We start from the raw sequence: 57,671 nt of genomic DNA, 5'->3' as shown, positions 1-57,671 counted from the left end.
CAGACCTTCCAGCAGGTGGTCCACGGGTCGCGCGCCGGCCGTATGCGCCAACTCGCGCAGACCGGCGCCCGCGACTTCGGGTAGGACGCCGTCGCCCAGCCGGCCGGCGTACATCGCCGCGCTGAACGCTTGGAGGAGCGCGACCCGTGCGCGATCGCCATTCACGCGTGTGGCGGCGCTCAACAGCATGGACGCGGCGCGGGAGTTACGCGCCGATTGAAAGGCGATCTGGGCACGCTGGAGTGACACCGCGCCCGATTGTTCTGAGCCCAACTGGTCGTTCTGCACCTCGTCCAGGAGTCTCAACGCCCAGTTCACGGCACCTGCGGACTGGGCGAACTGGGCTGCGACGAGCATTCTGCTCGCGCGCCTTCCCGGGTCGGCCGTGAGTTCGGCCGCGCGTTCGGTGAATGCGGCAGCGGCGGACATCCCACCGCGGGTGAGGGCCCGGCCGGCCGAGGCCTCGAGTTCCAGGGCGATGTCTTCGTCCGGGCCGGAGGCTGCCTGTGCCCGGTGCCAGGCTCGGCGGTCAGGCTCACGTTCGGCGTCGGTCACCGCCGCGAGCGCGTCATGCGCCCGCCGTCTGTCGGCAGGTGCTGCCGCCTGGTACACCGCCGAACGCACGAGCGGATGACGGAAACGGACGCGGCCGCCGATCTCGAGCAGATCGGCCGTCTCGGCCGGTTCGGCGGCTGCCCGGTCGATGCCCAACCGGTCGATCGCATCCCAGAGCAGAACGGTGTCGCCGAGTGGTTCGGCCGCCGCCACGAGCAGGAAGCCCCGGGTCTGCGCAGGCAGCGCCGAGATGCGCTCAAGGAAGCTCTCCTCGATGCGACTGGCAACGGGCCGCGTAGGGAACGCGTAGCCGCCGGCCAGTCTCCGCGAGCCGGCACTGCGTGGAAGCTCCAGGAGCGCGAGCGGATTCCCCCGCGCCTCGCCGATGATCGTGTCCCGCACACGCGCATCGATCGGTGCGTGAATGGCGGACGCGAGCAGCAGCCGGGCGTCCTCGTTGCCGAGGGCACCTACCGGGATCGTACGAAGCCCCGCCAGCTGCTGAGCCGACGCCGGATCACGGACCGAGAACACGATCGCGATGCGATCGGCCTCGACGCGGCGGGCGACGAATGCGAGGGCGTGCGCAGACTCGTCGTCGAGCCAGTCCGCGTCGTCGATGACGCAAGCAACCGGAAGCCGCCGGCTGCGGTCTGCCAGCAGCCCGAGCACGGCGAGCCCGACGAGAAGACGCTCGGGTACGACGTCACTCCGCATCCCGAAGGCCGCCTCGAGCGCGGCGCGCTGCGGCCCGGGAAGGGTCTCCGATCGACCGAGCAACGGCCCACAGAGCTGATGCAGTGCGGCAAACGGAAGGACCGACTCGAACTCGGCACCGGCAGCACGCAGGACCTGGACTCCTGGAACCGCGCGAATCGCCTGCTCGATCAGCGCTGTCTTGCCGATGCCCGCCTCGCCGGCCAGCACCACCGCAGTACCTCGTCCCAGGCCCGCCTCGCGAAAGGCAAGCTCCACCTGGGCCAACTCGGCGTCCCGACCGAACAACGGACGGCTCGTCCTGGGCCACTCAGTCGCACCTCGCTGGGGCTGACTTGCTGGTGCGTCTGACACGTTTCAGTGTAGGCCGGGGTGTCCAATTCCTGGGTGAAGCGCACCCACCTTATCCACCCCAACCAGGCTCTGTGGCGCCATAGCCTCGGGGGTATGGACACCGACAAGGGACCCGCGGCCGAGAACGCGTTGGGAGGCTTCCTGCGGGCGCGGCGTTCCCAATTGCGCCCGGCGGACGCCGGCCTCCCCACGACCGGCCGCCGCAGGGTCCCAGGTCTGCGGCGTGAAGAGGTTGCCACCCTGGCGGGGATCAGTACGGACTACTACATGCGCCTGGAACAGGGCCGCGAACGGCGCCCGTCGCGGCAGACCCTGGAAGCCGTCGCACGCGCGCTGCGGTTGGACGACGAGGCGGTGCTGCACCTGTTCCGCGTGGCTACCCCGGCTAACCGCCGTACGCGCCGGGCGCCTCGCGTCGAACGCGTCGCTCCGCACCTGCTGATGCTCCTCGACAGTTGGAGCGAGACGCCCGCTCTCGTCGTCGGCCATGCCCTGGACGTGCTGGCTCGCAACCGGCTCGCGGCTGCCCTGCACAGCGGCTTCACCCACTCGGACAACCTGCTGCGGACGACCTTCCTGGATCCGGCCGCGCGCGACTTCTACCGTGACTGGGACCGCGCCGCGGAATCGAACGTGGCCGCACTGCGCCGGGCGGCCGGCAGCGACCCCGACGACCCGCGGCTGCGGGAACTCGTCGGTGAGCTGTCGTTGAAGAGCGCCGACTTCCGGGAACGGTGGGCGCGGTGCGACGTACGGCGCAAGACCCGCGAGGCCAGGCTCTTCCACCACGCCCAGGTCGGCGACCTGCAGTTGCACTCCGAGTCGTTCACCGTCAACAGCGCCCCGGCCCAGCAACTCATCGTCTACCAAGCCGAACCGGGCAGCACCTCCGCCGATGCCCTTGGCCTGCTCGGCTCCCTCAACGCCGACGGGGAACCATCACAGTGATGGTTCCCCGGTCGTGCGGCGACGTGCTCGGCTTCGGTACGTACGGCGGCCCTCAGACGGCCTGGGCGGTGGGGAGGATGGTGATCTCGGTGAGGTTGACGTGGCGCGGTACGGCGGCCATGAAGGCGACCGTCTCGGCGATGTCCTCGCCCTGGAGGACGTCGATGTCGTGGATCAGGTCGGCCATCAGCTTCGAGGCGTCGGGGTCGGTGACGTGGTCGGGGAGTTCGGTGTCGACCATTCCGGGCTCGATGGTGGCGACCCGGACCATCTTCGGACCGAGTTCGACGCGGAGCAGGCGCGTGAGGTGGCTGATGTAGGCCTTGGTCCCGGAGTAGACGGAGAACTTGGTCAGGATCCGGGTGGCCGCGATCGACGAGGTGTTGATCAGGTCGGCGGGCTTGCCCTCGGCGGCGGACTCCGTCAGGTGCGGCAGGAACGCGGCGATCACGTTCATCAGACCACTGATGTTGAGGTCGATCTGGCGCTGCCAGTCGTCGACCTTGAGCTCCTCGATGCCGGAGATGAGCTGTACGCCGGCGTTGTTGAACACCAGGTCGGCCTTGCCGAAGCGATCGGCGACCTGGGCCGCGGCAGCCTCGACCGCCGTACGGTCGGTGACGTCGACGCCGAGGGCGAGCGCGGTGCCACCCGCGGACTCGATCTCCTTGACGACGCCGTCGAGCCGGTCCTTGCGGCGGGCGAGGACGACCACGGTGGCGCCGAGCTCGGCGAGGCGCTTGGCGGTCACGGCACCCATGCCGCTGGAGGCGCCCGAGACGACGGCGACGCGGCCGGCCAGCGGGGTACCGGTGAGCAGTGCGGACATGATGAAACCTCTTTCGGTCGGATGGTGCACAGGCTGTGGGTCTGCGGCCGCCGTACGTCAGGCAGCGTCGTCGTGGCCGGTGGCGGCGGACTTCTCGCTCCAGGGGGCGAGATCGTCGCGGATCTGCTGGATCTTCACCTCGAGACGCTCGATCGTGTCGCGTCCCAGGTACAGGTGGGTGGGCAGCTTCGCGCCGGACGTGACCTCGACGATGAGGGCCGCGCCCTTGACCGGGTCCCCGAGCTGCGCGTGGTTGGCCTGATCGATCCAGTCCAGCGTCACGTGCGCGGGAGTGTTGTCGTAGTCGGAGATGCGATTGGCGCTCACCGACAGCGAACTGCTGTCGAGGAAGTCGGTACGAAACACGCCGGGCTCGACCACCATCGACTGGATGCCGAACGGCGCCAGCTCGGCCGAGAGCGCCTCGCTGATGCCGGCGACCGCGAACTTCGAGGCGGAGTACATGCTGACACCGGGCTCGCCCTCGAAGCCGGAGCGTGAGCCGATGTGCACCAGCTTGCCCGAACCCTGCTTGCGCATGACGGGCAGTACGGCGCGGGTGACGTTGATCAGGCCGAAGACGTTGAGGTCGAACAGCGAGCGGGCTTCCGCGTCCGTGATCTCCTCGAGCGCGCCGAGCAGACCACGTCCGGCGTTGTTGACCAGTACGTCGATCCCGCCGAACCGGTCCACGGCCGAATCGACCGCGCCGGGGATGCTGCTGTCGTCGGTGACGTCGAGAGCGACCGCGAACGCGTTCCCGGAGCTCTTCAGATCATCCGGGACGCGCTCCGGATGCCGGACGGCGACGACGACGTTGTTGCCTGCTGCCAGTGCGGAGCGGGCGATCTCGGCGCCGATGCCTCGGGAAGCCCCGGTGACGAACCACGTAGCCATGAGGAATACCTCTCTCGTTGCTTGCCCTTGCAGGGCTTGTCGGCTTGCGTGTTCGAGTCTGTGGCGGTCGGGCAGGCGGATGAAGGCTGCGGTCTTCCTGGGTGTCCCACACCTAGGCTGACGAGCCGCGACCGCGCCGGGCGAACCACCACGATGCGTCGCTCCGGCTAGCCTTGGGTGATGAGCAACGGGTCTCCTCTGGGCGATTTCCTGAGAGCTCGACGCGAAGGGCTGAAGCCTCACGACGTCGGCCTTCCCGAGTACGGACGACGCCGTGTCCCGGGGCTGCGCCGGGAAGAGGTCGCGATGCTGGCCGGTGTCAGCTCCGACTACTACATCAGGCTCGAGCAGGGCCGGGAGAACAGTCCGTCTCCGCAGGTTCTCGAGGCGGTCGCCGGTGCGCTGAAGCTGGACGACGAAGCGTCCGACCACCTGTATCGGTTGTGCAGAGCCGCCGAACGGCGTCCCCGTGGCCAGAGTGAAGTGAGCGCTCAGCTGCGCCAGTTGATGGACGGTTGGGAACACACCCCGGCGTTCATCGTCGGCCCGGCCCTGGACATCCTCGCGGGCAACGCCATGGCCGCGGCCCTGCACCTGGGGTTCGACAGCTCGGACAACCTTGCCCGGATGGTGTTTCTCGACCCCGCCGGTCGCGAGTTCTACCAGGACTGGGAGCGGGCGGCGCACTCCTGCGTCGCGGAGTTGAGGTCGGCGTACGGCTACGACCCCGCCTCGGCCAGGATCGCCGAGGTGGTGGACGAGCTCTCGGGTCAGAGCACGGAGTTCGTCGATCTCTGGGCGCGGCACGACGTGAAGAGCAAGTCCCAGGAAGGCAAGAACCTCAGGCATCCAGAAGTCGGTGACCTGCGGATCCGGTTCTCGGCGTTCACGGTGAACGGCGCGCCGCACCAGCAGCTCGTGGTCTACCAAGCCGAGCCGGCCAGCCCTACGGCGGAAGCTTTCGAGAAGCTGCGAGCGATGACGCCCAAGTACCTGCATCCCCTGCCCGACACCGTCTGACCAGCCGCCGAGGGCGGTGACGACCGCGCCGGCGGCGACATCGGTGACTCCGTCGGGGCAGTTTCGCCGCTCCCGTCGTACCTCGCATCGGCGAACATCGCCTAGTGCGCGGGGCTTTGCGGCGGTTTGAAACGTCTTAGTGGCTGGACTCGGTAATAACGCAGCGAAGTCTTGACGCTCCGCAGAGTGGATCGTATGTTCCACTCCACTGCTTGAAACCTTTCAGGCGCGCCGAGTCGGAGGTGACCGATGGCCGCAGTGTTGCGCGTGCGTGGTGTGTCGAAGTCCTTCGGCGCGGTAGCCGCCGTCCGGGATGTCTCCTTCGACCTGTACGGCGGTGAGGCACACGCCCTGGTGGGTGAGAACGGTGCCGGCAAGTCGACGATCGTGAAGATGCTCGCCGGCGTGCACAGCCCCGACGCGGGCAGCATCGAGCTGGACGGTACGCCGCTCGCGCTGAGCGGACCTGCCGACGCCAAGGCCGCCGGGATCGCGGTCATCTACCAGGAACCGACGCTGTTCCCGGACCTGTCGGTCGCCGAGAACATCGCGATGGGCCGGCAGCCGCTGGGCCGGTTCCGGACGATCGACCGGGCCGCGATGGTCGGCCAGGCGGCGCGGCTGTTCGGGCGTCTCGGCGTGTCGATCGACCCGAACCGGCCGGCCCGCGGTCTGTCGATCGCCGATCAGCAGCTGGTCGAGATCGCGAAGGCGCTGGCGGTGGAGGCCCGGGTCGTGGTGATGGACGAGCCGACCGCGGCGCTCACCGGTGTCGAGGTCGAACGGCTGTTCGCGGTCGCGCGGTCGCTCCGCGACGACGGGGCCGCGGTGCTGTTCATCTCGCACCGGTTCGAAGAGATCACGGCACTCTGCCAGCGGGTCACGATCATGCGCGACGGCCGGCTCGTGTCGACCGATCCGCTCGCCGACACCAGCGTCGACGAGATGGTCCGCCGGATGGTCGGCCGCGATCTCGACGCGCTCTTTCCCAAGCAGGACGTCAGTCCCGGCGCGACGGCGCTCAAGGTCGAGGGCCTCTCGCGCGACCCGGTCTTCAAGGACGTGTCGTTCGAGGTTCGCGCCGGCGAGATCGTCGCGCTGGCCGGCCTGGTCGGTTCCGGCCGGTCGGAGGTGGTGCAGTCGATCTTCGGGGTCGACCCACGCGACTCCGGCACGGTCGAGGTCGCCGGCCGCCTGCTCAAGGCAGGACGGCCGCGACAGGCGATGGCCGCGGGAGTCGCGCTGGTTCCCGAGGATCGCCGTCAGCAGGGCCTGCTGATGGAGCTGTCGGTCGAGCGCAACGTCACGCTGCCGCGGTCACGCTCGCTGTCCCGGTTCGGCTTCCTGATCGGCGGCCGGGAACGCCGGTCCGCGAAGGAATGGACCGAGCGGCTGAAGACGAAGTACGGGCGGTTGTCGGACGCGGCCGGCACGCTCTCGGGCGGCAACCAGCAGAAGGTCGTCCTCGCGAAGTGGCTGGCCACCAGGCCGAAGGTCCTGATCGTGGACGAACCGACCCGCGGTATCGATGTCGGCACCAAGGCCGAGGTGCACCGGCTGATGTCCGGCCTGGCCGCGGAAGGCGTCGCCGTACTGTTGGTGTCGTCGGAGCTGCCCGAGGTGCTCGGGATGGCCGATCGCGTCCTGGTGATGCGCGAGGGCCGCCTGGTCGCCGAGCTGAGCCGTGCCGGGGCGACCGAGGAGGCCGTGATGTTCGCCGCCACGGGTCAGGAGGTGACCGCATGACCGCCGTCGGGATCCGCGCTCCGAAGCGGTCGTCGCTGGACGTCGTACTCCGGGCCCGCGAGCTCGGCATCGTGCTCGCACTCGTCCTGCTGGTCGCGGTGACCGCGATCTCCAATCCCCGCTTCCTGTCCGGGCAGAGCATCCGCGACATCCTCCTCAACACCGCGATCCTGGCCGTCCTGGCCGTCGGTCAGGCGGTGGTGGTGATCACGCGCAACATCGACCTGTCCGTCGGATCGGTCCTCGGCCTGAGCGCGTTCGCCGTAGGCACGCTGTTGCGGGACAACCCGGGCGTCCCGGTGGTACTCGCGCTCCTCGCCGGTGCCGCGGTCGGAGCCGTCTGCGGTCTGCTGAACGGCGTCCTGGTCCGCTACGGCAACATCCCGGCCCTGGTCGTCACCCTCGGCACCTTGTACGTCGTTCGCGGCGTCACGTACTTCTGGGCAGGCGGCAGCCAGATCAACGCCGACAAGTTGCCGCCGGGGTTCCTACGGTTCGGCAACGCGAGCCTGCTCGGTGTTCCGTACCTCGTCCTCATCGCTGTGCTGGTCCTGGTCGTCACGGCGGTTGTCCTGCGCAACTATCGGACCGGTCGCGAGCTGTACGCGATGGGGTCCAGCCCGCAGGCCGCGACACTGGCCGGCATTCCGGTGGGGCGCCGTACCGTCGGGGCCTTCCTGGTCAGCGGTGGCCTGGCCGGCCTGGCCGGAGTGTTGTTCGCGGCGCGGTTCGGCACGATCGACGCCGCCGCCGGCACCGGGTACGAGCTGAATGTCGTGGCAGCCGTGGTGGTCGGTGGAGTCGCGGTCTTCGGCGGCAGCGGCACCGTCTGGGGAGCCGCCCTCGGCGCGCTGCTGCTGACCACGATCGGCAGCGCGCTCGCCGTCCTGGAGATCAATCAGTTCTGGCAGCAGGCGATAGTCGGCGCCTTGATCCTGCTGGCGATCGGCGCCGATCGGCTGGTCGCGGTCCGGGTCGCGGCGGGCCTGAAGAAGCGGGGCTCTCATGTCGGCTGAGCTCACCGGCACCCGCGGCGGCCGCCTGGCCAACTGGAACGTCGCGATCGTCGCGATCACCGTGGTCGCGCTGATCGTGGCCGCCGTGACCGTCGACAACTTCGGCACCGCGCAGAATTTCGGCTTCCTGGTGCTCGACCTGTTGCCGATCATGCTGGTCGCGCTGCCGATGACGCTGGTGATCGTGACCGGCGAGATCGATCTGTCGGTCGCGAGTACCCTCGGCCTGTCCAGCGCGGTGATGGGCTACCTGTGGAACGCGAACCAGCCGATCGAGACGATCATCCCGCTCTGCCTGCTGCTCGGCGCGGTCCTGGGCGCGGTCAACGGAGTCTTCGTCACGGTCCTCGGACTGCCGTCGCTCGCGGTCACGATCGGCACGCTCGCGCTGTACCGCGGTCTCGCGTTCGTCGTCCTCGGCGACAGCGCCGTCGCCGACTTCCCGGCCGCCTACACCGATTGGGTCACCGGCACGATCGGCGGTACGTCGATCCCGAACGTGCTGGTCGTGATCGTCGTCCTGGCGGCCGTCTTCGGCGTGATCCTGCACGCCACCCCGGTCGGGCGAGCCGTCTTCGCCGTCGGCGCGAGCGAGCAGGCTGCCCGCTTCGCCGGCATCCGCCCCGGCCGGCTGAAGTTCTGGCTGTATGTCGCCAGCGGGGCCGTGTCGGGTCTGGCCGGTGTGCTCTGGACGCTGCGTTACTCCAGCGCCCGCGCCGACAACGGCGCCGGTCTCGAGCTGGCGGTCGTCGCCGCCGTACTGCTCGGTGGTGTCTCCATCTTCGGCGGCAAGGGCGCGCTGCCCGGCGTGATCGCCGGCGTCGTACTGCTCGGAGCACTGCAGAACGCGCTCCGCCTGTCCGACGTGTCCAACGAGGCTCTGAACGTCGTCACCGGCGTACTGCTGATCGCCTCCGTCCTCGTCCCCAACCTGGCCAACCGGCTGCGTCGCACCTGAAAGGTCGAACCATGTCCCATCGCAAGCACCTTGCGCTCGCCGTCGCCGTTCTCGCGCTGACGGCCTGCGGCGGTACGACGAAGTCCAGCACCGCGGGCCAGAACACCGGCGCCCCGCAGAGCACCGCCGCGAAGGCCGACCCGAACGCGCCCCTCAAGCAGGGGCTGAAGATCGCGTATCTGCCCAAGCAGCTGAACAACCCGTACTCCGACGTCGAGGTCGGCGGCGGGAAGACGGCGGTCGGCGAGCTCAAGGGCGAGTACAAGCTGGTCGGCCCGAACGACGCCAGCGCGTCCTCACAGGTGAGCTACATCAACACGCTGATCCAGCAGCAGCAGAACGTGATCGTGGTCGCGGCCAACGATCCGAACGCGGTCTGCCCGTCGCTGAACCAGGCGCGCAAGGCCGGGATCAAGGTGATCACCTTCGACTCCGACGCGTCGAAGACCTGCCGGGACGCGTTCATCAACCAGGCGACCACGCAGGGCATCGGCGAGAGCCTGGTGAAGATGGCGAGCGAACTGGCCGGCGGCTCCGGTGAGATCGCCGTGCTGTCCGCGACACCCAATGCCACGAACCAGAACTCCTGGATCGAGGTGATGAAGACCGAGCTGGCCAAGCCGGAGAACGCGAAGCTCAAGCTGGTCAAGATTGCCTACGGCAACGACGACGACCAGAAGTCGTTCACCGAGGCGCAGGGCCTGCTGCAGTCGTACCCGAATCTCAAGGTGATCGTCTCCCCGACCACGGTCGGCATCGCGGCCGCCTCCCGGTACGTGAGCGCCTCGAGCTACAAGGGCAAGGTCGCGATCACCGGTCTCGGCCTGCCGAACCAGATGCGCCAGTACGTCAAGGACGGCACGGTGAAGAAGTTCGCGCTCTGGAACCCGGCCGACATCGGCTACCTCGCCGCGTACGCCGGGGCCGCGATGAGCTCCGGCCAGATCACCGGAGCCCAGGGCGAGAAGTTCAAGGCCGGGAAGCTCGGTGAGTACACGATCGGCGCGGACGGCGAGATCGTGCTCGGCCCGCCGACCGAGTTCACCGCCGCCAACATCGACAAGTTCAACTTCTGACCGAACCGACCCGCAGCCCCCGCCCGCTCAGCTGAGGAGTTCGTGATGTCCCGACGCCTTCGATGGATCTGCCTTGCCCTGGCGGCCCTCCTGACCACGCCGATCAACAGCGCGTCCGCCGCCCCGACGCCGCAGGTGCACAACCTCAGGACCAACGCGCTCACCGATCCGCTGGGCATCGCCCCGGGCGTACCGCGGCTCAGTTGGCAGCTCGACAGCGACCGGCGTGGTACTGCGCAGACACGCTATGAGGTACACGTAGCCACCACACGGTCTCGCCTGGCCCGCCCCGATGCGTGGGACAGCGGCATGGTCCGCTCCGACCGCTCCCTCGAGATCCAGTACGCCGGCGCCGCGCTGAAGCCCTATACGCAGTACTTCTGGTCGGTCCGGGTCTGGGACGACCAAGGCCGGGCCACCGACTGGTCTCCGGCCGCGACGTTCGAGACCGCGCAGCTGCAACCCGGGGACTGGCGGGGCGACTGGATCGGCGCCGACAGCCAGCCGGGCGCGGAGTGGACCGACTACACGGTCGACGCGGACGTCACCGTGAAGAAGGATGCCCTGGGCATCTTCTTCCGGGGCCGCGACGGCCTGGGGTACATGTGGCAACTCAACCAGGTCGGCCCGGCCCTGCTGCGACCGCATGTCCGTCAGCAGGGCGGTGGATACGTCGTCCTCGACGAGATCCCGTTGAACGTCGACCTGACCCAGCAGCACCACCTCCGGATCACCGTCGCCGGGCAATCCATCACCACCTGGATCGACGGCACGCAGGTCGACCAGCGGCAGCGGGCGGACCACAACGAGCCCGGCATCGTCGGATTCCGGACCAACGGCGCGGAGACCGGGATCGTGCACAACCTGACGGTGACCAACTCGGCCGGTCGGAAGCTCGTCGACACGACCTTCCCCGCCGGCGACCAGACCTTCCCCGACGGGACGGTACTGCCGACCGGTGGCCTGGAGGTGAAGGGCAACACCGACCTCTGGCTGCCGGGACCGCCGCTGCCGGTGTTCCGCCGTACGGTGACGATTCCGGCGGACAAGAAGATCGCCCGGGCCCGGATGTACGCCGCCGCGGAAGGCGTCTACGAGCTCAGCCTGAACGGCCGCAAGGTCGGCGACCAGGAGCTCGCGCCGGGCTGGACCGACTACCGGCAGCGCATCCAGTCGCAGACGTACGACGTCACGCGGCAGCTGCGGCCGGGGCAGAACGTGCTCGGTGCCGAGCTGTCGAACGGCTGGTACGCGGGCAATCTCGCGATGTTCGGCCCACAGAAGTACGGGAGCGAGACCGCACTCACCGCGCAGTTGCGGGTCACCTACACCGATGGCACGACCGACGTGATCGGGACCGACCAGAGCTGGCAGACCGCGCCGGGCGCCGTACGCACGGCGGATCTCCTCAACGGCGAGAGCTACGACGCACGGCATACGCCGACCGAATGGACACCGGTGATGCTCCGGCCGAGTGTCACCTCGCGATTGGTCCCGCAGGCGGACCAGCCGGTGCGGGTGACGCAGGAGCTCGCTGCGAAGGCCATTGCTTCGCCGACGCCTGGGAAGTACCTCTACGACCTCGGGCAGAACATGGTCGGCGTCGCACGATTGCGCCTGACCGGTCAGCCCGGTCAAACCGTGACGGTCCGGTACGGCGAGGTGCTCAACCCGGACGGCACCCTCTACACCGACAACCTGCGCAGTGCGAAGGCGACCGACCACTACACGTTCGCCACCGACCGGCCGGAGACCTACCGGCCACGCTTCACCTTCCACGGCTTCCGGTACGTCGAGCTGAGCGGACTGCCGAGCGCGCCGCCGGCCAGTGCGATCACCGGCGTGGTGATGGGTACCGATGCCGCACACACGACCAGCTTCCGGACCAACTCCGCACTGGTGAACCAGCTGCACAGCAACGTCGTCTGGGGTCAGCGCGGCAACTTCCTGTCGATCCCGACCGACACCCCGGCGCGCGACGAGCGGATGGGGTGGACGGGTGACATCAACGTGTTCGCACGGACTGCGGTCTACAACCTGGACTCGCAGGCGTTCCTGAGCAAGTGGTTGCAGGACCTCCGGGACGGCCAGGCCGCAGACGGTTCGTACCCGAGTGTCGCGCCGACCGTACCCAACTCGTTCGACGGCGGACTCGGCAACGCCGGCTGGGCGGACGCGGGTGTGAACGTGCCGTGGACCCTGTGGCAGGCGTACGGCGATACGACCGTGATCCAGGCGCACTACACGTCCATGGCGCGGTACGTCGACTACCTGGCCTCGCACTCACCCGGTCTGATCCGCGGTGGCGGCGCGTACGGCGACTGGCTCAACCTGGACGACCCGACGCCGGGGGACCTGATCGGGACGGCATTCCTCGCGAAGGGCGCCCGGCAGCTCAGCCAGATGGCGGCGGCGATCGGGCAGACCGCGGACGCGGCGAAGTACCGGAAGCTCTACGACGACGTACGGGCGGCCTGGATCGCGCGGTTCGTGGCGGCCGACGGGAAGGTCGGATCGGACAGCCAGACCGGCTACATCCTTGGGTTCACCAACGACCTGATCCCGGCGGACCTGGTTCAGGCGGCGGGGGACCACTTCGCCGACACGATTCTCCGGCGGGGCACGCATCTGTCCACCGGTTTCCTCGGGGTCGACGGGCTGCTGCCGGTGCTGACGAAGGTCGGGCGCTCCGACCTCGCGTACAAGCTGCTGCAGAACACGTCGTACCCGTCGTGGGGTTACGAGATCGGCCTGGGCGCGACGACGGTGTGGGAGCGGTGGAACTCGATCAACCCGGACGGCACGTTCAACGACATCGGGATGAACTCGTTCAACCACTACGCGTACGGCGCGGTCGGGGAGTGGATGTACCGGACGCTCGCCGGTGTGTCCGCGGCCGAGCCCGGGTACCACCGGGTGCTGATCGCGCCCACGCCTGGCGACGGGGTGACGTCGTCGGACTTCGGCCTGGACACGCCGTACGGCAAGGTGACCAGCAAGTGGTCGACCACGCCCGGCGGCGGTCTGCGGCTCGACGTGACCGTCCCGGCGAACGCGACCGCCACGGTCCGGCTGCCGGCCACGTCGCCGTCGCTCGTCACGGAGTCCGGCCGGCCACTACCCCAGGCGCCGTACGTCTCCGCCGTCTCCGGCGACGGGTCCACCGTGTCAATGACCATCGCCTCAGGCACCTACCACTTCCTGGCTGCATAGAGCTCGTACTCCGGGTATCCGCCTCGTGATCACCTGCTGCGGCGCGGTCGTGTAATTCTGCAGTACCGGGGTGTTCAATTTTTCACTGTCTCGTAGGTAGCGGTACCACCTTGCTCCGGAATTGCTTGGCCGGGCGCGATCCGCTTCCACATACTCATTTCGTAATCCCTCACTAATGGGGGCGAGATGCGAGTGGGAGATATCTCTATGAAGAGCAGGGGACACAAGCGTGCCGGGCTGGAACGCCTGACGCGCGCTGCGGCCGTCGCCACGCTCGGTGTCGCGGTGGCCGGCGGGATCGCCTTGCCCGCGGCAGCAGCGGAGCCTGGACAGACGACGGGTGACGACGTCTCGGTGCCGCTGGATCCGAGGCCGGGTACGCCGGACCGCATGCAATTCCTGACGAACGTCGAACATGGTGTCGCCAATCCGGGCCAGCCGGTCAAGGTGGCGGTCAAGTGGCGGAACTGGGATGTCTGGGACGCGTTCAATTCGCAAACCCAGTTGGACGCCGTCAGCCTCAAGCAGGACGTGGTGAAGTTGCTTTCCTGGCAGAAGGCGTACATTCTGCTGAACGGCGATCCGTGCGCGACCGCCTTTCCCCCGGCCAAGGGTTCGGCGGGTGGCAAGCAGGAGCTGCTGGCGGCCTCGGAGGACAACCCGACGAACTTCGAGCCCGTGGACGTCGGCGGCCTTGTCGCGCAGGTCCGGAACCTGAGCGCGAACGCGATCAAGTCGCTGCTGGGTGGTGACAACTTCCTCACCCGGTTCCTGAAGTCCGAGGTCAAGTCGACTTGTAGCTTCACGGTGCCGGCAACTCAGCGCGACGACATCCGGGTTACGGGCGACGTGAGCCTGAACAACCTTGCCGGCCTGCTGCACTCGGACGAGATCGGCAAGACGTGGCTGAAGGTTGCGGCGCCCGCCGCGCCACAGGCTCCGACGATCCAGGCGCTCAACGGCAGCGTCAGCGTCACACAGGGCGGCGAACTGCACGGGACGGCCGACCCGGGAACCAATGTGCGCCTGAAGATCAACGGGAGCCTCTTCCAGAAGCCCGTGGTGAAGGCCGACGCGGACGGCAACTGGACGATGACGTTGCCGGACACCCTGAAGCCCGGTACGTACGCGGTCCAGGCGACGTCCCAGCGGAGCACCGGTGGCCCGTCCGCGGACTCGGCCCCGGTGTCGCTCGCCGTCACGTCGACGGCTCCTGTTGTGAAGAAGCCGGTCATCACGGCTCCCGCCGGTGACGTGAAGGCGGGCGACCAGTTGACGGTGACTGGTAGCGACGGCAGCACGGTGACCGCTGTCGACCAGGACGGAAATCAGGTCGCGGGGCCGGTTGCCGTCAGCAACGGTAAGGCGACGCTGACCCTGCCGAACGACCTGAAGAGCGCCACTCAGATCAAGGTGGTTGCCAAGGACGCGAACGGCAACCAGGCCGAGTCGGACCCGAAGAACGTCGCGGAACTCTTCCAGAGCCTGGTACCCAGCGCGGCGCCGGGCAAGACGGCGTACCTCGACGTCAGCTACGAGCCGACCGACGGTGACGTCACGAAGGTCGGCGGCCGGACCCTGGTGCTGAAGGCGCCGGAGGGTTTCACGTTCACCACCAACATGTCGTACAAGGTCTTCGGGCAGAAGGGCGCCGGCGACGGCGTCTGGATCGGCGACAAGGTGCAGCTCAGCGATGGTGGCAAGACGGCGACGGTGACCCTGCCTTCGGCCGCGGACATCCAGAAGAGCTACCAGGGCACGGTCGAGGCGTTCAACTTCAAGATCACGGCCATTCCCACGGCGGACTCCACGGCGACTCCGGGAGCGAAGACCGGCGGCACGGCGACGATCGACGGGATCGGTTCGACGCCGCTGAAGGGCGTCGTGAACAGCAAGGCATAGAGCCTCCTGCGGAACACCAGTGATGTGGCCGGGCCTACAGGCTCACCGGGGCCCGGTCACATCTTTTCCAAGCCGCCTCACATTCAGAAAGCTTTCGGGGGAAATCATGTCCGGAGCCGCTAACCCTATGACGGGCAGCGAGCGCTCCAGCGCTGAGGAACAAGCGATATCGATCGACACGCTCGACGGCACGCAGCGGACAGGCCTGTGGCGCCTGGCCTACGTGCTACTCGGTCTGGTGGCGCTGGCCCTGGGGTTCTTGTTCTTCCGGGTGACGGTCGACGCCTCGTTCATTACCTGGCGATACGGCAAGACCCTTGTGGAGCACGGCGACTGGAACTGGAACAGCGACGGCGCACCGGTGGAGGCCTACAGCAGCCCGCTGTACGCCGTTCTCTCGATCATCCCGGCGGCACTCGGCATCTCCGCGGAACTGTTCTTCAAGATCCTGGCGGTCGGCATCGCGGCCGGCTACCTCGCCACCGTGTGCCGATCCCGGTTGCCGAAGGGCCAGAAGTTCGTCCTGCTCGCGGTCGCCCTGGCCAGCCCCATCTTCTTTCTGCAGTTGTTCATGGGCCTCGAGACAGTGTGCTTCGCGCTGCTGACCGGCTGGCTGTTCGCGATCGTCTACCGGCGTGGAGGGCTGGGGCGTGCCGGGTTCGTGGTGGCAGGCGCTGTGGCGCTGTGCAGGCCGGAAGGCGTTGTGCTGGCAGCTGTGGCGATCGGCTGGTCGCTGCTGATCGATCGGAGCAGATCCAATCGGTTCGGCGCCCTGGTGGTCCTCACCGGATGGGCGCTCTATTGGGCCGCCCGGTGGTCGTACTTCGGTTCCTTCCTCCCGAACGCGTTCGCCAAGGAGACCGGCGGCAACGAACCGTTGCTGATCAGGGTCATCCAGGTGCTGCCGGTGGCCGGGCCGATTCTGCTGCCCGTCCTGATCGGTCTGGTGCTCGGCTTCACGGCGTACAGCCGGGCTACTGGCGTCTCGCTGTGGTCACGGACCGCGTCGTTGCAGGACGCGGTACCACTGGTGCTGGCGGTGACCTCCGCGGCCCTGATGTTCGGGCTGTACCGGGAGTCCGATGTGCTGGCGGACGTCGGGCACCGACTGTACTGGCAGCTGCTGTTTCCGGTGGTGTTGCTGGTGCTGAGCAGGCCGATCCGATTGACGGCCGGGTCCAGTGCACCGGAGACCGGGAGGCGACGGTGGACGGCGCTCATCGCGATCGCCGTGGCGACTGCCGCCGTACTGCTGTGGGCGCCCAGCCAGTTGTCGGCCGGTACGGCGATGGGCAGCGCAATCGTCGTGATCGCCATCGTCGCTGCCGCCTGGCGCAGGATCACCGGTGCGGTGGTGTTCGCCGCGATCGGACTGGCCACCGTGGTCGGCTTCGGCGATGCCACCGAACTGACCAGCATGCTGGCTTACCGGTATCGATTGGCTGCCGCGCACCAGGCCGTTGCCGACGCTGTTCATCAGGCCCGCGTTTCGGACGGTTCGCTCGCGGTCGCCGACGCCGGCGTACTGCCGTATCGCGCCGATCGGCGAGCGATCGACGTCGGCGGGTTGGGGACCAGCGCACCGATCGACGGCGCGTTCCTGGCGGATCGGAACCTGCAGTTGGCGATCCTCCCGTCCAGCTCGGACGATGCCGGGTCTGCCTGGGCGGCCGGTGCGGCGAGGCCGGTGCTCGCCTACGTGGCCGACCCCAGCCATGACTTCTGGTCGGCGCCTGCCGCCGAGTTCGCCCCGAACTACTACCTGAACTACTGGATCGGGCCGCACTGGCGAAAGAGCGGTCTGGCGAAACAGCTCAACATCGCGTTCCAGAAATCTCGTGAGCTCAACGACAGGCCGGACACGGAACTCGTGGCGGACAACCTGTGGAACTTCTCTTTCCTGGGAAGGTAGCGGGCCGTGCTGAACACACTCATCGAAGTTTTCACCTACACGTGCAGCGGCGTCTTCATCGCGTACGTGTGCGCGATCGTCGTACCGTTCGTCAACCGGCGGCGGATGCCCGCAGGCGACAGCGACGAATTCGAATGGCACTTCTTCGTACCGTGCCGTGACGAAGAAGCCGTCATCGGCGACACGATCGTTCGCCTGCGGACGACCTTTCCGGCCTCGCACGTCTGGGTCATCGACGACGATTCACACGACGGCACCGCACGAGTGGTCACCTCGCTGATGCACGCGGCGGAGGCTCCCGATCCGTACCTCCACCTGGTCAGCCGGCGTCCACCGCACGCGCGCACCGGAAAAGGCGACGCACTCAACACCGCGTACCAGGAACTCGCCGTCTGGCTGGGGACCGAGGTGTCCTGGGAGAGAGTCATCGTCGGCGTCGTCGATGCGGACGGCGCGCTCGCGCCCAACTGCTTGGACGCGTGTGCCGCGGACCACCTGTTCGGCGACAGCGCGATCGGTGCGGTCCAGGTCGAGGTCCGGATGCTCAACCGAGACACCGAGCCTGACTGGCCGAGCCGCCTCAGGCGATGGGCCGCGCTGAAGCTCGTGCAGTTGCAGGACATGGAGTTCCGTACGGCGATCTCGGCCATTCAGCATTCGAGGGCCCACGCGGGCACGGTGGCGATGGGCGGCAACGGCCAGTTCACCCGCCTGTCGGCGCTGGACACCATCGCCCGGGGAACCGGCGAGCCGTGGCGGGGCCTGCTGCTGGAGGACTACGAACTCGGCGTACACCTGCTCATGGCCGGATGGCGTACCGCCTCCACTGCGGACACCTACGTCGCGCAAGAAGGGCTGTACAGCCTGCGCCGGTTCATCACCCAGCGCACTCGGTGGGGTCAGGGCACCATGCAGTGCATCCGGTACCTGCCCGCGATCTGGCGGTCGAAGCACATCGGGGCGATCGGCGTCACGGAAGTCAGCTACTACCTGATCCAGCCGTGGATGCAACTGGTAGGTGCGCTCATCTACCCCATCCCAGTGCTGTTCCTGCTCGGACAGGTACTGCGTGACCCGTCGTTACTGCAGGCCGTGCCGGCCGGCCGGGGCTTCCTGATGCTGTTCCTGATCGCCGCGCTGTCCACCGGGCCGTTCGTGGTCTGGGGATTCATCTACCAGTTCCAGTGCCGGCGCGAACGGAACGTTCTGGCCGGGCTCGGGATGGGACTGGCCTTCACCTTGTACGTCGGCACGTTCTACGTCACCTCCGTCCGTGCGGTGTGGCGAATGATCCGCGGCCGGCACGGCTGGTCGAAAACCCGGCGCAATGCCGAAACGGCCGGCCGCGGGGAGGTCGCCATCGAGTCCTGACCAGTCGGCTGCCTTCAACCCTGTCTTCAGTGAAAGAGGAACACAATGTACAAGCCTGGAAAAATCGGAGTCGGTGTCGGCCCCGGACTCGCGATGACCGGCGCCAATTACGGCTGGTGGATCTCATTGGCCATCGCGCTCGTCCTCGCGGGCACTCTGATGGTGCTGTTCGCCGTTCGCCGGCGGCGTCTGGCCCGAGCGGACGTCAGCTGATGATGTCCCCAGAGGTCATGCTGTTCGCGGGGACCAGGCCGGAGGCGATCAAGATCGCACCCGTCGTGCTGGCCGCCGCGGAGGCCGGGTTGCCGACCGCGGTCGTCGCCGTGGAGCAGCAACCCGGCATGGTCGAGCAGGGGCTGGCTCCGTTCGATCTGTTCTCCGACTTCCGGCTCGACCTGGCCAGGGTGAACGGTTCGCTGAGCGAGCTGTGCACGCTGATGATGCCGGCCGTCGACCGGTTGCTGGCCGAACGGACCCCCGCCGCGGTACTGGTGCAGGGCGACACCGCGACCACCCTGGTGTGCGCGCTGGCCGCGTTCTGGCGCCGGATTCCGGTGATTCATCTGGAAGCCGGACTTCGCACCGGAGACCTCGCCTCACCGTTTCCCGAAGAGGCGAACCGGCAACTGGTGTCCCGCATCGCCTCCTTGCACCTCGCACCGACACCTGCCTCGGCGAGGGCGCTCCTGGCCGAAGGCGTGCCGGCCGAGGTTGTCGAGATCACCGGAAACACTGTTGTGGACGCGGCACACCACATCGCGGCATTGGACCGGCCGCCCCGTGACGCCGCGATCGTGCGGGCGGCCGCCGCCAGAGGCCCGCTGGTGCTGGTGACGGTGCACCGCCGGGAGTCCTGGGGGCAAGGCATCGCGAATGTCCTGGAGGCAGTGCGCGACGTCGTACGGGAGTTCCCGGACGCTGCCGTCGTACTGCCCGTGCATCCGAATCCGAGTGTCCGCGCGCAGGTCTTCCTGATGCTCGGCGATCATCCCAACGTCACGATCACCGAGCCGCTCGACTACCCGGACCTGGTGTGGACGCTGCGGCGGTCGGCACTGGTGATCACCGACTCCGGCGGGATCCAGGAGGAGGCCCCGACCTTTCGTGTGCCGGTCCTGGTCGTCCGCGAAACGACCGAACGCCGGGAAGCGGTGGAGGCGGGCTTCGCACAGTTGGTCGGTACTGAGCGGCGGGCTGTCGCCGCGGCCGCGCGGAACATTCTGAACGGCCGCAGCGTACAGCCGTTGCTGGCCAATCCGTTCGGTGCGGGTGATGCCGCGCAACGTTCGGTGGACGCGATCGGGAGACTGCTCGGTGTAGCCGGCCGAGCGGCCGCAGGCCCTGATCTGGAAACGGCAGCGCGCTCGTTATGAACGGTACGGCGACGGTTCCGGTGGGATGGCGAATCGCGGGTGTCGTTGGAGAACTGCTGGCCGTTGCCGGGCTGGTCCTGCTCGGATTCCTGGCCTATCAGACGTGGGGGAGGACAGGGCAGATCGAGGATGCCCAGGCGCAACTCGATCAGCGACTCACGCAAAGCTGGCAAACTCCTCCCAAGACCCCACGGCAGGCTGCTTCCGGGAAGTCGCGACAGGCAATGCCCGCAGGAACTCCGTTGGTACGGTTGTCGATTCCCCGGCTGGACATGCAGTGGACGGTCGTGGAAGGCGTCGACCTACAGAGTCTGCGAGGCGCGCTCGGGCACTACCCAGGCACCCAACTGCCGGGGCAGGTCGGAAACTTCGCGGTCGCGGGGCACCGGTTCCATGGGCTGTTCTGGGACCTGGACAAGGTCAGGCCGGGTGACACGATCCTGGTCGAGGACCGGACTGCACGCTACGTGTACCGGGTCGAGTCTTCGACGATGGTGAGTCCAACCGACACCGCCGTCCTGGCACCGGTCCCGGGCCGTCCTGGCGCGGCGCCCAGCACCGCACAGATCACTCTGACCACCTGTAATCCGAAATGGGGCCATTCTCAGCGGCTGATCGTGACCGGGAAGCTGCAGTCAACGGTCCCGAAGAACCCCGGCACGTCGGCTGCGCCATCAGGAGGTGCGTCATGATCGGCTTTGTCTGGCGACGGCTGCCCGGCCCGCGCCCGGTCAGATGCCTGGCGATGGTCGTCGGAGTGGTGGTGATCGCGGCGATCCTCTGGTACGGGATCTTTCCTCTGGTGTCCGACCTGGTTCCGATCGGAAACCCGGCCATGGAATGAGGGGTGGTCAGATCCAGCCGGCTTCCTGGGCGATGCGAACCGCGTCCGTCGCATTGCGCGCCGAGAGTTTACCGATGATGCCGGTAATGCGATTCCGGACCGTCCCCTCAGCGAGAAACAATTGCTGCGCGATCTCGGGTGGCGGTGTCCCCGCTGCGGCGAGCTGGAGAATGCTGCGTTCGCGAGGTGTCAGCGGATTATCGCCGACGGACAGCGCGGCCGAGAGCAGCGTGGGTGACACGACCGGTTTCCCCATGCTGATCTGCCGGATTCCGTCGACCAGTTCAGCGGTGGATATCCCCTTCGGCAGGAAACCCTGGACGCCCGCCGACAACGCCTCGCGGACGATTCCGGGCTTGTCCAACGACGTCAGCAACAGAATTCGGACATCAGGAAACCTCTGCCGGATCTCCTTGGCCACGGAAAGGCCGCTGATCCCGGGGAGTCCGATATCGAGCAGCACGGTGCCGGGCTTGCTCGTCTCTACCAGGCCGATGACGGTGTCACCGCGCTCCGCGGTAGCCACCACCTCGATGTCGGGTTCGAGGTCCAGCAGCGATACCAGTGCTTCCCGCAGGATCTGCTGATCCTCCGCCAGCAGCACTCGTATTGCCATCCGATCCCCCTTGTCGTGCGAGCAGGTCCTCCGCGCCGCGATACCGCCGAACTGCGCAGGCGTCGAAGCTTGCCCTTGGCCACAGTTGCCCTTCGACGGTACTACTCAGGTGTCCGGGCGGGACGGTGGACCCACGATTCCCGCGTGGTGGGCAAGTCGACGCCGTTCCCGGACAGACAGGCGAAGTAGACTGACTTGCCCGCTGGCCATTCAGGCGGGCGACGACGACTCTTCGGGCCCGTGGACAGGGCCGGCATCCTGCGGGGTGACGGGGGAAGGGACGGAGGCTTGGTGACGGGGATCCCATGGCCGGCCCTCGGGAATGTTCGCAACTGGCGAACCGTCCGCCGTGGCGGCCGGGCGTTTGTGCTCTCGATGGCAGGTTGCGCGGCGGTCATTGCCGGCGGGATCGTCGTTCCGGGCGTGACAGCGATCGTGACGATGAGCGGTGTCCCAGAGGCCGTTGGTTACGCGGCGCTGATGATGCTGCAACTCCTGATTTGCCTGCACGGCATGGTGATCCGGGCAGTTGGGATGCCGCTGCGACGCACGTGGCCACTGGTCGTGCCGAGTACGCTCATCGCGTTGCTGGTGGCAATCGCATTCCGCTCCCTGCTGAGTCCGGCGGGGGCCATCGCGATGATCGGTCTGCTCTTGCTCATACTGACCGACGGCATCTGGGGCTGGATTGCCTATCTCGGCCTCGAGCTCCTCGTCCTCGTCGGGATGTGGCTCTGGCATCTCCGGATCGTGGCAAATCCCGATGTGCTCACCATCGTCTACTACACCGTGCTCTACGTCGTCGGCGCGATCGCGGTCCGCGCGATGTCGCTGCTCGCTGTCCATGCCGTCCAGCTGGCGGCGGCGCACGCCGAGATCGCGAGGATGACCTTGCACCAGGAGCGGGACCGGATATCCAGGGATTTACACGATCGGCTCGGACACAACCTCGTGACAATCATGTTGCGGACGGAGTTGGCGGAGCGGCTGGCGGCCGCGGACGTGGAGCGGTCCGAGCGGGAGAGCCGTACGGCGCATCTGCTGGCACGGCAGGCCCTGGAGGACATGCGCGGCATCGCCCATGACACGCTCACCGCGGATCTGGACGCCGAGCTGGCGGCGGCGGTCGACCTCCTGGAGTCACGTGGAGCGGTCTGCCAGATCAGGATCGGCGACCAGCCCGAGGGAGCCGCCGGTGATGTGCTTGCCTGGGTGGTCCGGGAAGCGGTCACGAACATTCTGCGGCACAGCCACCCGACGAACTGCACGCTGGAGCTGGTGCGCATCGAGAGCCGGTTCAGGTTCACGATCGACAACGACGGGGTGGCGGCCGGGGAGCCGGGAGCGCCGGGATTCGGGATCACCGGTATCACCGAGCGGGTCGAGCGGATCGGTGGCACCTGTACTACGGAGACGACCGGCGACCGGTTCCGGCTCCGTGTCACCGTGCCGGCGAGCAATCCACCGCCGGACGGCCCGGTTGGTGACCAAGAAATGCAAGCGGCGAAAACGGCCGGTTCGTAGGTCCCGGCTTCGGACCCGTGAAAAATTGCACCCAATTCCAGTGGGTGCATTTGTGGATACCTGGCATTTACCCTTTCGGCGTTGACTTCGTCAAAGGCGGCGGCGGACAATGATGGATCCGTGAAGGGAGTCGTCGACGTGCCGGGACGCGCCAATGCGGTTGCGCAATGGGGGTGCCGGACTCGGATTTGTGCCGGCGAGGGCGCGTTGGACATGGTGGTATCCGGTGATATTCCGCGGCAGCAGAACGTATTGGTCCTCGGCTCCGGATTCGCCGCGGCGAACTTCCGGCTCGTGGACGGTGTCCGGCGCCGGCTGAAAGTCCCTGCTGACCGGCTGCACCTGATCCAGGCGCCCGCCACGGTCGAGCAGGTCGAGACGCTCGCTGCCCTGCTGACACGAGTTCCGGCCGACAACGTGGTGGCCATTGGTGGTACCGCGGCGCTCGACGTGACGAAGCTTGCCTGCCACCAGCTCGCCGACGATCGGACCTTGGCTGTCGTCCGCGCACGCGGTGCCGGCCGGGGCGTGATCACCCTGCCGTTCGAAGCTCCCGCGCGGGTCCGGCAGATCCTCGTGCCGACCACGTTCGGATCGGCCGCCGAGCTGAGCCCGCATGCGGCGGTGCGGCTTCGTGGTCAGCAGCGCGTGGTTTACGGCGGCGGACTTCCACCCTCGCTCGCTGCCATCGACAGCGGCTTGACCAAGTCGCTGGCACGACAGGCTGTTCTCGACGGACTTCTGATGTCGCTGGCCAGATTCGTGGATCCGTATGTCGATGGAGACGGCCAGGAGACGATGACGGCTGTCGAGGCACAGACGGCTACGAGTGCGCTGGCATCGCTGGGCCTCCGCGCGCAAGCGGGCGATTTGTCGGCGCCTGACCGGCTGCTCGCGTCGTACCTGAACGTCACACAAGTCGGGCCGGCAATCGTGGGCAGGCATCCATACGTCAGCAAGGCCTGGGCCGTCACGGCTGAGCTGATCGGGATCCTGCGGCTTCGTCCGGCTGCTGCTCTTGGCACGGTGCTCCCGTCGATCTGGCGGCGGATCGACGACGGCGACGATCGATTCGGGGACCGGGAACGGCTCAGGCGGGCCTGGGGATGGATCCGTACCAGCGGATACGGCCACCTGCCCGCCGATCCGGCCAACGGGGTCGCCGCCCTGATCCGGTCGTGGGGAATCGACAGCGAGATCGTGGACGGACATCGCGCCGCAAGGGTGACGGGCTCGCGAGCGGCACGCTTCTGGGGCGGCAACCAGTCCCCGCTCACCGGAATACCCGCCGCCGACCTCACCCGCCTGGTCTCCGACGCGCTCTCCGCCAACGCCATCTCCGACGGCCAGTAGTCGATTGTCACGCCGGCTGATCAGTCCGTCGGTGATCGCGATGTCGTTCGTCAGCTGTGTCGTCGAGGCGCGGCGCACGAGCTTCGGCGTGTAGGGACTCGAGTACTACGTCGGCTGTGGAGAAGACCGCGTAGAGGGTGTGTGGTCCGGTCGCCGGGGTGAGTTCGCCGGTGATTTCGATCAGGCCGTCTGTTGGTGGGACGTGTAGGGCGCTGAGGGGTTGGCCGTGGAGGGGATCGTCCAGGCGGAGTTGGATGGTGGCTGGAAGGGTGCTGCGGTTGGCTACCCGGGCCCGGTAGCGGGTGGATTCGAGCAGGACGTCGTCGAAGGCCAGCCAGGCTTGGGGTTCCAGCGAGATCACGGCGTCGCCGCGCTCCGGGGTCGCGGCCGTCAGCGTGACGGCGCAGTACTCGTCGAAGGCGGTCGCGGCCAGGTCGAGGCTGCGTGGGGGGATCCGCTCGCCGCGGACGTCGAGGGTGGTGGTGAGGCGGAGGTCGGTGCTGGAGCGGCCGACCATGATGCTGTGGTGGGCGGTCTCGACGCAGTGGCGGTCGCGGGTCACGTCCCAGAATCCGAGGTCGGCCGCGGCGACGGTGAGCTCGACCGAGGCGGTTTCGCCGGGCTGCAACGAGATCCGCCGGAAGCCGCGCAACTGCCGAAGGGGTTGCTTGACCCGTGACCGTTGCTGGCGGGTGTACAGCTGGGCGACTTCGGTGCCGGGCCGGACGCCGGTGTTGGTGACGGTGAACGTGACCTGCACCTCGCTGTCCGCCGGTACCGACGGCGTGCTCAGCCGCAGATCGCCGTACGCGAAGGTCGTGTAGCTGAGGCCGTGGCCGAACGGGTAGAGCGGAGTGCCCCGGTAGTAGAGGTACGTCGCGTCGGTGGTGACGATGTCGTAGTCGAGCAGACCGGGGAGATCGGCGGCGGAGTGGTACCACGTCTGGGTCAGCCGGCCCGACGGATCGTGGTCGCCGAACAGTACGTCGGCCAGCGCGCGACCGTACTCCTGACCGCCGTGTGCGGACCACAGGATCGCCGGGAGGTGCTGCTCAGCCCAGCCGATCGCGAACGGATAGCTGCTGGTGAGCACCAGTACGGTCTGTGGGTTGGCCGAGTGGACCTCGCGGACGAGACGTTCCTGTCCGGCCGGGAGATCGAGGCTGCGCCGGTCCTCGGTCTCGCGGCCGTTCACCAGCGGGTGGTTGCCTGCGACAACGATCGCGACCTCGGCCGCGGCCGCGAGCTCGGCGGCCCGGGCCGCTCCGTCGACCAGTACGTCGACCTCGAACGCCGAGCCCTCGTCGGCGAGGCCGACCGTGCCGTGACGGTCGACGGACAGGTAGCGGCCGCTGTGCTGATGCTGGATCAGCACCTCGTCAGCCTGCCGCACGAGCCGAAAGGTCTCCTTGACCTCCCACCCGTTCGGCCCGGGCTGGTCCGCCACCACCTCGCCGTCATCGGCAACAGTCACGTACTGCCCGTTCAGCACCGACCGCAACGCCCAGGAACCCCCACCCCAGTCGAACAGGTCGAACTCACCGGGCACGCTGCCGGCCCGCAGTACCGCGTCCGGGCCGACGGTGACGTACGACGACGTACCGGCCACTCGGAGGGAGATCCGGTCGACGCCCTCGTGGTACTCGACCCGGTGCCGGCCCAGGCGTTCGGCGACGCCGTCGAGTGCGGTGATCTGGTAAGGCAGCGTGCCGGCGTACAGGTCCGCGGACAGCGTGCCGGCCAGCGGGCCGATGACGGCGACCCGGGTCAGCGTGGACGCGGCGAGAGGCAGCAGGCGGCCGTCGTGCTTGAGCATCACGATCGACGCGCGGGCCGCCTCCTGGGCGAGCCGGCGGTGTGCCGGGCAGTTGACCAGCTCGGGTTCGAGCTCGTGGTACGGGCTGAGCTCGGGCGGGTCGAATTCACCCAGCCGGAGGCGGATCGCGAGCACCCGGCGTACCGCGGCGTCGATGTCCCCGGCGGTGATCAGCCCACGGTCAAGCGCTTTCGTCAGCCGTTCGACGGTCGGAGCGGAGTTCGAGTCGTCCTGCGTGAAGCTGTCGACGCCGGCCTTGAGCGCGGCGGCGTACGCGGTCGGTCCGTCGGCCAGGTACTGCTGTACGCCGAAGAGGTTGCCCGGTGCGTACGCGTCGCTGACCACGAGGATGTCCTCGGACGCCCAGGTCCGCAGTACGTCGTTGATCAGCGGGCTCAGGTGCGCCGGCCGGCCGTTCACCAGGTTGTACGACGGCATCACGGCGACGGCGGCGCCGGCCTCGATCGGTGCGCGGTACGCCGGGAGTTCGTAGTCGTGCAGCACGCGCGGAGGGACATTGCTCGACGTCGTGCACCGGTCGGTCTCGTTGTTGTAGGCAAAGAAATGCTTGAGGGTCGGCGCGGTCTTCAGGTATGCCGGGTGGTCGCCGGCCAGCCCGCGCGCGTAGGCCGTCGCGACGACGCCGGTCAGCCAGGGATCCTCGGCGTACCCCTCCTCGTTGCGGCCCCAGCGCGGGTCGCGGAGCGGGTTGACCACCGGGGCCCAGACGTTCAGCCCGACGCACGCCGGGTCCTTCTGGTGGAAGACCCGGACCTCGTCGCCCACGGCGGAGCCGATCGCCCGGACGAGGTCGGGCTGCCAGCTGGCCGCCAGGCCGATCGCCTGCGGGAACACGGTCGCCGGGCCTTGCCAGGCAATGCCGTGCAAGGCCTCGGTGCCGGTGCGGAACGCCTCCAGGCCGAGCCGGGGGACCTGCGGCTGGTACTGGTGCAGTAGCGCGATCTTCTCGTCCTGCGTGAGCCGCGCGAGCAGGTCGTCGATCCGCTCGGCGGGCGGCTGGGCCGGGTCGCGGAACCGGGGAGTTGGAGTACTCATGGCGATCGACTCCGTTGGCTGGGTATGTCGAAGCGCTTCGACAGATCGGGCGTGGGACCGAGAGTGGCATCCCGTGCGCTCACGGTCAAGACCCCGCGGATGCCCTGTCCAGCCTGCGTTGGGGTGTTCAGCCCGGCAGCCGGCCGCTGGTCAGCGGAGTGAGGGCGTGGGCCGTCGCGCCCAGAGGAGTCGCGGTGTGCGGGAAGGTCGACGGAGCGACGGTGCAGCCGCCGGCGTCGGGGGCGGTGGTGGCCTCACGGAGGGCCTTGTCGATCGCGGGAGCCAGGTGCTCGGCGAGCAGCGCGTACGCGCCGCCGAGCACCACCACCTCGGGGTTGAGGACGTTGACGAGAGCGGCGATGCCGTGGCCGAGATGTGTGCCCGCCTCGGTGAGCACCTCGATGACCTCCGCCTCCCGGTCCTCCGCGCGCCGCAGGAGCCCCTCGAGCCGGTGCTGCGAGTCGTCCTCGTCGCCCGTCGCGTCGACGCGGGCGAGGATCGCGGGGAGGCCGGCGAGGGCCTCCAGGCAGCCGTGGCGGCCGCACGGGCAGAGGGGGCCGTTCGGGATCAGGCGCAGGTGGCCGATCTCCCCGACGTACCCGAGGTGTCCTTGCAACGGCCGGCCGTCGGCGATGATCCCGGCGCCGACGCCGGTGTCGCCGGTGAGGTGGATCAGGTTCGGCGTACCGGCGTATTCGCCGTACAGGTGCTCGGCCAGCACCCCTAGCGACGCGTCGTTGTCCACCGTCACCGGAATGTCCGGCCGGCCGAGCGCCGCGGCCAGCTCGGCGCGCAGCGGCACGTCCCGCCACCCGAGCCCGGCCGCCAGGACGACGCTGCCCTCGCGGTTGACCAGCCCCGGTACGCCGACCGTGATGCCGAGGATGCGCCGCCCCGAGGACTGCACGGTGGTGATCGCCCGGCGGGCCAGTGAGGTGAGCGCGGCGATCGTCTTCGCCGGTCCGGCGTCGACGCCCGGCCCGGCCCGGTGCCAGCGCAGTACCTGCTCGCCCGCCGTGTCGCAGCCGAGCGCGGTCAGGCCGCGCGCGCTCACCTCGAGCCCGATCGTCGCGTACGCCGACCCGTCGAGGACCAGCAGCGTCGCGGGGCGGCCGACGTGGTTCTGGGTCTGCTGGGTCTCGCGGACCAGCCGGCGGTCCAGGAGTTCACCGACGATGCTGGTGACGGTCGCCTTGTTCAGGCCGGTGCCGGTGGCGATCGCGGCCCGCGAGCACGGTGCCCCGCGGCGCAGGTGCCCCAGCACCGCGGCCAGGTTGGTGGCGCGGATGTCGGTGTGGTCCGCGGTCTGTGTGATCAAGGCCCGTCCGTTCGGAAGAAAGTTCTGGGTCAGTTCTACACCTTGTCGTGCCGTCGGCTCTGCGTTAATTTGTTTGGCTATCAGCCAAACAAATTCTAGGGGATGCGACGTGACCGGACCAGAGATCGGCGGCCCCAGGCGCCGGACCTTCATCTCCCTGCTCGGCGCCGGCGCGGCGGCCGCCGCCGGCGGGGTCACACTGACCGGCTGCTCCAAGGGCAGCACGGGATCCGGGACGGCGGGGCGGGCGGAGACCGAGGACAAGCTGGCGGGCCTGTTGCCGAAGTACCTCCGGTACGAACCGGTGAGGCCGGATCTGCCCGGCGAGAACGGCGCCGCGCCGGGCTTCTCGCACTATCCGGGCGAGCTGAAGCGAGCGGTGCCGGACAAGATGGTGGCGAGCGGCAGGGAAGTCACCGCGATGACCCCGCTGTGGAGCCCGATCCCGCCGCTGGCGAACAACTCGTACTTCGACGCGAACAACGAGCGGATCGGCGCGCCGGTCAAGTTCAACATCCTGAACGGCAACGACTACGGCGACAAGCTCGGCCCGATTCTTGCTGCCGGCAACATCCCGGAGCTGCTCTGCATCCCGGGCTGGAACATCTCCGGCCTGACCCGGTTCGGCCAGGCCGCGGACAAGCTGTTCGAGGACCTGACGCCGTACCTGGCCGGCGACAAGGCGGCGGCGTACCCGATGCTGGCCAACCTGCCGACCCGGGCCTGGGCGTACGGCGTCTGGAACTCGCAGCTGAAGGCGGTGCCGTTCCCGTCCGACGGGTTCCCGTGGATGATGATGTACCGCAAGGACATCTTCGACCAGCTCGGTGCGGAGCCGCCGAAGAACTCGGGGGATTTGCTTGCGCTGGGCAAGCAGCTGACCGACGCCAAGACCGGCCGCTGGGCGTTCGGCAGCGTCGCCGACGAGGTGATCCGCTCGTTCGGTGCACCGGGCAGCTGGCGCAAGGACTCCAGCGGCAAGCTGGTGAACAAGATCGAGACGCCGGAGTTCGCCGAAGGCGTGGCGTTCGTCAGACAGCTGTTCCAGTCCGGCTATGTGCATCCGGAAGTCGTCGCCGGCGGAGGCGCGGACGAGAACGCGCTGTTCGAGGGCGGCAAGTTCCTGATCCGGCAGAACGGCCTGGGTGGCTGGCACGAGTCGCTGCAGCGGCAGCTGCCGATCAACCCGAAGTTCGACCCGCAGCCGGTGCTGCCGTTCGCCCACGACGGCGGTACGCCGATCGTCTGGACCGGCGATCCGGCCGGGATCTTCACCTTCGTGAAGAAGGGGGTCGGGCAGGACCGGGTCAAGGAGTTGCTCGGCGTGCTGAACTACACGGCGGCGCCGTTCGGCACCCAGGAATACCAGCTCTACAACTATGGGGTCGAGGGCAAGCACTACACGCTGCAGAGCAACGGTGCGCCGAAGCTGACGCCGCTCGGACAGAAGGAAGTCTCGCAGACCTACATCTTCCTCGGCGGGCGGCCGCTCGCCATCACCGAGAGCGAGTACCCCGGCTACGTGCAGTCGATGAGCGCCTGGCAGAACGCCGCGGCCAAGGTCCGGGAGAAGAATCTCTTCGACGGCATCCGGGTCGAGCAACCGGCCAAGATGGCCGCGCTGGGCAAGCCCTTCGACGACGCGCTGCAGGACATCTTCCGTGGCCGCCGCCCGGTCAGCGAGCTGAAGACCGCGGTGAAGCAGTGGCAGGACAACGGCGGCAACGAAGGCCGTGACTTCTACGCGAAGGTTCTCAGTGACAACGGTCGGTAGGGTCCGGGTCCGCGAGGCTCGGGCGCGCGCGACGCGGGCCGGTGGGATGGGATTCCGGCACCGGTTGCGGCGGGACTGGCCGTTGCTGCTGATGGTGGCGCCGGTGATGGTGCTGCTGGGCGTGTTCCACTACTTCCCGACGCTCGGCAACGTGATCGCCTTCCAGGACTACTCGCCGTACGCCGGGATCCGCGGAAGCGACTTCGTCGGGTTCGCCAACTTCCAGCGGATGTTCTCCGAGCCGGCGTTCTGGACGGCCGTCGCCAACACGCTCTCGATCACCGCCGTGCAGCTGATCTTCTTCTTCCCGATCCCGATCGCGCTCGCCCTGCTGCTGAACAGCGTGCTGTCCGCGAAGATCCGCAACGTCGTCCAGGGCATCGTCTACCTCCCGCACTTCTTCTCCTGGGTGCTGGTCGTCTCGCTGTTCCAGCAGATGATCGGCGGCGCCGGCCTGCTCTCGCAGACGTTGCGCGAGCACGGGCACCAGGCCATCGACCTGATGACGAAGCCGGACACCTTCATCCTGCTGGTCACCGGACAGGCGGTCTGGAAGGACGCCGGGTGGGGCATGATCGTGTTCCTCGCCGCGCTGTCGACGATCAGCCCGGAGCTCTACGAGTCGGCCGCGGCCGATGGTGCCAACCGCTGGCGCCGCCTCTGGCACATCACCCTGCCCGGCCTGCGCCCGGTGATCGTGCTGCTGCTGATCCTGCGCCTCGGCGACGCCCTCACCGTCGGATTCGAACAGTTCATCCTGCAACGCAGCGCCGTCGGCGGCAGCGCCGCGGAGGTACTCGATACCTACGTCTACTACCAGGGCCTGCTCGTCGGCGACTTCGGCTACGGCGCTGCCGCAGGCCTCTTCAAGGGCGTCGTCGGCCTCGTACTCGTCCTGGCGGCCAACAGATTCGCCCACCTGGTGGGCGAGCAGGGGGTGTATTCGCGCTCATGACCGCAAGAGCTGTCTGGGAAGAAGAACCGACCGTCGCCGGCCGCCTGAGCAAGCCGGTGGTGCTGACGCTGATCGCGCTCGCCGTCGCGTTCCCGCTGTACGTCGTGGTGGTGACGAGCCTGTCGTCGACCGAGGCGGTGACCCGCGCGGGCGGCCTGGTCGTCGTACCGCGCGAGCTCACCGTGGCGGCGTACGTGCAGCTGCTCTCGGGCGGAGTGGTGACGAAGGCGCTGGTCATCAGCGTTGCGATCACCGCCGTCGGTACGGCGTTCAGCCTCGGCATCACCGTGCTGGCGGCGTACGGGCTGTCGCGGCCGGGGTCGTTGTTCCACCGGCCGTTGCTGTTCGTGGTGCTGCTGACGTTCCTGTTCGGCCCCGGCATCATCCCGAGCTATCTGCTGGTGAACTCGCTCGGGCTGATCGACCACTACGCGTCGCTGATCCTGCCGGCCGCGATCTCGGGGTTCAACCTGATCGTGATGCGCTCGTTCTTCATGGGCATCCCGGGAGAGCTGATCGACAGCGCCCGGATCGACGGCGCCGGGGAGCTGTCGATCCTGCGCAGGATCGTGCTGCCGTTGTCGAAGGCCGTGGTCGCGGTCGTGGGCCTGTTCTACGCCGTCGGCTACTGGAACGCGTTCTTCAACGCTCTGCTGTACATCAACGACAACACCAAGTGGCCGCTGCAGATGGTCCTGCGAACGTACATCGTCCAGCAACAGGCGCTCCCGACCGGCGCCGGCGGCATCGCGACCGGCGTCGGGCTGGGCCTCCAGCCGGCGCCCGGCCTGGCGATCAAGATGGCGATCGTGGTGATCGCGATCGTCCCTGTCCTGCTGGTCTACCCGTTCATCCAGCGCCACTTCACCAAGGGCGTGATCATCGGCGCGGTCAAGGGGTGACTATGGCTACCTGAGGTCAGCTCGTCCTGAACGCCTCGGAGGTGGGCCGGCAGAGTCACGGATGATCACGTGCGTGCCGATCACGGTGTGCTGGCTCATGGCGTGCCGGTCGCGGTTGAGGGCATAGCGTACGGCGGTCCGCCCGAGCTCCTCGTAGTCCACGTGGACCGTCGTCAGCTCGGGGGTGAGATCCCTCGCCAGTGGGATGTCGTCGTACCCGACGACCGACACGTCCTCGGGCACCCGGAGGCCGGCCTCCCGCAACGCGACCAGTACGCCGCTGGCCACGACATCGGTCGCCGCGAAGATCGCGGTGAACGTCCGGTCGCCGGACAGCAGGTCGCGGGTGGCCTGGTACCCGGACTCGCGGTCGAAGGTGATCGCGCGGGTCCGGTGCGGAGTCATCGGCAGCTGGTGTGCCTCGTGGGCCCGCTCGAACCCGCGGAGACGTCCGTCGATCGTGGTGTGGCCCGGTTCGCCGGCGCCGAGGAAGGCGATGTCGCGGTGGCCGAGGGAGATGAGGTAGCTGGTGACGGCGTACGCACCCCCTTCGTTGTCGTACTCGACCACCGTGGCGGGCACATCGGGGCCGAGCGGCGGGCTGCCACACAGCACCAGACGCGAGCCGGACTTGTCGAGCGCGTGGGCGATCTGCATCGCCCGCTCGACGTAGGACCGGCTGTTGACCCGGCCTCCGACCAGGACGACCGCTTCGGCCTGCTGCTCGCGCATCAGCTCGACGAGTTCCAGTTCGCGTTCGGGATCGCCGTGGGTGGCGCAGACCAGGCACAGCCGTCCTTCGGCGGTCGCCTGCTGCTCGACGCCTTGACCGACGTACGCGAAGGAGGGACCGACCAGGTCATGGACGATGAAGGCCACGGTCTTCGTACCGCCGCCGACCAGGGCCCGGGCCTGGGCGTTGATGACGTAGTCCAGCTCGCGGACCGCCTTCAGCACCCGCGCGCGGGTCGCCGCCGACACGGGATAGTTGCCGGCGAGCACCCGCGACACCGTGGTGGCGGACACCCCCGACGCGGCGGCGACGTCCTTGACGGTCGGACGGTCGCCGGAGGTCGGTTGTCGTGCCACCGTGGCCCCCTTTCGGAGAGACTGGACGGGTCCACGATAGGTCAGGCGACCCGGTCCAGATCGGAGGCCACGATCGCGTGCGCGAACGGGCGCCCGGCGAGGAAGCGTTCGAGCTCGTCGATGACGCAGTCGCCCATCCGCGCCAGTTCGTTCCCGTGCGAGCCGGCGATGTGCGGTGTCAGGAAGGCGTTGGGCAGCTCCCAGAGTGCGGAGCCGGCCGACAGCGGCTCGGGTTCGGTCACGTCGAGTACGGCGTACAGCCGGCCGGCCTCGAGGTGTTCGATCAGCGCGGCAGTGTCGACGAGGCTGCCGCGGGCGGTGTTGATCAGGGTCGCCCCGTCCCGCATCAGCGCGAGCTGTTCGGCGCCGACGAGCCGATCGGTCCGCGGGTTCGCCGGGGCATGCACGCTGACGACGTCAGAAGTGCGCAACAACGTGTCCAGGTCGACCTGCCGTACGCCGAGCTCGGCGGCGGTGGCCGCGTCGACGTACGGGTCGAACAACGACACCTCCACGTCGAACGGACGGAGCAGTTCGATGACGCGCCGGCCGATCCGGGACGCGCCGATCACCCCGACCGTCCGGCCGTAGTTCCCGACCCCGCTCTGCACCTCGGCCAGGGTGAAATGCCTCGACGCGTGGTACCGGTCGCGGAGCCGGAAGACGTTCTTGCCGGCGAACAGTATCGCGGCGAGGGTGTACTCGGCGACCGGTACGGCGTTCGCCGCGGCGGCTGAGGTGATCGCCAGGCCGCGCTCCCAGCACGCCGGGGAGAGGAGCGCCTTGACCGAGCCCGCGGTGTGCAGGACCGCCCGCAGCCGGGGCGCCGCGTCGAGGACCGCCGCGGTGATCGGCGGGCAGCCCCATCCGGTGATCAGGAACTCGGTCGAGGCCAGGGCGGTCCGGATCTCGCCGGTGTCGAACCGCTCGGCCACGACGGTCTGGTCGACGCGCACGAGTTGCTGCAGCCGGTGCATCGAGCGTGCGGGGTACAGGTCCGGCAGATGCTGTGCGCCGAGGGCGAAAAGTGCCGCGGGGCGGTCGGCCACGGGCTCCTCCGTTCATGGGATGGAAAGCTATTTCAGGCTGCCCAGCGTGATGCCGGAGCGCCAGTACCGCTGCATGGAGAGCATCAGGGCGACGATCGGGACGAGCGAGACGATCGCTCCGACGATGACGAGTCCGGTCAGGTCGACGGACTGGTCGACCTTGACGTTCAGCCAGGAGTACAGGCCGAGCATCAGGGTCCATTTCTGTTCGCCGCGCAGGAACACCAGCGGCCCGAAGAAGGAGTTCCACGAGCCGACGAACCCGAGCAGGAAGATGGTCGCGGATCCGGTCGTCATCAGCCGCGCTCCGATGGTGAAGAAGGCGCGGTACTCGCCCGCTCCGTCGACGCGGGCCGCCTCGAGCAGTTCCGGCGGGACCGCCCCTTCGGCGTACACCTTGGCCAGATACACCGAGAAGGCGCTGAAGAAGTGCGGCAGGATGATCGCCCATGGTGTGTCGACCAGGTGCAACCGGGTGTAGAGCAGGAACGACGGAATTGTCAGCAGCGCGCCGGGGATCAGGAACGAGGCGATGATGCAGCCCATCAGGATCCCGCGGCCGCGGAACCGGTACATCGCCAGGGCGTAGCCGCACGCGACGCAGATGATGGTCATCCCAACGGTGCCGGCGACGCCGTACAGCAGGGTGTTCGCCATCCAGCGCAGGAAGATTCCGTCGTGGTAGGTGAAGAGGTCCCGGACGTTGTCGAAGAGATGGAACCGGGCGAACCACAGGCCGTTGGTGGTGTAGAGATCACGCTGGTCCTTCGTCGCGGAGACGATCAGGAACCAGACAGGGGCGATCGAGTAGACGAGGAAGAGGACGAGACCTGTCCGGACCAGGATCCTGGACAGCTTGGACGGATGATGGCCGGCGGGCAGATCGTCGTCGGTGCGGCGTCTGGCGGCAGCGGTTCCGGTCATGCGGGAGCCTTGTTCGTGAGTTTGTAGAAGGTCGCCGAGATCAGGCCGACCACGAGCGCGAGAACGATGGACAGCGCCGCGGCGTAGTTGAAGTCGCCGACCGCGAAGGCCTGGTTGTAGATGGTCATGATCGGGGTGAAGTCCTTGGTGACGGTCTCGGGTGTCATCGAGCGGAACAGCAACGGTTCGCTGAAGATCTGGAGGGTTCCGATGATGCCCAGCACGCTGACCAGGACCAGGGAACGCCGTACGTACGGCACCTTGATCGACCAGGCGATCCGCCACTCGGACGCGCCGTCGACCCGCGCGCTGTCGAAGATGTCGCGGGGCACCGCCTGCAGGGCGCCGTACACGATCAGCATGTTGAAGCCGATGCTGCCCCAGGCCATCAGATTGCCGACCGACACCCAGATCAGCCCGCTGCTGTAGAAGTTCGCGTCGATCCCGAACAGCTTGAAGAACGGCGTGAGCGGCCCGACGGCAGGGCTGTAGAGATAGATCCAGATCAGGGTCGCGACGATGCCGGGGCTCATGTAGGGCACAAGCATCGCGACCCGGAGCTTTCCGGCGGCTCGTCGGCGGACGGAGTCGAGCAACAGGGCCAAGGCCAGGCTGGTGACCTGGATCAGTGGGATGACCACGATCGCGAACAGCCCGACCCGCCACAGGCTGCCCCAGAACTTCACGTCGTGCAGGACGCGGTCGAAGTTCTCGAACCCGCTGAAGCTGACGGTCTTGGCGCCGAAGCCGAGGCCGGAGCTCTTCGCTGTGTAGAGGCTCTTGCTCAGCGCCATCACCACTGGGACCACGGTGAAGATCACGAAGCCGGCGAAGAACGGCACGGTGAACGATGCGCCTTTGAGCGCGACGGTACGCCGCCAGCGCGGGGTTGAGGCACCGACGTACCGGTCGCGCCGGCCGGGTGGTGTGATCAGCGGTTTCGACTTCAGCTCCAGGGACATCCCGACTCCTCCCACTCGATCTCGGTGTCAGCTCGCGACGTTGATGCCCTTGGCCTTGAGATCGTCGACGGTGAACTTCTGCATGTTCTCGAGGAGCTGGCGGAAGGTGATCTTCTTGGTGACCGCCTGCGCCCACTGGTCCTGCAGCTCCTTGAAGACCCCGGTGTAGTTGGGGCCGACCAGCCAGTTGTCTACTCCGGACCCGGAGGCCTTGTCGATGACCGTCTTGGCCTCCGAACGGTGGCTGCCGAACAGCTTCCGCGGTACCGAGGCGTCGATCCACGGCGACGGGTCGGGCATCGCACCCGGCCAGGCGTAGGACCCGGTGGCCTTGTCGTAGGTGGCGTCGACGCCGTCCTTGGTGGTGTTCATCCAGATGCCCACCTCGGTTGCTTCCCTGGGGTGCTGGCATCCCTTCGGCACCAGCAGAGCGCTGCCGTGCGCGGGAGTCGCGAACTTCGTGGCGCCGGCGAACTGCGGCAGATCGACCGGTTCCCAGTCGCCGATGGTCTTCTTGAAGTGCAGCTCGTAGTTGGTCAGCTGCCAGGTCGAGGTCGGCAACGAGACCATCTTGCCCTGGTCGAAGTACGCGATCAGGGCCGGCCGGTCCTGATAGGTCTGGTTGGCGACGAGACCGTTGTCCACCAGTTGCTGGAGAATGTTGGCAGAGGCAACGGACTCGGGGGAGAGGAAGTCGACCTTCCAGGCGTCGTTCTGCACCGAGTACCAGGTTCCGCCGGCCTGGATGATCAGGTTGACCAGGGTGCTCGGGTCCTCACCGGCCAGGTTCATCACCTGGACGCCGTGTGGCTTGAGCTTCTTGCCGGCGGCGATCACGTCGTCCCAGGTCTTCGGCACGGGTACGCCGTACTTGTCGTAGGCCGCGCGGTTGACCATCATGAACGTCGGTCCGGTGCCGGTGGGGATGCCGTAGTACTTGTCCTGGACCTTGGCGCCGCTGAGTGCGGAGGCCTTGAACTTGCTCTCCGCGGGCTTCACGTAGTCGGTCACGTCGGTGAGGAGACCCTCCGACAGCAGGGCCGGTACGTCGCCGAAGTTCTGCGCCAGGCAGGGGATCGCGCTGCCCGCCGCGACGGCGTTGCGCAGCGCAGTGGCGGTGCCCGGAAGGTCTGCCTGCTTGACGAGCTTGACCTTGATGTCGGTGTGGGTGGCGTTGAACTTGTCCACCACCGGCTGGACGTCGGTCCAGCCCCAGTACTCGATCTGGACCGGGCCGGAGGCCGACTTCTTGCCGGTGTCGCTACTGCAGGAGACCGCGGTGGCGGCCAGGCACAGGGCGAGGCCGGCCAGCACGGCGCGACGGCTGTTTCTGGGCATGCGTGTATCTCCCGGGTGAGCTAGAGGATCTGGGACGTCATAGTTAACGATTTCTATGAAAGCTAGGAGAAGAAACTCTTAGCGTCAAGGTCTTGTGTTCTTGGCATGGCGTCCTGATGATGCCTAGCGTAGAAATCGTTAACTATGTCGTGAGTCACCTCCTGTCTCCGCCTCAGGAAGAAGGTGCTGTCTGTGTATCCGACTGCAGCCGTTACCCGTACTCGACGACTCGCCGCGTTCGTCGTCGCCCTCGTGCTTGTCACCGGCCTCCTGATCATCACCGCGGCCCGGCCGGCCGCCGCGCGAGAGCTGGGCGCGTGTGCCGTGTCGTTCCATCCCACGGTCAGTCCGCAGGGGTTCGTGCACCCCGGCGTCGGGCTGACCCAGCCGATCCTGGACAACGCCCGCCGGCAGATCGCCGCGGGCGCGGAACCCTGGACCTCGTCGTTTCGGGCGATGCAGCAGTCGTCAGCGGCCGGGACCGGCGTGACGTCCTCCAACCGGAGCAGCACGGACCCGTCCAAGCCCGCCTCCGACGCGTTCAACAGCCAAGGTTTCAACGGCCGTTTCATCGCGGACGGGCTGAAGTCCTACACGCAGGCGGTGCTGTACGTGCTCACCGGCGACGAGGTCTATCGCAAGAACGCGCTGGACATCATCCGCATCTGGGAGCAGCTGGACCCCGCGAAGTACGAGTACTTCACCGACGCGCACATCCACACCGGCATCCCGCTCAACCGGATGGTGTCCGCCGCCGAACTGTTGCGCTACACCTCGTGCGCCGGTGAAGCGTATCCATGGACCGACGCGGACACGCAGGCGTTCACCCACAACCTCGTCGTACCGGTCATCGAGACCTTCCAGAACGACAACAACCACTTCATGAACCAGCACAGCTACCCGCTGATGGGCGCGATGGCCGGCGCGATCTTCATGGACGACACCGCTCTCTACCGGCGCTCGGTCGAGTGGTTCACCGTGAACGCCACCGCGAAGGATCAGGGCTTCAACGGCTCGATCGCGCGGCTGTTCCGCTGGGTCGACCACGACGACAAGACCGGCAAGCCGATCAAGAACCCGCACGTCCAGCACGCCGAGATGGGCCGTGACCAGGCCCACGGCGGCGGTGACCTCACCAACGCGGTGATCATCTCCCGGATGCTGCTGGCGCAAGGCACGAAGGTCGACCCGGTCGCCGGCACGGTCTCCGCGGCCCCGAACGCCGTCGGCCCGTACGAGTTCCTCGGCAACCGGATCCTCGCCGCCGCCGACTACTTCTGGCGCTTCATGCTCGGCTACGACACTCCGTGGACGCCGATGGCGTACGCGATCTCCCCGGACGGCACGATCCGCGACACCTACAACCACATCGCCGACGGCTACCGCGGCCGGTACGTCACCGCGAGCTTCTGGGAGATCTATTACTACTACCGGTTCACGCTCGGCAAGGACGTCAAGGCGATGGCGCCGTACTACGCCGAGGCCTATGCCAAACGCCCCGGCCCGCTGTACTACCGGGGCGGCGTGGTCGGCAACTCGTGGGACGGCGTCGACGGCGGCGGCGACTCGTGGCTGTTCGCGCCCGCCGCGGCGGCGGGTGAGTCGACCCGGCCGCTGGGCAACAACCCCAACATCTACGAGGTCGAGGACCGCTACACACGCCTGGCCGGCGACGTCACGACCGGCGACGGCTACGTGCGGATGGCCCCCGGCGCGAAGATCGCCTACCTCAACGGTGCGACCGACCGCCCGAAGCTGGGCTTTCTCGTCCGCACCAACGGTGACGCCGTGATGCACCTGCAGACCGCCAGGAACGGCCGCACGCTGAAACGCGACTACCCCGTGCTCGTGCCGAACACCGGCGGCAAGTGGCGCTACGTCACGACCGACGGACCGATGGACGACATCCTGTTCATCGAGGTCGAGGGCGCCACCGTCGACCTCGACCACATCAACATCAATGCCGCGGCCGAGCTGACCGGGCCGGTCTTCCCCGCCGCAGCCGGCCGGGTCGTCGGTTGGCTCGGCGCCGAGGCCACCGTCAACCTGGCCGCGACCGCAGCCAAGGGCACGACCTACACCGCGAGAGGGCTCCCCGAGGGCGCCGTGCTCGACTCCGCGACCGGCACGCTTACCTGGAAGCCGACCCGGGCCGGCACCTGGACGGTCACCGTCGCCGCCGACGACGGCACCAATATCGCCGCCCGCCGCGTCACTCTGGCCGCGGCCGGCGACCGCACCAGCGCCTTGGCGCTCGCGAAGGACGGGTTCGAGCACCAGACCGTGTACGAGTCCGCGTCCAAGGATGCCTACAGCAACGCCGTCGACGTCGCGGACAACCTGCGCATGAGCGGGTCCGACACCGAGTACCAGGCCGCATTGACCGCCGTCGTCGGGGCCGTGGACGGACTGCGCCCGCTCTCGCCGAAGATCGCGCTGGACGGCAGCCTCGACTACCCGGGGCTCGTCGTCTCCTCCACCGCCGGCGACCGCACCGTCAACCTCGTCGACGGCGACGAGCAGACCGGCACCGTCTATCCCCAGGCCGTCAACCTCTCGCACACGTTCGACTTCGGGCCCGACTACCGGGTCTCCGCCACGAAGTTCGGGTTCCAGAGCAACATCTTCGCCGACCGGCTCGCGAACTCGGCCGTCTTCGGCTCCGACGACGGGGTCAACTGGACTCGGCTCACGCCCGGGGTCACGGCGTACACCCAGGACTACAACACCCTGGACGTCGCCAAAGGCCTGCAGGGCGATCAGTTCCGGTACCTGAAGGTGCAGATGATCAAACAGTTGCCGGACGTCCTGTACGGGATCGTGCGCGGCGTGTTCGAGATGACCGAGTTCCACATCTACGGCGAGCGGCACGAGATCGGCAACCTGGTGAAGTCGACCTCGATCTCGTCCACTCAGGCGATCGCGGGCAAGATCATAACCGGCGACACCGTCGACGTCGCAGTCACCGCGAAGAAGCCGCTCCAGCAGGTGACCGTCACCGTCCAAGGCATGACGGCGAAGGCGAACTCGGCGGACGGAATCAACTGGAACGCCTCGGTGAAACTCGGCACCGTGGTGGCCGGCGACATCCAGGTCGCCGTCGACTACCTCGATGCCACCGGTCACGCCGGGCCGACCGCGTACGGGACCACCGACGGATCGAAGCTCTACATCGCGGGCGATCCCGCACACTTCATCGACGTTGCCAAGGTGGCGACCGTCACCGCCTCCGACAAACAATGGCCGGGCACCGGACTGGGCGCCGACCAGGTCGGCTACCTGCTGTTCGACCGCAATCCTGCTACGTACGGCGACCTGAACAGCGGACCCGGCGCGTACTACGTCATCGACTTCGGTGCGCACGCGACCGTACGGCCCGACGAGGTACTGTTCCTGCCTCGCGCCAGCCACCCGCAGCGTGCCGACGGAACCGTCGTACAGGGATCGAACGACGGTCAGACCTGGACCGACCTCACCAATCCACTCACCGGAGCGGCGGCAAACACCTGGAGCGACCAGCAGGCGTCGGGCGAGAGCCACTACCGGTATGTCCGGATCTACAACGCCACGAGCTGGTTCGGTGACCTCTCCGAGGTCGAGCTGTACGGCGACCTCAAGAGCACCTGACACGAGGGGGGCGGGCGCCCATCACGAAGGCGCCCGCCGATCAGGTGGCTTGGTTGAACCAGTTGAGGGTGAGGGTCGCGACCGCTGTGGGGGCGTCGTCGGTGATGAAGTGGGCTGCGTCGTCGAGGTACGCGAACTCGACGCGGTCGGCGTACCGGCCTGGATCGGGGCAGATGTGCTGCAGTTGGGCGGCCCAAGGGTGGTCACGGCGGCCGAATGCGACGAGCGTGGGCACGCTGAGGCGCCGGCGGCGGTAGGTGCCGCGGGTGATGCGCATGGCTTCGGGCAGGATCATGTGGCGGCAGAGTGGGCAGACGGCGGCGTCGATGTCGGGTCGTCGCAGCGGCGCGAGGTAGGTTTCGATGGTTGCCTCCGGCATCGGGTGGGCGACGTACGCGCCCGAGAAGGTGCCGCGCAGTGAGGCGCCCGGGCGGTGCCAGATGAACGGCGGCAGGTGGCGGAAGCCCGCTACGACCTTCGGGCTGAACTTCATGAAGCCCGGTGGTACGGCGAGTTGCACCGCGGTCCGCACCCGCTCGGGGTGGTCGTAGGTCAGCTGCATCGCGGTGATGGCGCCCATGTCGTGGGAGACGACGTGGGCGCGCTCGATCTCGAGGGCGTCGAAGAGCGCGAGTACGTCGCGGAGCCGGGTCTCGCGGTCGATCCGCGGATTGTCGGCGACGGTCCAGCCGGCACCGCGCAGGTCGGGGCAGATGGCCCGGTAGCCGGCCGCGGCGATGACCGGGGCCACGGCGTGCCACTGCCACCAGTGCTGGGGGAATCCGTGCAGCAGGACGACGGGATCTCCCTCGCCGATGGTGGCGACGTGCGTACGAAGGCCAGGTGTTTCGACGGTGAAGTGGTCGAAGCCGGAGGCCTCCGGCAGCGGTGGCGACCAGGTCGAGGCGTCGCCGGAACGGATGATGCGGGGCTCGTGCATGGTAACCCCCGGACGGTGGTCTACTATTTTCATAGTAGACCACCGTGGAAGGGAAGTGTCCATGCCGGCGGCCACCCGGGAGCGCGCACTCGAGGCGGCCGTGGAACTGCTCGGTGCGCAGGGCATGCGCGCGTTGAGCCATGCACGGGTCGACGAACGAGCAGGCCTCCCGCCGGGGTCGACCTCGAACTGGTTCCGGACCCGCCGGGCCCTGCTCGCCGGTGTGGTCGACTGGATCGCCGAGCACGAGCGGGCCGATTTCGACCCGGCGGCGATGCCGGCGATCACGGGCCTGGACGGGCTGATCGACGGCTTGTGCGCGATGACCGAGCTGCAGAGCGGGCCGTTCGCCGCGCGGACCCGGGCACGCTACGCCCTCTTCCTCGAACTCGCGGGCGACCCGGAGCTCGGCGAACCGCTGCGCCGGCAACGCCGCGAGTTCGAGCGGTGGACCGAGCGGATCGTGACCGCCGTCGGCATCCCGGACCCCGTGCCGGCGACGCGGGCCCTGATGGCACTCGGCGACGGACTGCTCCTGCACCGCCTCACCGTCGACCCCGAACTCGACCTGCGCCCCACCATCGAGCGCACCGTGCGCGCCCTCGGGCCACTGGTCAGCGGTGCGAGCCCGGAAGGATGATGCCGGCTTCGTAGGCGAGGATGACGGCCTGGATGCGGTCGCGGAGTTCGAGTTTGGCGAGGACCCGCTTGACGTGGGTCTTGACGGTTGATTCCTCGACGATGAGCGCTTCGGCGATTTCGGCGTTCGAGCGGCCGTGGGCGATGAGTTCGAAGACGTCACGTTCGCGTGGGGTCAAGGTGCGGAGCAGCCGGCCGGCGGCGGGATCGGGGCGCGGTACGCGGGCCATCCGGTCGATCACGGTCCGGGTGATCGTGGGGGAGAGCAGTGACTCGCCGGCGGCGATGGTGTGGATGGCGGCGATGAGCTGCTCGGGTGGTGTGCGCTTCAGCAGGAAGCCGGAGGCGCCGGCGGCGAGGGCACCGAAGACGTAGTCGTCGTCCTCGAAGGTCGTCAGGATCAGGATCCGCGCGTCCGGTTCCGAGGCGACGATCTGTTCGGTGGCGGCGATCCCGTCCAGCGCGGGCATGCGTACGTCCATGAGTACGACGTCGGGCCGCGACCGGCGTACCTCCTCGACGGCGACCCGGCCGTCGGCTGCCTCGCCGATCACCGCGATGGTGTCGTCGCTGGAGAGCACCGCGCGCAGTCCGGCGCGCATCAGGTCGTCGTCGTCAACGACCAGGACCCGGACAGTCATGCGTGCTCCCGGGCGTAGGGGATGTGAGCGTGCAGCTGGAACCGGCTGTCGGCGGTTGCCGTCTCGAGTACGCCGCCGAGCAGCGTGGCACGTTCGCGCATGCCGATGATCCCGTGGCCGCCGTGCGACGAGCTGTGGCCGATCGTGTTGGTGACCGTGGCATCGACGTACTGCGGCCCGAACCGGAGCACGATCTCGGCCCCGCCTGCTCCGTGCCGGCTCGCGTTCGTCAGCGCCTCCTGGAGGATCCGGTAGATCGCGGCGGACACCGGGCGCGGCATCTCGTCGTACTGCCCGGTCGTCTCGACGACGATCTGATGGCCGGACGCGCGGTGGCTTTCGATCAGGTCCTCCAAGGACGTCGGTGCCGGTGCCGCCTCGTCGTCGCGCAGCGCCGAGACGAGCTGGCTGATCTCGGTGAGCGTACGGCGGGCCACGTCCTCGATCGTGGTGATCGCCTTCCTGGAGCCGGCCGGGTCGCGCTCCTGGAGCAGCCGGGCGGCACCGGCCTGGACGAGGATCACGTTGATCGCGTGACCGGCCGAATCGTGCAGTTCGCGGGCGATCCGGGTGCGCTCCTCGGCGATCGCGAGCCGGCGTTCGCGTTCGGTCTCGTGTTCCGCGCGCAGTGCCTGTTCGGCGGCGCGTTCCCGGCGCAGCCTGGCCCGGTCCCCGGCGAACCAGGCACCCGCGAGACCGGCGGCCCAGACCACGATCAGCCCGACGGTCCGGGCGACGGCGCGCCCCTCGCCGACGAACGCGGCTCCCGATATGAGCAGGAACGCTCCGGCGATCGACAGCGCGATGACGGTACGCCGTACCGGTTGCCCCGCGACGCCGTACATCCCGGCGATCGGGCCCACGGGGAAGTCGAGCGCGTACCCTCGCGCGACCAGCACGAGGCTCGCCGCGGCCGTGACGGCGAGGACGGCAACGGGCGCGGTACGGCGTACCAGCAGCGGCGCGGCGGTCAGTACCGCGAGACCGCCGGCGAGCAGGTCGAAGCCGCGTACGCCGGGTTGACCGCTGTCGCCGGCCAGCATCAGCAGCGTCACGGTCAGGACCAGACCGGCAAGACCGGCGTCCACACCAAGGCTCCTCCGCGTCACAGGGCGAGCGTAAGCCCGCGGTGCGTGGGAGCGGATCCTCCGCGTGAGGCATCCGATGTACCCCCGCCGGGGGATACGAACATCACCCAGCGGGGCGTTTCGGTGAAGTGCTGCGTATTCCTAGCGTCAAACGTGTTCCAGACACTCACGTAGGAGGCGACCCCGATGTCCACTCTTCAATCCGCCACGCAGGTACCGGTCCAGCTACGGCTCCGTCAGTACGCACTGGCGGTGTCGGTCGTCGGCGGCCCGCTGGCGTTCCTGGTCGGCGGCATGTTGTCGCCCACCATCAGCCGCGACGGGCAGACCTTGATCACCGCGAACATCAAGGCCGATCAGGCGCTGAACGTCACGCACCTGTGGGCGTTCGTCGTCGGCTCGTTCCTGCTGCCGGTGAGCGTTCTCGGCCTTGCCCAGCTGGTGTACCGGCAGTCGCCGAAGCTGGCGGCGACCGGCGCCGTACTGGGTCTCGTCGGATGGCTTCCGCTCGCCGCGCTGACCGCGCTCGACGGGCTGATCTACACGATGGCCGAGCAGCCCGGCAGTACGTCGTACACCGGACTGCTGAACGCGTTCTACGGCGGACCGATGATGATGACCTTCCTGATCGTCTACATCGTCGGGCACCTGCTGACGTACGTCCTGCTGGGCATCGCGCTGGACCGGGCCAGGGCGATCCCGCGCTGGGCGGCGTGGGCGGTCGTCGCGAGCAGCCCACTGACCGTGCTGATGTTCGCCCTCCCGGGCAACCCCCAGGCCGCCGGCGGCGTGGCGATCGGCCTGCTGGTGCTCGGCAGCATCCCGGCTGCGCGCCGAATCGGGGCCCGGGCGTCATAGGGGTGTCAAAAATGGGGTGATTGGTGTGAGAAACGTGTGAGAGTAGGCGGCCTGGGGAACTCGCGGCGGGTTGACTTGCGTTATGGCGCGGGTCATTCAGTTGCCCAAGCGGATCCTTGTCGGGCGACCGATTCGCAGTGAGTCGATGAGCGAGCAGCTGCTGCCGAAGAAGCTCGCCTTGCCGGTGTTCTGCAGCGACCCGCTGTCGTCGAATGCCTACGCCACCGAAGAGATCCTGCTGATGCTCAGCCTCGGCGGACTGACGCTGCTGCATCTGACCTGGTGGGTCGCGGCCGCCGTCATCGTGCTGCTGATCGTCGTCGTCGCGTCGTACCGCCAGACTTGTCATGCGTATCCCAACGGTGGCGGCGCCTACGCGGTCGCCGGCGCGAACCTGGGCCGGGACGCGTCGCTGGTCGCCGCGAGCGCGCTCCTGGTCGACTATGTACTGACCGTCGCCGTTTCTGTGGTGGCAGGTGTCGCCAACATCGTCGCCGCCGTCCCGACGCTGGCGCCGCATGCCGTCCTCGTCTCGGTCGGCCTGGTCGTCGTCCTGGCGATGACGAACCTCCGCGGGGTTCGGGAATCCGGCACCGTCTTCGCGATCCCGACGTACGGCTTCGTGGTCTGCGTGTTCGTGATGCTGGCGGTCGGCCTCGCCCGGATCGCCGCCGGTGACGCTCCGGTCGCGGAGTCGGCCGGGTACGGCGTACGCCCGGAGCACCAGGTCACCGGGCTGCTCCTCGTTGCCCTGGTACTGCGGGCCTTCGCGTCCGGCTGCACCGCGCTCACGGGGGTCGAGGCGGTGAGCAACGGCGTACCGCACTTCAGGCCGCCGAAGAGCCGGAACGCGGCGAACACCCTGGCGATCATGGGTGGACTCACGGTCACCATGTTCGCCGGCCTCACCGCTCTCGCACTGGCCGCGCGCATCCACATGGTCGACAACACGGCGAGGCTGATCGGAGCACCCGCGCAATATCAGCAACGGACCGTGATCGCGCAACTCGGCGCCGCGGTCTTCGGCGGGCAGTCGATGATGTTCTACCTCGTGCAGGCGTTCACGGCGGCGATCCTGGTGCTGGCGGCGAACACGGCGTTCAACGGGTTCCCGATCCTGGCCTCGATCCTCGGCGGCGACGGCTACCTGCCACGGCAGTTGCACCGCCGTGGCGATCGGCTGGTGTTCAGCAACGGCATCGTGGTCCTGGCCGGCCTGGCGGTGCTGCTGATCTGGGCGTTCGACGCGAGCACGACACGGTTGATCCAGCTCTACATCATCGGCGTGTTCGTGTCGTTCACCCTCAGCCAATGGGGGATGGTCCGGCACTGGACGACGCGGCTCGCCACGCTGCGTACCGCCCGCGGACCGATGATCCGGGCCCGGCTGATCAACGGGGTCGGCGCGGTGCTGACCGCGGTCGTACTGGTCGTCGTACTGAGCACGAAGTTCGTCCACGGCGCGTACATCGTCGTGATCGCGATGCCGCTGCTGTACCTGCTGATGCGCGGCATCCGGCGGCACTACGACCGGATCGACCGCGAAACCACGCCGTCACCCGGGAGTACCACGCTGCCCGCCCGGATCCACGGCGTCGTACTGGTGTCCAAGCTGCACGAGCCGACCCTGCGAGCGCTCGCGTTCGCCCGGGCCACCCGCCCGAGCACCCTGACGGCGGTGACCGTCCAGCAGAACGAGGACGAGACCGACGCGCTGGTGCGGGAGTGGGATCGGCGCGGGATCCCGGTCCCGCTCAAGATCCTCAGCTCGCCGTACCGCGACATCACCGGGCCGGTGCTTGCCTACGTCAAGGACATCCGGGTGCGCAGCCCGCGGGACGTGGTCTGCGTGTTCATTCCGGAGTACGTCGTACGGCATTGGTGGGAGCAGTTGCTGCACAACCAGAGTGCCCTGCGGTTGAAGGCCCACCTGTTGTTCCAGCCGGGCGTGATGGTCACGAACGTCCCGTGGCAGATGGGTACCGCATGAGCCGCCTGCTGGTGGTGGACGACGACCTGCAGCTGTTGCGTGCGCTGCGGATCAACCTGCGCGCCCGCCGGTACGAGGTCGACCTGGCCGAGGACGGCTCGGCGGCACTCGCCACGGCCCGGCGGCACCCGCCCGACCTCGTCATCCTGGACCTCGGTCTGCCGGACATGGACGGCGTCGAGGTCGTCCACGCCCTGCGCGGCTTGTGTACGGCGCCGATCGTCGTACTGTCGGCCCGGACCGCGGAGCCCGAGAAGGTCGCCGCGCTCGATGCCGGCGCCGACGACTACGTCACCAAGCCGTTCGGGATGGACGAGCTGCTGGCGCGGATCCGCTCCGCGCTCCGCCGGGCGACGCCGGGAGAGGCTGTCCCGATCCGCACCGACGCCTTCACGATCGACCTCGCCGGCCGGCGACTGACCACCGCCGAAGGCGACGTACGGCTCACTCCCACCGAGTGGCACCTGCTGGAGATCCTGGTCCGCAACCACGACAAGCTCGTCACGCAGCGCGAACTCCTGCGCGAGGTGTGGGGCCCGGCGTACGAGACCGAAACCAACTACCTCCGCGTGTACATCGCCCAGCTCCGCCGCAAGCTCGAACCCGACCCGGCCCGCCCCAGACACCTCCTCACCGCCCCCGGCATGGGCTACCGCTTCCAGCCGTGAGCCCTCGGAGGGCGGCCCGCGCGCCTCCGCGCCGATTTCTCTCAGCAGCGGGTCCGTACAGTGGAGTGGGCGCGCGTTCGCCGGGTTCATCGCGAAGGGGTGATCGGCTAGTGCATTTCCTCTCACCCGATCGGCTGTGGTTGTTGCTGCTGATCCCGCTGACGGTCGTTGTGTACGTCGTGTTACGGCGCCGCCGTTCTACGTACGCGCTGCGCTTCACCAACATCGCGCTGCTGGACCGCGTCGCCCCGCGTCGGCCGCAGTGGCGGCGGCACCTCGCCGTACTGCTGGTCCTGCTCGCGGCGAGCAGCGGCACCACCGCGTTCGCCCGGCCCGACGACCAGGTGAAGGTGCCGCGCGAGCGGGCGACGATCGTCGTCGCCATCGACGTGTCGCTGTCGATGATGGCCACCGATCTGGCCCCGACCCGGCTGGAGGCGGCGAAGAAGTCCGCGAAGGACTTCGTCAACCGGCTGCCCGCGAAGTTCAACGTGGCCCTGGTCCGGTTCGCCGGAACCGCCGCGCTCATGGTGCCGCCGACCACTGACCGCGGCACCATACTGCGGTCCATCGACAGCCTCCAGCTGGCCGAGTCCACTGCCACCGGCGAGGCGATCTTCACGGCGCTGGACGCCCTCAAACTCGCGCCGCCGGACCCGCAGCACCCCAACCAGCCCGCACCGGGCCGGATCGTCCTGCTGTCCGACGGCAAGCGGACCGTCGGCCGCACCGCCCAGGAGGCAGCCGCGGCGGCGAAGGCGCAGCACGTGCCGATCTACACGATCGCCACCGGTACCGACACGGGCTTCATCGAGATGGACGGCATCCGCCAGCGCGTCCCCGTCGACCGCGACGAGATGCGCAGCATCGCGGACATCAGCGGCGGCCAGGCCTACAGCGCGAAGTCGGCCGGCGAGCTCGACAACGTGTACAAGGACATCGGATCCTCGGTCGGCTACGACAAGGTCGACAAGGAGATCACGTCCCGGTTCGCCGGCCTCACCCTGCTCCTCACCCTCGCGGCCGCAGCCGCCACCATCGGCCTGGCCTCCCGCTTCCCCTGAGCGTCAGCTGAGGCGGGTGTGGGGGCGGCGACCCGGTTCCTGGTGCGGGGTCTGCTGGACGGCCGGAATCGTGGGGGCCGGCAACGTGGCGACCTCGTGCTGTTCCAGTTCGAACTGGGCGACGGTGTCCTCGTACGTCGGGATGCCCTTGGGGTACGCGCGCTTGCCCTGGCCGTCGAACCGTAGCGCGGACGTCAGATCGCCGACGGTGGCCCGGCGCCAGGCGCTGATGTTCGGTTCCAGTACGCCGAAGCGGCGCTCGAGGAACTTCAGCATCGACGTGTGGTCGAAGACCTCGCTGCACACCCAGCCGCCCTGGCTGAACGGCGAGACGACGATCGTCGGCACGCGGAAGCCCAGCCCGATCGGCCCGGCGATCCCCCCGGCCGAGGCGGGCAGCGGCGAGACGGTGACGTACTCGTCGGGGGTGCCGGGCGGCGGGACCGGCGGGGCGACGTGGTCGAAGCGGCCGTCGTTCTCGTCGTACGTGATCACGAACATGGTCTTCTGCCACACCTCGGGCGTGGAGCCGAGGGCGTCCAGGATCGTCGAGATGTACTCCGCGCCGCCGGCGACCAGGTTGTTGGGGCCTTCGGCGCCCTCGGGCAGGCCGTAGACGTTCGGCAGGTACTGGGCGTCCAGCCAGGTGACCGAGGGCAGCTCGTCGCGCCGGATGACGTCCGCCACCATCGACGGGGAGTACCGCACCATGCCGTTGTCGTACAGCGGGTCACCCGGCTTGGCCTCGGCGAAGTTCTTGAACCAGCCGTGCCCGGTGTCGTACGGGTTGGCGGTGAAGTACTTCCAGCTGACACCGGCACGCTGCAGCCGTTCGGGGTACGTCGTCCACGTGTAGAGCTTCTTCGGTGCCGAGCTGTCGAGCACCGGGCCGTTGCCGAGTCCGTGCGGGTCGAGGGTGCCGCTCATCGCCATCACCCGGTTCGGGTGCGTGGGGCCCATGACCGAGCAGTGGTAGTTGTCGCAGACGGTGAACGCGTCGGCGAGCGCATAGTGGAACGGCAGGTCCTCGCGGGCCAGGTAGCCCATCGTGAACGGTCCGTGCGCGCCGTCGCTCGCGGTGTGCTCGATGACCCAGTTGTCCATCGCGCCGTTGTTCCAGGACCGGTGCTGCACGTCCCACGCGTGGCCGGTGCCGTACGCCTTCGCGGAGTTCGTGGTCTTGGTGTTCTGCCGGAACGGCAGCAGGTAGCCGTCCGGGTGATTCGGGTCGGGCTGGCGGAACACCGACTCGCCGGACGGCAGCCGCATCGCGGTCGGGTCGTCGAACCCGCGGACCCCGCGCAGCGTGCCGAAGTAGTGGTCGAACGACCTGTTCTCCTGCATCAGGAAGATCACGTGCTCGATCTGCCGCAGCGACCGGAACTCCGGCGCCGGAGCGGCGAGCGCCTTCTGCATCGATGTGGGCAGTGCCGTCAGCGCTGCCGCGCCGGCCGTCGCGCCGAGCAGCCGCCTGCGGGTGATTCCTTGCGATCGCTGCGAATCCACCATGGTTCCTCTCCTCACAAGTCCTGTCCTCACCGCAGCCTGCCCTGTCGGGCGGCCGCCAACCGCCTCAGCAAAGTCGGCGAAAGACTCCCTGCGAAGGAAGAGGATGTGCAGCCCGGGTGAACACTCGCGAGCGCCCCGGTGGGCGGCTCTCAGGATCCGGCCCTCGTCAGGGCGTGGGGGCTGGTCCGCCGCGATGGCCGGGGTGAGGATGGCGGGGTGAAGCAGACGTCCGGACCGCGGTTGTCGTCGCGGCTCTACGAGGAGTTGCGGCGCGGCATCATCACGGGGGTCTATCCGCAGGGGCAGCGGTTGACCGAGCAGAGTCTGGCTGCCGAGCTGGGGGTGTCGCGGATCCCGTTGCGGGAGGCGTTGCCGCAACTGGAGGTCGAGGGATTCATCCAGGGGTTTCCGCGGCGGGGTGTGGCGGTCAGCCGGTGGACGGACGCGGCCGTGCACCAGGTGTTCGACGTACGGATCGCGATCGAGGGGCAGGCCGCTCGGTTGGCGGCGCGGCGGGTCGGGGACGGGAAGGGCGAGCTCGAGCGGCTGTGGGAGCGGCTGGAGGAGTCGGAGGCGCAGATCCGCGGGGGTGACGCGCTGGCGGTCGCGCAGGCGAACGCGGACTTCCATCAGGAGGTCGTCGCCGCGACCGGCAATGCCTTGATGTCGTCCTTGATGGCGGCGGTGGCGGGGCGGCTGGTCTGGATGTTCTACCTGTCGATCCGCAACGACCCGAGCAGTCCGAGTCCGGAGCATCGCGCGGTGACCCAGGCGATTGCTGATGGCAACGAACTGCTGGCCGAGTCGATCATGCTCGCGCACATCGAGTCCGGCCGCGCGCCGGCCCTCCGGATGCTCCGGGAGAGCCTGCCGGAGGCCTGAGGGCTCTTGACTCCACCCTGCGCTCTACGCTGAAATGTATACATTTCGCCCCTCGATCGACGGTTATTCCGTGCTGAAGGGCTTGAATGAATACAAAATCGCAGGAGTGGTGGCTCGATCGGGTTGCCGTCGAGGTGGCGGTGGTGGAGCGTCCGGACGGGGTGTTCGAGACCCGGGCCGACCCCAGCGCGGTGCGGATCGCGGACGGTGTCGTCGCCGACGTACGCCGTGGTGAGCGCGCGCCCGACGACGGGCGGCGGGTGTTCGACGCGGGCGGGATGCTGCTGATGCCGGCGATGCGGGACACGCATATTCACCTGGACAAGACGTTCTACGGCGGTCCGTGGCGGGCGCCGATTCCGGGGCGGTCGTGGCTGGCGGAGGAGGAGCGGTTGCTGCCCGAGATGTCGGAGCAGATCCCGGTCCGCAGCAACGCGATCCTCGACCTGCTCGTGTCCCGCGGTACCACCGAGGTCGCGGCGCACTGCAACGTCGACCACATCGTCGGGACCCGGAACGTCGAGCGGCTCCTCGACGTACTGCGGTCCCGCGCGGACGTCGACTGGACGGTGATCGCGTACCCGCAGCACGGGCTCCGCGACGGGACGGTCGTACCGATGCTGGAGCGGGCGCTCGGGCTCGGCGCGACTGTTGTCGGGGGCATCGATCCGGCGCGGATCGAGGGGGATGTGGCGAAGGCGCTGGACGTGACGTTCGGACTGGCCGTCGAGCACGGCGCCGGGATCGACTTCCATCTGCACGACGGTGGGAGCCTCGGGCTGTTCGAGATCGATCAGATCCTGCGCTTTGTCGAGGCGACGGGTTGGCAGGGCAAGGTGATGTTGAGCAACGCGAACGCGCTGTCCGGTGCGTCGGCGGATGCCGTGCGGGACTTGGCGGCGCGGCTCGCCGCGGCGCGGGTCGCTGTTGGTACGACGGTTGGCGTCAACGGTGCGCTGCTCCCGTTCCGGGCGCTCGACGAGGCCGGGGTCGACGTCAGCCTCGGTAGCGACAGCATCATGGACATCCTCACGCCGTTCGGGCCGGGCGATCTACTCGAGCAACTGTGGATCCTCGCGCAGCGCCTCGGCGCGTACGACGAATGGGGCATCGCGCAGACCCTGCACTACGCGGCAGGCGAGGCCGGTCGCTGGCGGGCCGACCGTACGCGTGGCTGGCCGGCCGTCGGCGATCAGGCCAGCTTCTTCCTCACGCCCGCGACCTGCAGCGCCGAGGCGATCGCGCGGCGCACACCCCGGCGGTACGTCTTCCACCGCGGCGTGCGGGTGTACGCCGGAAAGGACCTGTGACCTGTGATCATCAAGAACGTAGTGTTGCCGCATCGGACCGGGCGGTACGACGTACTGATCGACGGCGCGACCGTATCCGCGATCGCCGACAGCATCGAGACACCGCCCGGCGTACGGGCGATCGACGGGACCGGCAAGGTCCTGCTGCCGGGGTTCGTCGACGCGCACTCGCATCTCGACAAGTCGATGCTCGGTCGGACGTGGTACTCGCGGCAGCCCCGGGATCTGGACCAGTTGCTCGCCGACGAGCGGGCGATGCGGAGCGCGCCGGACTGGGACGCCGCGACGCAGATCCGGCGGAACGCCGACGTGATGATCGCCAACGGCGCCACCCACACCCGCGCGTTCGTCGACGTGGACACCGAGGTCGGGCTGAGCGGTGTCGAAGGGATGCTGCAGGTGCGGGAGGACCTTCGGGACGCGCTCACGATGCAGATCATCGCGTTCGCGCAGAGCGGGGTGGGTGACCGGCCGGGGACGGCGGAACTGCTCGACGCCGCGCTGGCCGCGGGCGCGGACGTCGTCGGCGGGATGGATCCGTGTTCGTACGAACGGGATCCGGTCGAGCATATCGACCTGATCTTCCGGTTGGCCGAGCGGCACGGCGCCGGTGTCGACATCCATCTGCACGAGCCGGGCGAGCTCGGGGCGTTCTCGGCGGGCCTGATCATCGAGCGGGCGAAGGCGGTCGAGCTGCCGCGGCCGGTCGTGATCAGCCATCCGGACTTCCTCGGGTCGCTTCCCGCGGACCGGGCCGCGCGGATCATCGACGACCTGGCCGAGGCCGGGATCGGGGTGACGACGTGTGTGCCGTCCGGCGGTCCGATGCCGCCGTTGAAGGCGCTGGTCGAGGCGGGGGTCGCGGTCGGGGTCGGTTGCGATGGGCAACTGGATTCGTGGGGGCCGTTCAATCGGTCGGACATGTTGCTGAAGGTGTACCTGCTGGCGTGGCGGTGCGGTTTCGGTAGCGACGAGGATCTGCAGTTCGCGGTCGATCTGGCGACCTCGGGGCGGGTGCTGGGGCTGCCGGAACACGGTTTCTGTGAGGGTTCCGCGGCGGATCTGGTGCTGTTGTCGGGGGCAACGGTGGGTGAGGCGGTCGTTGGGCTGCCTGTCGAACGGACTGTCATCAAAGCGGGTCGTGTGCTTGCCGAGGAGACCTGAGATGTCCGCTGAACCGATGCCTGCTGAACCGATGCCTGCTGAATCGAGGCCTGCTGAATCGGTGGCGGTTGATGCGGTGCAGGTGACGCTGGGGCATTCCCGGGACGTGTCGGGGTTGGAACGGCTGGTTTCCGACGGCCGGCTGCGGCCCGACGAGGTCGTCGCTGTGACCGGTAAGACCGAGGGCTGCACGCCTGGTGAGACCAGCCGGGTCGACGCCGACCACGCCGTCCGCCGGTTCCTGGCTGAGCACGGTACCCGCACCGACGACCAGATTGCCCAGGTCCCGATGGTCTTCACATCAGGCGGGGTGGGCATCCTCACGCCCCAACTCGTGGTCTACAGCCGGCGCCGGTGTGCTGTCCCCGACGGCTGGTCGCGGGACCGCGCACCCGGCGAACCTGCTGCCGACGGAGAGTCGCGCCTCGCACTGGGCACGGCCCGGACCACGCAGATGCGGCCGGAGTGGACTGGTACGTCGCGGGTGATCGAGGAGACCGCGGCGGCCGTTCGCGCTGCTGCTGCCGAGGCGGGGATCGCGCCGGAAACCGCGGAATACGTTATCGGGAAGGCGTACCACGTCCCGCAACAGGCGCTCGCGGCGGCGCGGGCCGGCGGTCAGGCGATTCCGGCGTACGACGACCACACGTTGTTCCGCAAGACCAGTGGCAGCGCGGCGCTCGGCGTCGGTACCGCGGTGGAAGGGCTGCCGGTGCTCGACGGAGACGACGTGGGTGTCCGGATGGACGTCTGGAGCGGCCGCGCGTCGATCTCGGCGAACGAATGGGAAGGCGCTGCCGGTGGTCCGGACACGCAGCTGATCCTGTTCGGCAACCGCGCCGGGGCGGGCGGGACACTGCGAGTTGGGCATGCCGTGATCACCGACCTGCTCGACGTGGACGCCCTCCCGCGGGCACTTCGCCGCGCCGGAATGGACGTCGGCACAGGCCCGCTGACGCCGGAGCAACGCGCGCGGGTCGTCGCCGTCTACGTCAAGATCGGACCACCACCGGACGGCCTGTTGCGCGGCCGGCGCCAGGTGCTGGAGAACCCGTCGTACGACACCGAGATGAAGGCCGCCGTCGCAGGAATGTACGCCGCCTGGCTCCAGGACACCCTCATCTGGATCTCCGGCTCAGCCACCCACCAGGGCCCCCCAGGCGGCGGCACCCTAGCCACAATCATCAACACCGAAACCACCCACAACTAATCTCCGGCGCGCTGTGCGTGCTGCTCCGAGCGGGGTTACTGAGCGTCGAGGAGGAGGCGGAAGGCGACGGTCTGCTCGGCGAAGCCGAGGTGTTTGTAGAACGCTCGGGCGCCGTCGTTGGCCGCGTACGCGCTGACGGTCACGGCGACCGCTTCGTGGGTCCGTGCCCAGGTCGTGAAGCTGGTGACGAGGGCTTGGCCGATGCCGGTGGTACGCACGGGTCCGTCCACGTAGAGGCTGCGGATCTCGGCGGTCCGGCGGTCGAAGCGGGTCCGTGACGGTGCGGAGAGGTAGCCGACCAGATGACCCCTGACGTGCTCGTCGTACCGCGCGACGAGAACGATGGTGGACTCGCCGTCGATCAGGCGGGCGAAGTCGTCCCGGGCGTGGCGGGCCGGCCAGGTGGTGTCGACGAGGGGGTCGTGGGCTCCTGCGTCGTCGCGGAACAGATTGGACTCGAGGCGGACCAGGTCATCGAGGTCGCTCGCGCGTGCGACGTCGACGGCGACTTCAGGACGGCTGGGCATTGCGTGATGCTACTGCGGTTCGGTGGTGCTTTTACTGGGGTTTGTTGGGGTGTTCGATGCGGTACTGCTCGGCGAGTTCTTCGAAGTTGCCGGAGAGGCTTTCTGTGAGGGTGATCTGGTGGCCTACGAGGTGGCGTACGGCGTTGGTGATCTCGGTGGCCTTGGGTGGGGTGGTGTAGATGCCGAGGAGGAGGTCGTGGTTGTCGGTCATGGAGAAGGCCCAGGGGACCTCGCACGGGGTGTTGTGGTCGGGGTCGGGGCACAGGAGGCGGGCGATCGGGTCCTGGTGGGCCAGGGCGTCCTCGGTCGTCGCGAAGCCGCCGATGCGGAGTTCGTAGGTCATCACCTGACGGAAACTACTGACTTTCCGTGATTTCCCGCATCCGGGAGGAGCCGGAGGTTTGCCCTGACCGGGGGTCCGACCGGAGTCGTACGATCGGTTGATGGACGTACTGCGGGTTGAGGACTTGGCGGCTGTTCATCTCGAGCTGGCGCGGAAGAGCGACAACGGGCGAAGTTCCACGACCCTGTACGGGCGCGGTGGCGCACGGCTGCGGCAGACGTTGATCGCGCTGGACACCGGGCAGACGCTGGGCGAGCACCAGAGCCCGGGCGACGCCTCGCTGATGTGCCTGCAGGGGGAGGTCGTACTGCGGTCCGGCGACGTCGAGGTCGAGCTGCGGGCCGGCGAGCTGGTGGCCGTCCCGCCGCAGCGCCACGACGTACACGCCCGGGCCGCCTCAGTACTGGTGCTGTCGGTCGCGCTGCACTGACCCCGCCGGCGGAGTTTGTCAGGACACGGAGTCGATTCGGTGCTCCGTGGCGTCGTAGGTGAAGCTGTCACCGGCGTGCAGGCCCTTGATCGCGCCGTACAGCGGTGCGTCGGTGGTCATGCCCTCGTACGTCGCGCCGTCGCACTCGAACGGTGAGCTGACGACGCCGACGACGTACCGGCTGCCGTCCAGTACGACGATCGCGCCCGGCCGGACCTCGGTGGTCGGGCCGAAGTCCAGCTGCTCGGCCACGGCGACGGTGCTGTGCTGGTGTTCGCCGACCTTTTCGAACAGGCCGCCCAGGTCGGCGGCCTCGTCGGACTGGGACTGGTCGTCGACGGAAAACGAGGATTCCGGGTCGAGCATCGCGGCCGAGTCCTCGCGGCCGACGGCGGTGTCCGTCGCCCGTAGCCGGGCCTCGAGGTGTGCGAGGAGCGCTGCCTTGACTCGCAGCTTCGCCTTGTCGTCCATCACGGATCGTCTCCTGCCTGTCGCGGGCATCGCGTCCGGTGGACGCCGTACCGTACGAGTGTCGCGCAGGATGGTTGGTGACCGGCAACAAGAATCATTGGTGGTGACAACTTTGGCTCCTGAGAGCTCTCACAGGGTGTTGCTGAGTCCGCTGCTCCGGCTGGTGATCTCGGTGCTGGCCGGCGGGGTCGGCCTGCTGGTGGTCGCCGTGGTCGGAAACTTCCCGCTCGGCGTGCTTTCCGGGATTTCCGTGGCCGGTGCCACCTTCGTCGGGACCGGGGTCGCGGTGCTGTGGCCGATGTCGGCGGACCGGACCCGGGAGTTCGCCCAGCGCGAGGTCTTCCGGCCGTTCGCCGAGGAGCTGATCGTCGTGATCACCGCGCTGGCCAGCCTGAGCGGTATCGGCGTACTGCTGGCGCTCGGCAACTCCGGGACGCGGCGCACCGCCGCCGCGGTCGGGCTCGTCGGGGTGTTCCTGACCTGGGCGACCGTGCACCTGATGTACGCCGCGCGGTACGCGCACCTGTACTTCCGGGAACCGGTCGGCGGGATCGACTTCAACAACGCGGCCGAGGTGCCGTCGTACCGGGACTTCTTCTACTTCAGCTACAACCTCGGGATGACCTTCCAGGTGTCGGACACGAGTGTGTCCAGCAGCGCGATCCGGGCGGTCGTGCTGCGGCACTGCCTGCTCGCATACGTTTTCTCGACGGTCATCCTGGCCGCGACCATCAACCTGGTCGCCGGGATCGCCACGAGCTGAGGTTCCGGAACCAGTTCCGGAACCGGCAAGGGGTGTTGCCGCGGAGTTTCCGAACCTACAGTCGGCCTGCTTGAAAGGGTTTTCCGGTCGACGGGTGGAGGTTTCGTGAGGCGGACTCTGGGGCTGACGGTTGCGGTCGG

General features: G+C 68.3%; 49 protein-coding genes (1 of these 49 running past the window's edge). 31 read left to right on the top strand and 18 right to left on the bottom strand.

Features of this window, described 5'->3' with window-relative positions; all coding sequences use genetic code 11:
- A protein-coding gene (locus VFF46_RS04315) for an AAA family ATPase (RefSeq protein ID WP_325035698.1) crosses the window boundary here: on the bottom strand, positions 1 to 1,626 show its 5' portion. It extends 1,161 nt beyond the left edge of the window; only the first 1,626 of its 2,787 coding nucleotides appear in the window; its start codon is at positions 1,624 to 1,626; its stop codon lies beyond the left edge, outside the window.
- 93 nt (positions 1,627 to 1,719) lie between these two features.
- Here VFF46_RS04315 and VFF46_RS04310 point away from each other — a divergent pair, with 93 nt between their 5' ends.
- Positions 1,720 to 2,574, top strand: a complete 855-nt coding sequence (locus VFF46_RS04310) for a helix-turn-helix transcriptional regulator (RefSeq protein WP_325035697.1) — start codon at positions 1,720 to 1,722, stop codon at positions 2,572 to 2,574.
- Positions 2,575 to 2,626: 52 nt separating this feature from the next.
- Here the strand turns inward: VFF46_RS04310 and VFF46_RS04305 are convergent, their stop codons facing one another.
- Both VFF46_RS04305 and VFF46_RS04300 read right to left on the bottom strand, forming a co-directional pair.
- Positions 2,627 to 3,403, bottom strand: a complete 777-nt coding sequence (locus VFF46_RS04305; protein WP_325035696.1) for an SDR family oxidoreductase — start codon at positions 3,401 to 3,403, stop codon at positions 2,627 to 2,629.
- Positions 3,404 to 3,460: 57 nt separating this feature from the next.
- On the bottom strand, positions 3,461 to 4,300 hold the full coding sequence (locus tag VFF46_RS04300) for an SDR family NAD(P)-dependent oxidoreductase (protein ID WP_325035695.1): 840 nt from the start codon (positions 4,298 to 4,300) through the stop codon (positions 3,461 to 3,463).
- A 180-nt stretch (positions 4,301 to 4,480) separates the two neighbouring features.
- Here VFF46_RS04300 and VFF46_RS04295 point away from each other — a divergent pair, with 180 nt between their 5' ends.
- The 13 genes from VFF46_RS04295 (at position 4,481) to VFF46_RS04235 (ending at position 20,731) form a co-directional block, all read left to right on the top strand.
- Positions 4,481 to 5,320 (top strand): helix-turn-helix transcriptional regulator, encoded by an 840-nt coding sequence (locus tag VFF46_RS04295; RefSeq protein WP_325035694.1) that lies wholly within the window; start codon positions 4,481 to 4,483, stop codon positions 5,318 to 5,320.
- A 249-nt stretch (positions 5,321 to 5,569) separates the two neighbouring features.
- On the top strand, positions 5,570 to 7,066 hold the full coding sequence (locus VFF46_RS04290; RefSeq protein ID WP_325035693.1) for a sugar ABC transporter ATP-binding protein: 1,497 nt from the start codon (positions 5,570 to 5,572) through the stop codon (positions 7,064 to 7,066).
- The gene (locus tag VFF46_RS04285) at positions 7,063 to 8,082 is read left to right on the top strand and encodes an ABC transporter permease (protein WP_325035692.1); all 1,020 of its coding nucleotides are present in this window, start codon (positions 7,063 to 7,065) and stop codon (positions 8,080 to 8,082) included. Before VFF46_RS04290 ends, VFF46_RS04285 begins: the two co-directional genes overlap by 4 nt.
- Positions 8,072 to 9,040, top strand: coding sequence for an ABC transporter permease (locus VFF46_RS04280; RefSeq protein ID WP_325035691.1), 969 nt, complete (start codon positions 8,072 to 8,074; stop codon positions 9,038 to 9,040). The genes VFF46_RS04285 and VFF46_RS04280 overlap by 11 nt, the downstream gene beginning before the upstream one ends.
- Positions 9,041 to 9,051: 11 nt before the next feature.
- The gene (rhaS, locus tag VFF46_RS04275) at positions 9,052 to 10,116 is read left to right on the top strand and encodes a rhamnose ABC transporter substrate-binding protein (protein ID WP_325035690.1); all 1,065 of its coding nucleotides are present in this window, start codon (positions 9,052 to 9,054) and stop codon (positions 10,114 to 10,116) included.
- A 45-nt stretch (positions 10,117 to 10,161) separates the two neighbouring features.
- A complete protein-coding gene (locus tag VFF46_RS04270) occupies positions 10,162 to 13,329 on the top strand; it encodes a family 78 glycoside hydrolase catalytic domain (protein WP_325035689.1) in 3,168 nt (1,055 codons plus the stop codon).
- A gap of 207 nt (positions 13,330 to 13,536) precedes the next feature.
- Positions 13,537 to 15,231, top strand: coding sequence for an Ig-like domain-containing protein (locus tag VFF46_RS04265; protein WP_325035688.1), 1,695 nt, complete (start codon positions 13,537 to 13,539; stop codon positions 15,229 to 15,231).
- A 127-nt stretch (positions 15,232 to 15,358) separates the two neighbouring features.
- On the top strand, positions 15,359 to 17,143 hold the full coding sequence (locus VFF46_RS04260; RefSeq protein ID WP_325035687.1) for a hypothetical protein: 1,785 nt from the start codon (positions 15,359 to 15,361) through the stop codon (positions 17,141 to 17,143).
- A 6-nt stretch (positions 17,144 to 17,149) separates the two neighbouring features.
- The gene (locus VFF46_RS04255) at positions 17,150 to 18,514 is read left to right on the top strand and encodes a glycosyltransferase (protein WP_325035686.1); all 1,365 of its coding nucleotides are present in this window, start codon (positions 17,150 to 17,152) and stop codon (positions 18,512 to 18,514) included.
- A gap of 45 nt (positions 18,515 to 18,559) precedes the next feature.
- Positions 18,560 to 18,727, top strand: a complete 168-nt coding sequence (locus VFF46_RS04250; protein WP_325035685.1) for a peptidase — start codon at positions 18,560 to 18,562, stop codon at positions 18,725 to 18,727.
- Positions 18,727 to 19,887, top strand: coding sequence for a non-hydrolyzing UDP-N-acetylglucosamine 2-epimerase (gene wecB, locus VFF46_RS04245; RefSeq protein ID WP_325035684.1), 1,161 nt, complete (start codon positions 18,727 to 18,729; stop codon positions 19,885 to 19,887). Before VFF46_RS04250 ends, wecB begins: the two co-directional genes overlap by 1 nt.
- Complete coding sequence (locus VFF46_RS04240; protein ID WP_325035683.1) at positions 19,884 to 20,579, top strand: class E sortase; 696 nt, start codon at positions 19,884 to 19,886, stop codon at positions 20,577 to 20,579. The genes wecB and VFF46_RS04240 overlap by 4 nt, the downstream gene beginning before the upstream one ends.
- Positions 20,576 to 20,731 (top strand): hypothetical protein, encoded by a 156-nt coding sequence (locus VFF46_RS04235; RefSeq protein ID WP_325035682.1) that lies wholly within the window; start codon positions 20,576 to 20,578, stop codon positions 20,729 to 20,731. The genes VFF46_RS04240 and VFF46_RS04235 overlap by 4 nt, the downstream gene beginning before the upstream one ends.
- 7 nt (positions 20,732 to 20,738) lie before the next feature.
- Here VFF46_RS04235 and VFF46_RS04230 read toward each other — a convergent pair whose 3' ends face one another.
- Positions 20,739 to 21,347, bottom strand: coding sequence for a response regulator transcription factor (locus tag VFF46_RS04230; protein ID WP_325035681.1), 609 nt, complete (start codon positions 21,345 to 21,347; stop codon positions 20,739 to 20,741).
- 441 nt (positions 21,348 to 21,788) lie between these two features.
- Here VFF46_RS04230 and VFF46_RS04225 point away from each other — a divergent pair, with 441 nt between their 5' ends.
- Together VFF46_RS04225 and VFF46_RS04220 are read left to right on the top strand one after the other, a co-directional pair.
- Entirely contained in the window at positions 21,789 to 22,871 is a 1,083-nt protein-coding gene (locus VFF46_RS04225) for a sensor histidine kinase (RefSeq protein ID WP_325035680.1), read from the top strand.
- A 120-nt stretch (positions 22,872 to 22,991) separates the two neighbouring features.
- Positions 22,992 to 24,224 (top strand): iron-containing alcohol dehydrogenase, encoded by a 1,233-nt coding sequence (locus VFF46_RS04220; protein WP_325035679.1) that lies wholly within the window; start codon positions 22,992 to 22,994, stop codon positions 24,222 to 24,224.
- Between the two features lie 7 nt (positions 24,225 to 24,231).
- On the opposite strand, the gene VFF46_RS04215 is transcribed toward VFF46_RS04220, so the two are convergent.
- A complete protein-coding gene (locus VFF46_RS04215; RefSeq protein WP_325035678.1) occupies positions 24,232 to 27,096 on the bottom strand; it encodes a glycoside hydrolase family 3 protein in 2,865 nt (954 codons plus the stop codon).
- Positions 27,097 to 27,223: 127 nt separating this feature from the next.
- Positions 27,224 to 28,414, bottom strand: coding sequence for an ROK family transcriptional regulator (locus VFF46_RS04210; RefSeq protein ID WP_325035677.1), 1,191 nt, complete (start codon positions 28,412 to 28,414; stop codon positions 27,224 to 27,226).
- Positions 28,415 to 28,523: 109 nt separating this feature from the next.
- Here VFF46_RS04210 and VFF46_RS04205 point away from each other — a divergent pair, with 109 nt between their 5' ends.
- Genes VFF46_RS04205 through VFF46_RS04195 form a run of 3 tightly spaced genes read left to right on the top strand, consistent with a single transcriptional unit; the run spans position 28,524 to position 32,045 of the window.
- The gene (locus tag VFF46_RS04205; protein WP_325035676.1) at positions 28,524 to 30,188 is read left to right on the top strand and encodes an extracellular solute-binding protein; all 1,665 of its coding nucleotides are present in this window, start codon (positions 28,524 to 28,526) and stop codon (positions 30,186 to 30,188) included.
- Positions 30,172 to 31,143: an ABC transporter permease gene (locus tag VFF46_RS04200; protein ID WP_325035675.1), complete on the top strand. Its 972-nt coding sequence runs from the start codon at positions 30,172 to 30,174 to the stop codon at positions 31,141 to 31,143. The genes VFF46_RS04205 and VFF46_RS04200 overlap by 17 nt, the downstream gene beginning before the upstream one ends.
- A complete protein-coding gene (locus VFF46_RS04195; protein WP_325035674.1) occupies positions 31,140 to 32,045 on the top strand; it encodes a carbohydrate ABC transporter permease in 906 nt (301 codons plus the stop codon). Before VFF46_RS04200 ends, VFF46_RS04195 begins: the two co-directional genes overlap by 4 nt.
- A 6-nt stretch (positions 32,046 to 32,051) precedes the next feature.
- Here VFF46_RS04195 and VFF46_RS04190 read toward each other — a convergent pair whose 3' ends face one another.
- The 5 genes from VFF46_RS04190 to VFF46_RS04170 are packed head-to-tail and all read right to left on the bottom strand — an operon-like array spanning position 32,052 to position 37,407.
- A complete protein-coding gene (locus tag VFF46_RS04190; protein ID WP_325035673.1) occupies positions 32,052 to 33,134 on the bottom strand; it encodes a LacI family DNA-binding transcriptional regulator in 1,083 nt (360 codons plus the stop codon).
- Positions 33,135 to 33,175: 41 nt separating this feature from the next.
- On the bottom strand, positions 33,176 to 34,183 hold the full coding sequence (locus VFF46_RS04185; protein WP_325035672.1) for a hydroxyacid dehydrogenase: 1,008 nt from the start codon (positions 34,181 to 34,183) through the stop codon (positions 33,176 to 33,178).
- A gap of 27 nt (positions 34,184 to 34,210) precedes the next feature.
- Positions 34,211 to 35,107, bottom strand: coding sequence for a carbohydrate ABC transporter permease (locus VFF46_RS04180; protein WP_325035671.1), 897 nt, complete (start codon positions 35,105 to 35,107; stop codon positions 34,211 to 34,213).
- Positions 35,104 to 36,069, bottom strand: a complete 966-nt coding sequence (locus VFF46_RS04175; protein ID WP_325035670.1) for a sugar ABC transporter permease — start codon at positions 36,067 to 36,069, stop codon at positions 35,104 to 35,106. Before VFF46_RS04175 ends, VFF46_RS04180 begins: the two co-directional genes overlap by 4 nt.
- A gap of 27 nt (positions 36,070 to 36,096) precedes the next feature.
- Positions 36,097 to 37,407 (bottom strand): ABC transporter substrate-binding protein, encoded by a 1,311-nt coding sequence (locus tag VFF46_RS04170; protein WP_325035669.1) that lies wholly within the window; start codon positions 37,405 to 37,407, stop codon positions 36,097 to 36,099.
- Between the two features lie 192 nt (positions 37,408 to 37,599).
- On the opposite strand from VFF46_RS04170, the gene VFF46_RS04165 reads away from it, so the two are divergent.
- Positions 37,600 to 41,034: a putative Ig domain-containing protein gene (locus tag VFF46_RS04165; protein ID WP_325035668.1), complete on the top strand. Its 3,435-nt coding sequence runs from the start codon at positions 37,600 to 37,602 to the stop codon at positions 41,032 to 41,034.
- A 40-nt stretch (positions 41,035 to 41,074) separates the two neighbouring features.
- Here the strand turns inward: VFF46_RS04165 and VFF46_RS04160 are convergent, their stop codons facing one another.
- Complete coding sequence (locus VFF46_RS04160; RefSeq protein ID WP_325035667.1) at positions 41,075 to 41,974, bottom strand: alpha/beta hydrolase; 900 nt, start codon at positions 41,972 to 41,974, stop codon at positions 41,075 to 41,077.
- Positions 41,975 to 42,035: 61 nt separating this feature from the next.
- Here VFF46_RS04160 and VFF46_RS04155 point away from each other — a divergent pair, with 61 nt between their 5' ends.
- Entirely contained in the window at positions 42,036 to 42,614 is a 579-nt protein-coding gene (locus VFF46_RS04155) for a TetR family transcriptional regulator (RefSeq protein WP_325035666.1), read from the top strand.
- Here the strand turns inward: VFF46_RS04155 and VFF46_RS04150 are convergent.
- A complete protein-coding gene (locus VFF46_RS04150) occupies positions 42,589 to 43,254 on the bottom strand; it encodes a response regulator transcription factor (RefSeq protein ID WP_325035665.1) in 666 nt (221 codons plus the stop codon). The genes VFF46_RS04155 and VFF46_RS04150 overlap by 26 nt on opposite strands.
- A complete protein-coding gene (locus VFF46_RS04145; RefSeq protein WP_422653751.1) occupies positions 43,251 to 44,363 on the bottom strand; it encodes a sensor histidine kinase in 1,113 nt (370 codons plus the stop codon). The genes VFF46_RS04150 and VFF46_RS04145 overlap by 4 nt, the downstream gene beginning before the upstream one ends.
- Positions 44,364 to 44,528: 165 nt before the next feature.
- On the opposite strand from VFF46_RS04145, the gene VFF46_RS04140 reads away from it, so the two are divergent.
- The 4 genes from VFF46_RS04140 to VFF46_RS04125 all read left to right on the top strand — a co-directional run bounded on the left by VFF46_RS04140 (position 44,529) and on the right by VFF46_RS04125 (position 48,922).
- A complete protein-coding gene (locus VFF46_RS04140; protein WP_325035663.1) occupies positions 44,529 to 45,200 on the top strand; it encodes a hypothetical protein in 672 nt (223 codons plus the stop codon).
- 145 nt (positions 45,201 to 45,345) lie between these two features.
- The gene (locus VFF46_RS04135; RefSeq protein WP_325035662.1) at positions 45,346 to 47,190 is read left to right on the top strand and encodes an APC family permease; all 1,845 of its coding nucleotides are present in this window, start codon (positions 45,346 to 45,348) and stop codon (positions 47,188 to 47,190) included.
- On the top strand, positions 47,187 to 47,858 hold the full coding sequence (locus tag VFF46_RS04130; RefSeq protein ID WP_325035661.1) for a response regulator: 672 nt from the start codon (positions 47,187 to 47,189) through the stop codon (positions 47,856 to 47,858). The genes VFF46_RS04135 and VFF46_RS04130 overlap by 4 nt, the downstream gene beginning before the upstream one ends.
- Before the next feature lie 110 nt (positions 47,859 to 47,968).
- Positions 47,969 to 48,922, top strand: coding sequence for a VWA domain-containing protein (locus VFF46_RS04125; RefSeq protein ID WP_325035660.1), 954 nt, complete (start codon positions 47,969 to 47,971; stop codon positions 48,920 to 48,922).
- Between the two features lie 3 nt (positions 48,923 to 48,925).
- On the opposite strand, the gene VFF46_RS04120 is transcribed toward VFF46_RS04125, so the two are convergent.
- Positions 48,926 to 50,431: an alkaline phosphatase family protein gene (locus VFF46_RS04120; RefSeq protein ID WP_325035659.1), complete on the bottom strand. Its 1,506-nt coding sequence runs from the start codon at positions 50,429 to 50,431 to the stop codon at positions 48,926 to 48,928.
- A gap of 216 nt (positions 50,432 to 50,647) precedes the next feature.
- On the opposite strand from VFF46_RS04120, the gene VFF46_RS04115 reads away from it, so the two are divergent.
- The 4 genes from VFF46_RS04115 (at position 50,648) to VFF46_RS04100 (ending at position 54,997) form a co-directional block, all read left to right on the top strand.
- Entirely contained in the window at positions 50,648 to 51,313 is a 666-nt protein-coding gene (locus VFF46_RS04115) for a GntR family transcriptional regulator (protein WP_325035658.1), read from the top strand.
- A gap of 86 nt (positions 51,314 to 51,399) precedes the next feature.
- On the top strand, positions 51,400 to 52,623 hold the full coding sequence (locus VFF46_RS04110; protein WP_325035657.1) for an amidohydrolase family protein: 1,224 nt from the start codon (positions 51,400 to 51,402) through the stop codon (positions 52,621 to 52,623).
- A gap of 3 nt (positions 52,624 to 52,626) precedes the next feature.
- Positions 52,627 to 53,787 carry an amidohydrolase family protein gene (locus VFF46_RS04105; protein ID WP_325035656.1) on the top strand — a complete coding sequence of 387 codons (1,161 nt, stop codon included), beginning with the start codon at positions 52,627 to 52,629 and terminating at the stop codon, positions 53,785 to 53,787.
- A gap of 61 nt (positions 53,788 to 53,848) precedes the next feature.
- Entirely contained in the window at positions 53,849 to 54,997 is a 1,149-nt protein-coding gene (locus VFF46_RS04100; RefSeq protein ID WP_325035655.1) for a ring-opening amidohydrolase, read from the top strand.
- A 35-nt stretch (positions 54,998 to 55,032) separates the two neighbouring features.
- Here VFF46_RS04100 and VFF46_RS04095 read toward each other — a convergent pair whose 3' ends face one another.
- Together VFF46_RS04095 and VFF46_RS04090 are read right to left on the bottom strand one after the other, a co-directional pair.
- Positions 55,033 to 55,524: a GNAT family N-acetyltransferase gene (locus tag VFF46_RS04095; RefSeq protein ID WP_325035654.1), complete on the bottom strand. Its 492-nt coding sequence runs from the start codon at positions 55,522 to 55,524 to the stop codon at positions 55,033 to 55,035.
- A gap of 31 nt (positions 55,525 to 55,555) precedes the next feature.
- Complete coding sequence (locus VFF46_RS04090; RefSeq protein ID WP_325035653.1) at positions 55,556 to 55,867, bottom strand: hypothetical protein; 312 nt, start codon at positions 55,865 to 55,867, stop codon at positions 55,556 to 55,558.
- 100 nt (positions 55,868 to 55,967) lie between these two features.
- Between VFF46_RS04090 and VFF46_RS04085 the strand changes: the two genes are divergently transcribed.
- Positions 55,968 to 56,297, top strand: coding sequence for a cupin domain-containing protein (locus VFF46_RS04085; protein ID WP_325035652.1), 330 nt, complete (start codon positions 55,968 to 55,970; stop codon positions 56,295 to 56,297).
- Positions 56,298 to 56,315: 18 nt separating this feature from the next.
- Here VFF46_RS04085 and VFF46_RS04080 read toward each other — a convergent pair whose 3' ends face one another.
- Positions 56,316 to 56,771, bottom strand: a complete 456-nt coding sequence (locus VFF46_RS04080) for a hypothetical protein (RefSeq protein ID WP_325035651.1) — start codon at positions 56,769 to 56,771, stop codon at positions 56,316 to 56,318.
- Positions 56,772 to 56,904: 133 nt separating this feature from the next.
- Here VFF46_RS04080 and VFF46_RS04075 point away from each other — a divergent pair, with 133 nt between their 5' ends.
- The gene (locus VFF46_RS04075; RefSeq protein WP_325035650.1) at positions 56,905 to 57,531 is read left to right on the top strand and encodes a DUF1345 domain-containing protein; all 627 of its coding nucleotides are present in this window, start codon (positions 56,905 to 56,907) and stop codon (positions 57,529 to 57,531) included.
- Positions 57,532 to 57,671 lie beyond the last annotated feature (140 nt).

Source organism: Kribbella sp. (genome assembly GCF_035655035.1).
Lineage (GTDB): Bacteria > Actinomycetota > Actinomycetes > Propionibacteriales > Kribbellaceae > Kribbella.
The sequence above is the reverse complement of the archived record's forward strand: the minus strand, read 5'-3'. Positions and strand labels throughout refer to the sequence as shown.

Coding starts and splice junctions, on each gene's coding strand:
- VFF46_RS04310 (WP_325035697.1), top strand. CDS start 1,720: ATGGACACCGACAAGGGACCCGCGGCCGAGAACGCGTTGGGAGGCTTC.
- VFF46_RS04305 (WP_325035696.1), bottom strand. CDS start 3,403: ATGTCCGCACTGCTCACCGGTACCCCGCTGGCCGGCCGCGTCGCCGTC.
- VFF46_RS04300 (WP_325035695.1), bottom strand. CDS start 4,300: ATGGCTACGTGGTTCGTCACCGGGGCTTCCCGAGGCATCGGCGCCGAG.
- VFF46_RS04295 (WP_325035694.1), top strand. CDS start 4,481: ATGAGCAACGGGTCTCCTCTGGGCGATTTCCTGAGAGCTCGACGCGAA.
- VFF46_RS04290 (WP_325035693.1), top strand. CDS start 5,570: ATGGCCGCAGTGTTGCGCGTGCGTGGTGTGTCGAAGTCCTTCGGCGCG.
- VFF46_RS04285 (WP_325035692.1), top strand. CDS start 7,063: ATGACCGCCGTCGGGATCCGCGCTCCGAAGCGGTCGTCGCTGGACGTC.
- VFF46_RS04280 (WP_325035691.1), top strand. CDS start 8,072: ATGTCGGCTGAGCTCACCGGCACCCGCGGCGGCCGCCTGGCCAACTGG.
- rhaS (WP_325035690.1), top strand. CDS start 9,052: ATGTCCCATCGCAAGCACCTTGCGCTCGCCGTCGCCGTTCTCGCGCTG.
- VFF46_RS04270 (WP_325035689.1), top strand. CDS start 10,162: ATGTCCCGACGCCTTCGATGGATCTGCCTTGCCCTGGCGGCCCTCCTG.
- VFF46_RS04265 (WP_325035688.1), top strand. CDS start 13,537: ATGAAGAGCAGGGGACACAAGCGTGCCGGGCTGGAACGCCTGACGCGC.
- VFF46_RS04260 (WP_325035687.1), top strand. CDS start 15,359: ATGACGGGCAGCGAGCGCTCCAGCGCTGAGGAACAAGCGATATCGATC.
- VFF46_RS04250 (WP_325035685.1), top strand. CDS start 18,560: ATGTACAAGCCTGGAAAAATCGGAGTCGGTGTCGGCCCCGGACTCGCG.
- wecB (WP_325035684.1), top strand. CDS start 18,727: ATGATGTCCCCAGAGGTCATGCTGTTCGCGGGGACCAGGCCGGAGGCG.
- VFF46_RS04240 (WP_325035683.1), top strand. CDS start 19,884: ATGAACGGTACGGCGACGGTTCCGGTGGGATGGCGAATCGCGGGTGTC.
- VFF46_RS04235 (WP_325035682.1), top strand. CDS start 20,576: ATGATCGGCTTTGTCTGGCGACGGCTGCCCGGCCCGCGCCCGGTCAGA.
- VFF46_RS04230 (WP_325035681.1), bottom strand. CDS start 21,347: ATGGCAATACGAGTGCTGCTGGCGGAGGATCAGCAGATCCTGCGGGAA.
- VFF46_RS04225 (WP_325035680.1), top strand. CDS start 21,789: ATGAGCGGTGTCCCAGAGGCCGTTGGTTACGCGGCGCTGATGATGCTG.
- VFF46_RS04215 (WP_325035678.1), bottom strand. CDS start 27,096: ATGAGTACTCCAACTCCCCGGTTCCGCGACCCGGCCCAGCCGCCCGCC.
- VFF46_RS04195 (WP_325035674.1), top strand. CDS start 31,140: ATGACCGCAAGAGCTGTCTGGGAAGAAGAACCGACCGTCGCCGGCCGC.
- VFF46_RS04180 (WP_325035671.1), bottom strand. CDS start 35,107: ATGACCGGAACCGCTGCCGCCAGACGCCGCACCGACGACGATCTGCCC.
- VFF46_RS04175 (WP_325035670.1), bottom strand. CDS start 36,069: ATGTCCCTGGAGCTGAAGTCGAAACCGCTGATCACACCACCCGGCCGG.
- VFF46_RS04170 (WP_325035669.1), bottom strand. CDS start 37,407: ATGCCCAGAAACAGCCGTCGCGCCGTGCTGGCCGGCCTCGCCCTGTGC.
- VFF46_RS04160 (WP_325035667.1), bottom strand. CDS start 41,974: ATGCACGAGCCCCGCATCATCCGTTCCGGCGACGCCTCGACCTGGTCG.
- VFF46_RS04155 (WP_325035666.1), top strand. CDS start 42,036: ATGCCGGCGGCCACCCGGGAGCGCGCACTCGAGGCGGCCGTGGAACTG.
- VFF46_RS04150 (WP_325035665.1), bottom strand. CDS start 43,254: ATGACTGTCCGGGTCCTGGTCGTTGACGACGACGACCTGATGCGCGCC.
- VFF46_RS04140 (WP_325035663.1), top strand. CDS start 44,529: ATGTCCACTCTTCAATCCGCCACGCAGGTACCGGTCCAGCTACGGCTC.
- VFF46_RS04135 (WP_325035662.1), top strand. CDS start 45,346: ATGAGCGAGCAGCTGCTGCCGAAGAAGCTCGCCTTGCCGGTGTTCTGC.
- VFF46_RS04130 (WP_325035661.1), top strand. CDS start 47,187: ATGAGCCGCCTGCTGGTGGTGGACGACGACCTGCAGCTGTTGCGTGCG.
- VFF46_RS04120 (WP_325035659.1), bottom strand. CDS start 50,431: ATGGTGGATTCGCAGCGATCGCAAGGAATCACCCGCAGGCGGCTGCTC.
- VFF46_RS04110 (WP_325035657.1), top strand. CDS start 51,400: ATGAATACAAAATCGCAGGAGTGGTGGCTCGATCGGGTTGCCGTCGAG.
- VFF46_RS04095 (WP_325035654.1), bottom strand. CDS start 55,524: ATGCCCAGCCGTCCTGAAGTCGCCGTCGACGTCGCACGCGCGAGCGAC.
- VFF46_RS04090 (WP_325035653.1), bottom strand. CDS start 55,867: ATGACCTACGAACTCCGCATCGGCGGCTTCGCGACGACCGAGGACGCC.
- VFF46_RS04085 (WP_325035652.1), top strand. CDS start 55,968: ATGGACGTACTGCGGGTTGAGGACTTGGCGGCTGTTCATCTCGAGCTG.